Annotated in this window: 55 protein-coding genes and 5 tRNA genes (2 of these 60 only partly in view); 31 read left to right on the plus strand and 29 right to left on the minus strand. The window is 58.8% G+C overall.

Annotation, left to right across the window (positions count from 1 at the left end; all coding sequences use genetic code 11):
• On the minus strand, nucleotides 1–556 hold the 5' portion of the coding sequence (gene mscK / locus ADS46_RS17295; RefSeq protein WP_082926139.1) for a mechanosensitive channel MscK. 2750 nt of this gene lie to the left of the window's left edge; only the first 556 of its 3306 coding nucleotides appear in the window; its start codon is at nucleotides 554–556; its stop codon lies beyond the left edge, outside the window.
• Nucleotides 557–735: 179 nt separating this feature from the next.
• Between mscK and ADS46_RS17300 the strand changes: the two genes are divergently transcribed.
• From ADS46_RS17300 to ADS46_RS17315, 4 genes are all read left to right on the plus strand, one after another.
• On the plus strand, nucleotides 736–1773 hold the full coding sequence (locus ADS46_RS17300) for a phospholipase A (protein WP_066322177.1): 1038 nt from the start codon (nucleotides 736–738) through the stop codon (nucleotides 1771–1773).
• 71 nt (nucleotides 1774–1844) lie between these two features.
• Nucleotides 1845–2177, plus strand: a complete 333-nt coding sequence (locus ADS46_RS17305) for a DUF883 family protein (protein WP_066322180.1) — start codon at nucleotides 1845–1847, stop codon at nucleotides 2175–2177.
• Nucleotides 2177–2578 (plus strand): phage holin family protein, encoded by a 402-nt coding sequence (locus ADS46_RS17310; protein WP_066322187.1) that lies wholly within the window; start codon nucleotides 2177–2179, stop codon nucleotides 2576–2578. The genes ADS46_RS17305 and ADS46_RS17310 overlap by 1 nt, the downstream gene beginning before the upstream one ends.
• Nucleotides 2553–2873 carry a YqjK family protein gene (locus tag ADS46_RS17315; protein WP_066322190.1) on the plus strand — a complete coding sequence of 107 codons (321 nt, stop codon included), beginning with the start codon at nucleotides 2553–2555 and terminating at the stop codon, nucleotides 2871–2873. Before ADS46_RS17310 ends, ADS46_RS17315 begins: the two co-directional genes overlap by 26 nt.
• Nucleotides 2874–2895: 22 nt before the next feature.
• Here ADS46_RS17315 and ADS46_RS17320 read toward each other — a convergent pair whose 3' ends face one another.
• Complete coding sequence (locus tag ADS46_RS17320; protein ID WP_066322192.1) at nucleotides 2896–4080, minus strand: NAD(P)/FAD-dependent oxidoreductase; 1185 nt, start codon at nucleotides 4078–4080, stop codon at nucleotides 2896–2898.
• 177 nt (nucleotides 4081–4257) lie between these two features.
• Between ADS46_RS17320 and ADS46_RS17325 the strand changes: the two genes are divergently transcribed.
• Together ADS46_RS17325 and ADS46_RS17330 are read left to right on the plus strand one after the other, a co-directional pair.
• Nucleotides 4258–5325 carry an efflux RND transporter periplasmic adaptor subunit gene (locus ADS46_RS17325; protein WP_066322194.1) on the plus strand — a complete coding sequence of 356 codons (1068 nt, stop codon included), beginning with the start codon at nucleotides 4258–4260 and terminating at the stop codon, nucleotides 5323–5325.
• Entirely contained in the window at nucleotides 5325–8438 is a 3114-nt protein-coding gene (locus tag ADS46_RS17330) for an efflux RND transporter permease subunit (protein WP_066322195.1), read from the plus strand. The genes ADS46_RS17325 and ADS46_RS17330 overlap by 1 nt, the downstream gene beginning before the upstream one ends.
• Before the next feature lie 93 nt (nucleotides 8439–8531).
• Here ADS46_RS17330 and ADS46_RS17335 read toward each other — a convergent pair whose 3' ends face one another.
• Nucleotides 8532–8957 carry a DUF3617 domain-containing protein gene (locus tag ADS46_RS17335; protein ID WP_066322198.1) on the minus strand — a complete coding sequence of 142 codons (426 nt, stop codon included), beginning with the start codon at nucleotides 8955–8957 and terminating at the stop codon, nucleotides 8532–8534.
• A gap of 113 nt (nucleotides 8958–9070) precedes the next feature.
• On the opposite strand from ADS46_RS17335, the gene ADS46_RS17340 reads away from it, so the two are divergent.
• The gene (locus ADS46_RS17340) at nucleotides 9071–9280 is read left to right on the plus strand and encodes a CPXCG motif-containing cysteine-rich protein (protein WP_066322201.1); all 210 of its coding nucleotides are present in this window, start codon (nucleotides 9071–9073) and stop codon (nucleotides 9278–9280) included.
• Here ADS46_RS17340 and ADS46_RS17345 read toward each other — a convergent pair.
• The 4 genes from ADS46_RS17345 to ADS46_RS17360 all read right to left on the minus strand — a co-directional run bounded on the left by ADS46_RS17345 (nucleotide 9277) and on the right by ADS46_RS17360 (nucleotide 13488).
• Nucleotides 9277–10113 carry an ABC transporter permease subunit gene (locus ADS46_RS17345; protein ID WP_066322202.1) on the minus strand — a complete coding sequence of 279 codons (837 nt, stop codon included), beginning with the start codon at nucleotides 10111–10113 and terminating at the stop codon, nucleotides 9277–9279. The genes ADS46_RS17340 and ADS46_RS17345 overlap by 4 nt on opposite strands.
• The gene (locus ADS46_RS17350) at nucleotides 10110–11021 is read right to left on the minus strand and encodes an ABC transporter permease subunit (RefSeq protein ID WP_066322205.1); all 912 of its coding nucleotides are present in this window, start codon (nucleotides 11019–11021) and stop codon (nucleotides 10110–10112) included. The genes ADS46_RS17345 and ADS46_RS17350 overlap by 4 nt, the downstream gene beginning before the upstream one ends.
• A gap of 75 nt (nucleotides 11022–11096) precedes the next feature.
• Complete coding sequence (locus tag ADS46_RS17355; RefSeq protein ID WP_066322211.1) at nucleotides 11097–12278, minus strand: ABC transporter ATP-binding protein; 1182 nt, start codon at nucleotides 12276–12278, stop codon at nucleotides 11097–11099.
• 106 nt (nucleotides 12279–12384) lie between these two features.
• Complete coding sequence (locus tag ADS46_RS17360; RefSeq protein WP_066322218.1) at nucleotides 12385–13488, minus strand: polyamine ABC transporter substrate-binding protein; 1104 nt, start codon at nucleotides 13486–13488, stop codon at nucleotides 12385–12387.
• A 321-nt stretch (nucleotides 13489–13809) separates the two neighbouring features.
• Here ADS46_RS17360 and ahpC point away from each other — a divergent pair, with 321 nt between their 5' ends.
• Nucleotides 13810–14373: an alkyl hydroperoxide reductase subunit C gene (ahpC, locus tag ADS46_RS17365; RefSeq protein ID WP_066322220.1), complete on the plus strand. Its 564-nt coding sequence runs from the start codon at nucleotides 13810–13812 to the stop codon at nucleotides 14371–14373.
• 146 nt (nucleotides 14374–14519) lie between these two features.
• Nucleotides 14520–16076 carry an alkyl hydroperoxide reductase subunit F gene (gene ahpF / locus ADS46_RS17370; RefSeq protein WP_066322222.1) on the plus strand — a complete coding sequence of 519 codons (1557 nt, stop codon included), beginning with the start codon at nucleotides 14520–14522 and terminating at the stop codon, nucleotides 16074–16076.
• Nucleotides 16077–16191: 115 nt separating this feature from the next.
• Here ahpF and ADS46_RS17375 read toward each other — a convergent pair whose 3' ends face one another.
• Nucleotides 16192–16773 (minus strand): bactofilin family protein, encoded by a 582-nt coding sequence (locus tag ADS46_RS17375; protein WP_066322224.1) that lies wholly within the window; start codon nucleotides 16771–16773, stop codon nucleotides 16192–16194.
• 208 nt (nucleotides 16774–16981) lie between these two features.
• Between ADS46_RS17375 and ADS46_RS17380 the strand changes: the two genes are divergently transcribed.
• The gene (locus ADS46_RS17380; protein ID WP_066322227.1) at nucleotides 16982–17551 is read left to right on the plus strand and encodes a bactofilin family protein; all 570 of its coding nucleotides are present in this window, start codon (nucleotides 16982–16984) and stop codon (nucleotides 17549–17551) included.
• On the opposite strand, the gene ADS46_RS17385 is transcribed toward ADS46_RS17380, so the two are convergent.
• From ADS46_RS17385 to hemA, 5 genes are read right to left on the minus strand one after another with little or no spacing between them, the layout of a single operon-like run.
• Nucleotides 17548–18303 (minus strand): HesA/MoeB/ThiF family protein, encoded by a 756-nt coding sequence (locus tag ADS46_RS17385; RefSeq protein WP_066322231.1) that lies wholly within the window; start codon nucleotides 18301–18303, stop codon nucleotides 17548–17550. The two genes, ADS46_RS17380 and ADS46_RS17385, sit on opposite strands and share 4 nt — an antisense overlap.
• 3 nt (nucleotides 18304–18306) lie before the next feature.
• Nucleotides 18307–18807 carry a leucine-responsive transcriptional regulator Lrp gene (gene lrp, locus ADS46_RS17390; protein WP_066322232.1) on the minus strand — a complete coding sequence of 167 codons (501 nt, stop codon included), beginning with the start codon at nucleotides 18805–18807 and terminating at the stop codon, nucleotides 18307–18309.
• 26 nt (nucleotides 18808–18833) lie between these two features.
• Entirely contained in the window at nucleotides 18834–19685 is an 852-nt protein-coding gene (gene prmC, locus ADS46_RS17395) for a peptide chain release factor N(5)-glutamine methyltransferase (protein ID WP_066322233.1), read from the minus strand.
• On the minus strand, nucleotides 19685–20773 hold the full coding sequence (prfA, locus tag ADS46_RS17400) for a peptide chain release factor 1 (protein ID WP_066322235.1): 1089 nt from the start codon (nucleotides 20771–20773) through the stop codon (nucleotides 19685–19687). The genes prmC and prfA overlap by 1 nt, the downstream gene beginning before the upstream one ends.
• A complete protein-coding gene (hemA, locus tag ADS46_RS17405) occupies nucleotides 20770–22083 on the minus strand; it encodes a glutamyl-tRNA reductase (RefSeq protein WP_066322238.1) in 1314 nt (437 codons plus the stop codon). Before hemA ends, prfA begins: the two co-directional genes overlap by 4 nt.
• Before the next feature lie 200 nt (nucleotides 22084–22283).
• Between hemA and ADS46_RS17410 the strand changes: the two genes are divergently transcribed.
• From ADS46_RS17410 to ADS46_RS17455, 10 genes are all read left to right on the plus strand, one after another.
• Nucleotides 22284–24038 carry a tetratricopeptide repeat protein gene (locus ADS46_RS17410; RefSeq protein WP_066322240.1) on the plus strand — a complete coding sequence of 585 codons (1755 nt, stop codon included), beginning with the start codon at nucleotides 22284–22286 and terminating at the stop codon, nucleotides 24036–24038.
• A 63-nt stretch (nucleotides 24039–24101) separates the two neighbouring features.
• Nucleotides 24102–24755 carry a lipoprotein insertase outer membrane protein LolB gene (gene lolB / locus ADS46_RS17415; RefSeq protein WP_066322241.1) on the plus strand — a complete coding sequence of 218 codons (654 nt, stop codon included), beginning with the start codon at nucleotides 24102–24104 and terminating at the stop codon, nucleotides 24753–24755.
• Nucleotides 24756–24765: 10 nt separating this feature from the next.
• Nucleotides 24766–25614 (plus strand): 4-(cytidine 5'-diphospho)-2-C-methyl-D-erythritol kinase, encoded by an 849-nt coding sequence (gene ispE, locus ADS46_RS17420; protein WP_066322244.1) that lies wholly within the window; start codon nucleotides 24766–24768, stop codon nucleotides 25612–25614.
• Nucleotides 25615–25643: 29 nt separating this feature from the next.
• A tRNA-Gln gene (locus ADS46_RS17425) sits at nucleotides 25644–25718 on the plus strand.
• Between the two features lie 58 nt (nucleotides 25719–25776).
• The gene (locus tag ADS46_RS17430; RefSeq protein WP_175474729.1) at nucleotides 25777–26718 is read left to right on the plus strand and encodes a ribose-phosphate pyrophosphokinase; all 942 of its coding nucleotides are present in this window, start codon (nucleotides 25777–25779) and stop codon (nucleotides 26716–26718) included.
• A gap of 96 nt (nucleotides 26719–26814) precedes the next feature.
• On the plus strand, nucleotides 26815–27477 hold the full coding sequence (locus ADS46_RS17435; protein ID WP_066322246.1) for a 50S ribosomal protein L25/general stress protein Ctc: 663 nt from the start codon (nucleotides 26815–26817) through the stop codon (nucleotides 27475–27477).
• A gap of 159 nt (nucleotides 27478–27636) precedes the next feature.
• A complete protein-coding gene (gene pth, locus ADS46_RS17440) occupies nucleotides 27637–28221 on the plus strand; it encodes an aminoacyl-tRNA hydrolase (protein WP_066322249.1) in 585 nt (194 codons plus the stop codon).
• A gap of 83 nt (nucleotides 28222–28304) precedes the next feature.
• Nucleotides 28305–29396 (plus strand): redox-regulated ATPase YchF, encoded by a 1092-nt coding sequence (gene ychF / locus ADS46_RS17445; RefSeq protein ID WP_066322251.1) that lies wholly within the window; start codon nucleotides 28305–28307, stop codon nucleotides 29394–29396.
• A 106-nt stretch (nucleotides 29397–29502) separates the two neighbouring features.
• Nucleotides 29503–30933 carry a membrane-bound lytic murein transglycosylase MltF gene (mltF, locus tag ADS46_RS17450; RefSeq protein ID WP_066322256.1) on the plus strand — a complete coding sequence of 477 codons (1431 nt, stop codon included), beginning with the start codon at nucleotides 29503–29505 and terminating at the stop codon, nucleotides 30931–30933.
• 75 nt (nucleotides 30934–31008) lie between these two features.
• Nucleotides 31009–31085, plus strand: a tRNA-Met gene (locus ADS46_RS17455).
• Between the two features lie 63 nt (nucleotides 31086–31148).
• Here the strand turns inward: ADS46_RS17455 and ADS46_RS17460 are convergent.
• Complete coding sequence (locus ADS46_RS17460) at nucleotides 31149–32465, minus strand: M18 family aminopeptidase (protein WP_066322259.1); 1317 nt, start codon at nucleotides 32463–32465, stop codon at nucleotides 31149–31151.
• Between the two features lie 139 nt (nucleotides 32466–32604).
• Here ADS46_RS17460 and ADS46_RS17465 point away from each other — a divergent pair, with 139 nt between their 5' ends.
• On the plus strand, nucleotides 32605–34701 hold the full coding sequence (locus ADS46_RS17465) for a carboxy terminal-processing peptidase (protein ID WP_066322261.1): 2097 nt from the start codon (nucleotides 32605–32607) through the stop codon (nucleotides 34699–34701).
• 72 nt (nucleotides 34702–34773) lie between these two features.
• Here ADS46_RS17465 and ADS46_RS17470 read toward each other — a convergent pair whose 3' ends face one another.
• The 4 genes from ADS46_RS17470 to ADS46_RS17485 form a co-directional block, all read right to left on the minus strand.
• On the minus strand, nucleotides 34774–35136 hold the full coding sequence (locus ADS46_RS17470) for a metalloregulator ArsR/SmtB family transcription factor (protein ID WP_066322265.1): 363 nt from the start codon (nucleotides 35134–35136) through the stop codon (nucleotides 34774–34776).
• Nucleotides 35137–35370: 234 nt separating this feature from the next.
• Nucleotides 35371–35446: transfer RNA gene (locus ADS46_RS17475), tRNA-Asn, on the minus strand.
• 47 nt (nucleotides 35447–35493) lie between these two features.
• Nucleotides 35494–35569, minus strand: a tRNA-Asn gene (locus tag ADS46_RS17480).
• 35 nt (nucleotides 35570–35604) lie between these two features.
• A tRNA-Asn gene (locus tag ADS46_RS17485) sits at nucleotides 35605–35680 on the minus strand.
• Nucleotides 35681–35859: 179 nt separating this feature from the next.
• On the opposite strand from ADS46_RS17485, the gene miaB reads away from it, so the two are divergent.
• From miaB to ADS46_RS17515, 6 genes are all read left to right on the plus strand, one after another.
• The gene (gene miaB, locus ADS46_RS17490; protein WP_066322267.1) at nucleotides 35860–37203 is read left to right on the plus strand and encodes a tRNA (N6-isopentenyl adenosine(37)-C2)-methylthiotransferase MiaB; all 1344 of its coding nucleotides are present in this window, start codon (nucleotides 35860–35862) and stop codon (nucleotides 37201–37203) included.
• 86 nt (nucleotides 37204–37289) lie between these two features.
• Nucleotides 37290–38372: a PhoH family protein gene (locus tag ADS46_RS17495; RefSeq protein WP_066322273.1), complete on the plus strand. Its 1083-nt coding sequence runs from the start codon at nucleotides 37290–37292 to the stop codon at nucleotides 38370–38372.
• The gene (gene ybeY, locus ADS46_RS17500; protein ID WP_066322280.1) at nucleotides 38369–38836 is read left to right on the plus strand and encodes an rRNA maturation RNase YbeY; all 468 of its coding nucleotides are present in this window, start codon (nucleotides 38369–38371) and stop codon (nucleotides 38834–38836) included. The genes ADS46_RS17495 and ybeY overlap by 4 nt, the downstream gene beginning before the upstream one ends.
• Before the next feature lie 101 nt (nucleotides 38837–38937).
• A complete protein-coding gene (locus ADS46_RS17505; RefSeq protein ID WP_066322283.1) occupies nucleotides 38938–39828 on the plus strand; it encodes an HlyC/CorC family transporter in 891 nt (296 codons plus the stop codon).
• A 42-nt stretch (nucleotides 39829–39870) separates the two neighbouring features.
• Nucleotides 39871–41337: an apolipoprotein N-acyltransferase gene (gene lnt / locus ADS46_RS17510; RefSeq protein WP_066322285.1), complete on the plus strand. Its 1467-nt coding sequence runs from the start codon at nucleotides 39871–39873 to the stop codon at nucleotides 41335–41337.
• A gap of 58 nt (nucleotides 41338–41395) precedes the next feature.
• Nucleotides 41396–41737: a hypothetical protein gene (locus ADS46_RS17515; protein WP_066322372.1), complete on the plus strand. Its 342-nt coding sequence runs from the start codon at nucleotides 41396–41398 to the stop codon at nucleotides 41735–41737.
• 1 nt (nucleotide 41738) lies between these two features.
• Here the strand turns inward: ADS46_RS17515 and ADS46_RS17520 are convergent, their stop codons facing one another.
• The 7 genes from ADS46_RS17520 to prmB all read right to left on the minus strand — a co-directional run bounded on the left by ADS46_RS17520 (nucleotide 41739) and on the right by prmB (nucleotide 48130).
• The gene (locus ADS46_RS17520; RefSeq protein ID WP_066322287.1) at nucleotides 41739–42317 is read right to left on the minus strand and encodes an SCO family protein; all 579 of its coding nucleotides are present in this window, start codon (nucleotides 42315–42317) and stop codon (nucleotides 41739–41741) included.
• A gap of 25 nt (nucleotides 42318–42342) precedes the next feature.
• Nucleotides 42343–42795 (minus strand): copper chaperone PCu(A)C, encoded by a 453-nt coding sequence (locus ADS46_RS17525; RefSeq protein WP_066322289.1) that lies wholly within the window; start codon nucleotides 42793–42795, stop codon nucleotides 42343–42345.
• A 231-nt stretch (nucleotides 42796–43026) separates the two neighbouring features.
• Complete coding sequence (gene phaC / locus ADS46_RS17530) at nucleotides 43027–44874, minus strand: class I poly(R)-hydroxyalkanoic acid synthase (RefSeq protein WP_066322292.1); 1848 nt, start codon at nucleotides 44872–44874, stop codon at nucleotides 43027–43029.
• A 110-nt stretch (nucleotides 44875–44984) separates the two neighbouring features.
• Complete coding sequence (locus tag ADS46_RS17535; protein ID WP_066322295.1) at nucleotides 44985–45416, minus strand: phasin family protein; 432 nt, start codon at nucleotides 45414–45416, stop codon at nucleotides 44985–44987.
• A 183-nt stretch (nucleotides 45417–45599) separates the two neighbouring features.
• The gene (locus ADS46_RS17540; protein ID WP_066322296.1) at nucleotides 45600–45992 is read right to left on the minus strand and encodes a hypothetical protein; all 393 of its coding nucleotides are present in this window, start codon (nucleotides 45990–45992) and stop codon (nucleotides 45600–45602) included.
• A gap of 73 nt (nucleotides 45993–46065) precedes the next feature.
• Nucleotides 46066–47157, minus strand: a complete 1092-nt coding sequence (gene aroC, locus ADS46_RS17545; RefSeq protein ID WP_066322297.1) for a chorismate synthase — start codon at nucleotides 47155–47157, stop codon at nucleotides 46066–46068.
• Nucleotides 47158–47170: 13 nt separating this feature from the next.
• Nucleotides 47171–48130 carry a 50S ribosomal protein L3 N(5)-glutamine methyltransferase gene (prmB, locus tag ADS46_RS17550; RefSeq protein WP_066322300.1) on the minus strand — a complete coding sequence of 320 codons (960 nt, stop codon included), beginning with the start codon at nucleotides 48128–48130 and terminating at the stop codon, nucleotides 47171–47173.
• Nucleotides 48131–48284: 154 nt separating this feature from the next.
• Here prmB and ADS46_RS17555 point away from each other — a divergent pair, with 154 nt between their 5' ends.
• Nucleotides 48285–48854 (plus strand): Smr/MutS family protein, encoded by a 570-nt coding sequence (locus ADS46_RS17555; protein WP_066322302.1) that lies wholly within the window; start codon nucleotides 48285–48287, stop codon nucleotides 48852–48854.
• Nucleotides 48855–48859: 5 nt separating this feature from the next.
• Here the strand turns inward: ADS46_RS17555 and ADS46_RS17560 are convergent, their stop codons facing one another.
• Together ADS46_RS17560 and ADS46_RS17565 are read right to left on the minus strand one after the other, a co-directional pair.
• The gene (locus ADS46_RS17560; RefSeq protein ID WP_066322304.1) at nucleotides 48860–49903 is read right to left on the minus strand and encodes a patatin-like phospholipase family protein; all 1044 of its coding nucleotides are present in this window, start codon (nucleotides 49901–49903) and stop codon (nucleotides 48860–48862) included.
• Nucleotides 49900–50811 (minus strand): alpha/beta fold hydrolase, encoded by a 912-nt coding sequence (locus ADS46_RS17565; RefSeq protein ID WP_066322307.1) that lies wholly within the window; start codon nucleotides 50809–50811, stop codon nucleotides 49900–49902. Before ADS46_RS17565 ends, ADS46_RS17560 begins: the two co-directional genes overlap by 4 nt.
• 329 nt (nucleotides 50812–51140) lie before the next feature.
• On the opposite strand from ADS46_RS17565, the gene ADS46_RS17575 reads away from it, so the two are divergent.
• A complete protein-coding gene (locus tag ADS46_RS17575; RefSeq protein ID WP_066322312.1) occupies nucleotides 51141–51584 on the plus strand; it encodes a LexA family protein in 444 nt (147 codons plus the stop codon).
• Between the two features lie 10 nt (nucleotides 51585–51594).
• Entirely contained in the window at nucleotides 51595–52908 is a 1314-nt protein-coding gene (locus ADS46_RS17580; RefSeq protein ID WP_066322314.1) for a Y-family DNA polymerase, read from the plus strand.
• Between the two features lie 6 nt (nucleotides 52909–52914).
• Here ADS46_RS17580 and ADS46_RS17585 read toward each other — a convergent pair whose 3' ends face one another.
• Nucleotides 52915–54378: a sodium-dependent transporter gene (locus tag ADS46_RS17585; protein WP_066322317.1), complete on the minus strand. Its 1464-nt coding sequence runs from the start codon at nucleotides 54376–54378 to the stop codon at nucleotides 52915–52917.
• A 113-nt stretch (nucleotides 54379–54491) separates the two neighbouring features.
• A complete protein-coding gene (locus ADS46_RS17590) occupies nucleotides 54492–55718 on the minus strand; it encodes a YbfB/YjiJ family MFS transporter (protein ID WP_066322318.1) in 1227 nt (408 codons plus the stop codon).
• Nucleotides 55719–55890: 172 nt separating this feature from the next.
• Between ADS46_RS17590 and ADS46_RS17595 the strand changes: the two genes are divergently transcribed.
• Nucleotides 55891–56124: the start of a M20/M25/M40 family metallo-hydrolase gene (locus ADS46_RS17595; RefSeq protein ID WP_066322319.1), read on the plus strand. Its footprint extends 1032 nt past the window's final position; only the first 234 of its 1266 coding nucleotides appear in the window; the start codon lies at nucleotides 55891–55893; its stop codon lies beyond the right edge, outside the window.

Consider the following 56124-nt stretch of genomic DNA (forward strand, 5'->3'; position numbering starts at 1 on the left):
CATCATTCAGGGCGGATAGCTGACGATCCCCCAGTAACGCTTCGCGTTCAGCGGCGTCACGACGCAGCGATTCCATGCGTTCAAGCGTCACGGCCATGGATTGCTGGGCGCGTTCGGGCAACGTTTGCGCGGTCAGAAACTGCGAATTGACCTCTGCAAGCTGGCTCTGAAGCTGCTGGAGCTGGGTCAACGCCTCCGCCTGCTCGGATTCCAGCGCCGCCAAGGGTAAGTTGCTGAGCTCATCGATCGATGGCATGTCATCGCTATCTTCAGCCTCAGCGAGCTCACGCTCGACGGCAATCAGCGCATCAGGCGCCTGGCTTACCCGCTCCTCCAGCTCCGCGAGCTGCTGTTCGATGGCATTCAGCCGCTCGTAAGCCTCCAGTGCAGCGATCAACGCTTGTTGATCAAGCGCCTGCTGAGCGTTTAAAGTTTCCTGAGACTCAAGCTGATCAAGCCGCTCCTGGAGCGTGGCTTCGTCGGGGACATCGTCCAACGCCGCCGCCTTCAAGGCAAAGCTACAAAATAGTAGCATCAGGACCAATAACCCTTTCATTGCCAAAGGGAAGGCGAATTTCACCACAGCGCTATGCCTCGCTGACGCATCATTATTGAGCTTGGCTATTGTCGGGGGTTGGCAGTCGCTGCGCAATCATAACAGTTGACTTACGTCGCCAGCATGATAGAACAGCTCAAGCACAGGCATGTGCCCCACCCTATTCATGTGAGTTATCGATGGTCATTCGACACCGACATCTAACACGCTTCCTCGTACTATGCGGTCTGTCCGTCTTCAGCGCTCTCACTCACGCCAATACCCGTGAGGATATCGAGGCGCGTATCAGCGAGCTGAACAAGGAACTCTCTCGCCTTCACCAGCAGTTGGAGCAGGCCGAAGCGCTTGAAGCAAATGGTGAAGCCAGTGAGGCCGCCATTCAGTCCCCTGAGGTGGTCGCGCTTGAGGATCTCAGCGAGCGGCGCCAGTTGGAACAGGAATCCAGCCGCAATCCCTTTTCGATTACCACTCACCGGACCAACTACCTATTCCCGGTCAGCTATAACGAAAAACAGAACCGCGACAACTTCAAAAGTGTCTCGTCAGATGCTCCACCGGATAGCACCGAGCTGAAGTTCCAGTTCAGTGCCAAGGTCAATCTGGCAGAGAATGTGTTATGGGGCGACTACGGTGACGTTTATTTTGGCTATACCCAGCGCAGCTGGTGGCAGGCCTTCAACACAGAGGCCTCTTCACCGTTTCGTGAGACCAACTACGAGCCCGAAGTGTTTATCGATATTGATGCACCCTGGGAAGCCCTGGGTTGGGTCAACACACGCAACCGTATTGCGGTCAACCATCAGTCCAACGGCCGTTCGGACCCATTCTCGCGCAGTTGGAACCGTGTCTATCTCGAGAGCATCTTTCAAAGCGGCGACTGGGCCGTCACCTTCGCACCCCACTGGCGGGTTCCCGAAGCCGAAGGCGATGACGATAACCCGGATATTGAACGCTATATGGGTTACGGCGACATCCGTGTCGCGAAACGACTCGACGACAACCATGAGGTCAGTGGCCAACTGCGGGGGAATCCCAGCGCTGGCAATATGGGGACTCAAATCGACTACAGCTGGCCGGCCTTCAATTCCTTACGCGCTCATGTCCAGTACTACTACGGTTACGGCGAGAGCCTGATCGACTACGATCACCGCGTGCATCGCTTGAGCATCGGGTTCAGTTTAAACCCGTTGTTCAGTGCCAGCGGCCTGAACCGATAGGCAACTCACTTGTCAGTAACTATGCGACTGCTATGCTGATAGCTGTTCATTAACCGTCAAAGGAAGACATCATGGCTAAACGTCAAAACGAAAGCGCTGCTCAGGCCGATCAACTGAAAGAAGATCTGCGCCATCTGAGCGATACCGTTGAAGAACTGGTCAATGCCACCTCAAAAGACGCCAGTGGCGAAATGCGTGACCTGCGCACCCGTGCCGAACAGCGTCTCAAGGATACCCGCCAGCGGCTGGAAGCGCGTGGCGAGCGTATTTATGAAGACACCCGCGATTCCCTGACGCACCAAGCTGATGCCTGCGACCGCTATGTCCACGAAAATCCCTGGACCAGCATCGGCATCGGTGCAGCGGCTGGCGTCATCATCGGTATGCTTATCGGTCGTCGCTAATGGCTTTGGGTCCTACCCAACGCGTTTTTTCAGCGGCTAAACGCCTACTCAATTCGCTGATCGCCAACGGCGAAACGCGTTTGCGTTTAGCGGTGGTAGAGCTGGAGGAAGAACGCTCACGACTGCTTGTACTCCTGCTGTTGGCTGGCGCCAGCCTGCTTTTGCTGCTGCTCGGCGTCGCCACGCTGGTGGCACTGGTGGTGGTACTGTTCTGGGATACCTATCGGCTCGCCGCAATTGGCGGAAGCGCTCTGGTATTGATTATGGCCAGCTTCACGCTGGCCGTGATAGCGCTTCGCCAAGCGAAACAGCACACCTTGCTGAAAGAAACGCTGAACCAATTGGCAGCCGACCGCGCCTTGCTGGAGGCTAAAAATGAGTCCGACCAACGCCCCCGCTAAGCCACCAGGCGCCGACACCAGGCCACCTTCCCGGGCGGAGCGCAAGGCGCGCCTGTTAGCCGAACTGGAGCAGCAGCGTGTGGATATCCTTGTCGACAGTGATCAGCTATTGCGCGCGGCGTCTCCCCTCGACTCCAATTGGCAACGCTTTAAAATACCTGCTTATGTCGTCGGCGGTATCGTTGCCTTGCGCCTGGCCCGTCATCCTCGCGGGGTACTGACAGGTGGCCGTAAAGTCCTGGCGGGGTACATGCTTTTACGCAAGCTCAAGCTGCTTGCCAAGGCGACCACCTAGTACCCTCAACGGTTTGCCTGGGTCAGCAAGCCTGACCGCAGGCGACCCCGCTGGCCCAGGCCCACTGAAAGTTATAGCCTCCCAGCTCACCGGTCACGTCGAGCACTTCGCCAATGAACCGCAACTGGGGCAATCCACTGACCTCAAAGGTCTTGGATGAGATTGCCTGGGTATCCACGCCCCCCATTGTGACTTCCGCCGTTCGCCATCCTTCAGTACCGGCAGGTTTCAACTGCCAGCGGTTCAGCCTTGCCGCCCAACGCTCAAGCTGGGCATTGCTGTATTGCGCCAAGGGTTGCCTGTCATGGCCTTCTGGATACCAGTCACAAAGCGATTGCGCCACGCGCTTGGGCAAATAATCCATCAGCCAGGTGGCCAACTGGCGTTTAGGTGTGTGTTCGCGGGCATGATGCAGCAACGCCTTGGCGTCCTGCTGCGGCAATAAATCAATTTCGATCGCCTCGCCGGGCGCCCAGACGCTGGATGCTTGCAGCATACCAGGGCCGGATAACCCGCGATGGGTAAACAGCATGGGTTCGTTGAAACGCTGTGCGCCAGCACTCACCGTCACCGGCAAGCTGACGCCCGATAGATCGCTGGCCCTGGCTTTCCACTGATCGCTGAGCGTAAACGGCACAAGGCCCGGTGTCGTCGGCTGCACGGCAAGACCAAACTGACGGGCGAGGTCGTACCCGAAGCCACTCGCCCCCATGGTCGGAATCGACAGTCCCCCGCTTGCCACGACGACGACCCCCGCATCGATACTCCCCATCGAGGTCGTTAGCCGCATGGCACTGCCCTGCTCCTCGACGCGGGTGATCTGAGTACTGAGCCGTATGTCAGCGCCCGCCCACTCGCACTCGGTGAGCAGCATGCGGACGATCTCTTTGGCAGAGGTCGCACAGAATAGCTGGCCGGGCGTTTTTTCTACGTAGTCAATCCCATGACGCTCTACCAGCTCGACAAAATGCTCGGGCCGATAGCGTTTTAACGCCGAAATACAAAAGTAGGGGTTTGACGAGTAAAAGTGCTGTGGCGTAGTGCCAAGATTGGTAAAGTTGCAGCGCCCACCGCCTGACATCAGGATTTTTTTGCCGGCTTTTTTCGCATGATCAATCACCAACACACGCTTTCCGGCATAGCCCGCTTGGGCGGCACACATCAGGCCTGCCGCACCAGCCCCAATGATCACGACATCGTAGGTCATTCGTTAGCGCTCCAAGCTTGGCAAAAGGCGGCATTTTAACAGCCTCCAGGGGCATTTTTATTGTATAATTGAAATAATAAATATAGCTTTTGTATAAAATTAAACCACTATCGACATCGACAAAATAAACCGCTGCCTGACGTCAGCGCACGCGGTCCACGTATTGCAGAGAGACTTATGCCTTTATTGTGCCGCCGCCTGGCTGTCACGCTACTGCTTATCACTGCCCCCATCACCAGCCTGGCTCAATCCGAGCCCAGCGTGATTGGTGTTCGGGCCACGCTTGCCCCCTGGTCTGACCCCATTGAAGCATTGGGCACGCTACGCGCCGATGAGAGCGTGACGCTATCAGCCACTGTCACCGACACCATTGCCGAGATCAATTTTCAGGACGGCCAGCGCGTGGCCGAAGGCGATACCCTCATTCGCCTGCAGGACGCTGAAGAGCAGGCACGTTTAAGGGCTGCACAATCGTTACGAGACGAGCGGCGTAATGCACTGGGGCGGGCCTCAGAGTTGCAGAACCGCAATCTGGCAGCCCGCGCCGACGTAGAAGACAACCAGTCTCGCGTTGACCAGGCCGAGGCTGACATTGCGGCGTTACGAGCACGCCTTGCGGATTACCGCCTCACCGCGCCGTTCAGTGGCCGTGTTGGCACGCGCAATGTCAGCCCTGGGGCATTGGTGACGCCAGGCATGGAACTGATCACGCTGGACAAACTGGATATCATGAAGCTGGATTTCAGCGTGTCTGAAACCTACCTCGGCCGACTTGCGCCCGGGTTGGCACTCAGTGCCACCACCGCCGCCTATCCGGACGCGGTATTCAACGGTGAAATTGCCAGTCTGGGGACGCGTGTCGACCCGGTGACCCGCAGCATTGGCGTTCGTGCTGAAATCGATAACGCGGATGAAAAGCTGCGCCCCGGCATGCTGATGGAAGTCGTGGTTCGCCAGCAGCCCCGGCAAAGCGTGGTGGTGCCCGAAGCAGCCGTCCAGCCTAATGGCAATCGTCACTTCGTGATGCTGATCGACGATCACGACAGCGCCCCTCGGTTACGCCAGCAGAGCGTCGAACTAGGCGAGCGGCGGGCAGGCGAAGTGGAGATCAACCAAGGGTTAGCGGCCAATGACATCGTCGCGGTGCATGGCCTGCAGCGCGCCCGGGATGGTCAAGCGGTGCGGCTGATTGGCCTGCTGGACGAAGATACCGATGTGCGTGACTTACTCGAGGCGGATCGCTAATGCGCTTATCGGATATCTCGGTTCAGCGCCCTGTCCTTGCAGTGGTGATGGCGGCGTTGATCATTGCCTTTGGCCTGCTGGCGCTTGACCGCTTGCCGCTTCAGGAATATCCCACCGTCGACCCGCCCGTTGTGAGTATCGATACCCGCTACCCCGGCGCGTCGGCGAGCGTCGTGGAAACACGCATTACCCAGGTGCTTGAAGACCGCATCGCTGGCGTGGAAGGGATCGACCTGATCACCTCGGAAAGCGAGGACGGCCGCTCCCGTATCGATATCGAATTTGCCCTGACCATGGATATCGACGCGGCAGCCAACGATGTGCGTGACCGGATAGGCGGCGCATTGCGCAACCTGCCCGATGACGCCGAGAACCCCGAGGTAAGCAAAGCCGACAGCAGCGAGGAAGTCGTGGTGTGGTTGAGCCTTTCCGGGGACGGCTATTCGATCACCGAGCTGACCGACTACGCCAACCGCTTTCTGGTGGATAGCCTTTCAGTACAGCCGGGTGTCGCCAGGGTGCGCGTGGGCGGCGGCCGGGACTACGCCATGCGCGTGTGGATTGACCGCAACGCCATGGCAGCACGGAATTTAACCGTCGGCGATATTGAGGATTCACTACGCGCCGAAAACGTCGAGCTACCCGCTGGCGCCATCGAGTCCGAAGATCGTCAATTCATCGTGCGCCTGCCGCGCACCTTTGAAACCGCCGATGACTTTCAGGCACTCCCGCTTGCCGAAGGCGACGATGGCTATCTGGTCCGCCTGGGCGACGTTGCCCGCGTCGAGGTCGGCTCCGTGGAGGACCGCACGGTCTTCCGCGCCAACGGCACTCCCATGGTGGGCCTCGGCATGATCATGCAGTCGACCGCCAACGTCGTTGAACTCTCAGGCGCGGTGCGCCAGGAGCTCGAACGCCTGCAATCGACGCTTCCGGATGGCATGTCGCTCAGCTTGAACTACGACGCGTCGGTATTCGTCTCGGGAGCCATCAAGCAGGTCGTGTTGACGTTATTGATCTCGATGGTGCTGGTTATTGTGGTCATGTTCCTGTTCTTGGGCAACCTGCGCACCACGCTGGTCCCGGCGGTTACCGTGCCGATCGCCATCATTGGTGCCTTTACCGCGCTTGCGGTCATGAACTTTTCCATCAACCTGCTGACCCTGCTGGCACTGGTGCTGGCGATCGGGTTGATTGTCGATGACGCCATTGTCGTCCTGGAAAACATCAACCGGCGCATGCACGACGAAGGCGAAACACCTCTGGTGGCCGCGTTTCGTGGCACCCGCCAGATCGCCTTTGCGGTCATTGCCACCACGCTGGTATTGATCGCGGTTTTTGTGCCGCTCAGCATGCTGCAAGGCGATATTGGGCGGTTATTTTCCGAGTTTGCCCTCACCATGGCCGCAGCGGTCGCCATCTCCACCCTGCTGGCACTGACATTGACGCCGATGATGGCGTCCAAAATACTTTCGCCACGCATGCATGACAGCCGCCTATCCCAACGCGTGCAGCGCATCATGCGTAGCGCCCAACACCATTACCGTTCCTTGCTCGAAGTGCTGCTCGCAAGACGCAGCTGGGTCGTCGCCGTCTTTGGCCTGCTGATTGCGCTGACTGCCTGGTTAAGTCAACTATTGCCCAACGAATACACCCCCCAGGAAGATCGGGGTAACTTCATCGTGCTGGTCAACGGGCCCGAAGGCGCCACCTTCGACTACATGATGGATTACATGGATGAGATAGAAGCCCGCTTGACGCCAATGGTCGACAGCGGTGAGCTGGAACGGATTGTCGTTCGCGCGCCGCGCGGCTACGGCAATATTGAAAACTTCAACAGCGGTTTCATCATCGTCAATATGGCCGACTGGGGCAGCCGTCGCAGCGCCTGGGCGATCATGGACGATGTTCGCGCTGAGCTGAACACCTTACCCGGCGTGCAGGCCTTCCCGGTCATGCGTCAAGGCTTCGGCCAGCGCACGCAAAAGCCCGTACAGTTCGTGCTCGGCGGAGGCACCTACGAAGAACTGGCCGAATGGCGCGACCGACTGATTGATCATATCCGCGATGATAACCCACGCATTCGCGCCATCGAAAGCAACTACGACGAGACGCAGCCCCAGCTCAACGTGGAGATAGACGAGCAGCGAGCCGCCGCCCTGGGGGTCACGGTCAGCGAGATCGGTCGCACGCTGGAAGTCCTGCTGGGTGGGCGCAACGTCACCCGCTATGTCGATAACGGTGAAGAATACGATGTCATCGTTGAAGGCGATCGCGCCAGCCAGAACAGCCCCCGCTCACTGGACAACATTCAGGTCCGTTCGCTGCGCTCGGGCGAGCTTATTCCCCTGGCGAGCCTTGTGACATTAAGCGACGCGGCAGGAGCCAGTACGCTTAACCGTTTCGACCGCGTGCGCTCGATCACCATCGAGGCCAACCTCGCGGATGGCTATCCTCTTGGCGAAGCCCTGGATTACCTGGAGCAAAGCGCCGACTCACTGCTGCCCGAAGAGGCACAGACCAATGTTGCCGGGGCATCACGGGATTTCCAGGACGCCAGCGGCGCCACCACCTTCCTGCTGGTGCTGGGCGCACTGGTGGTCTTTCTGGTATTGGCCGCCCAGTTTGAAAGCTTCATTCACCCCCTGGTCATCATGCTCACGGTACCCCTTGCCATGAGCGGCGCCTTGCTGGCGCTATGGTTAACCGGCCAATCGCTGAATATTTACAGCCAGGTGGGGCTGGTACTGCTGATTGGCCTCGCCGCTAAAAACGGCATACTGATCGTCGAGTTCGCCAATCAGTTGCGCGATGAGGGCAAGGCATTCCGTGACGCCCTCATAGAAGCCTCGGTCACCCGACTGCGGCCGATTCTAATGACCGCGATCACCACCATGGCAGGGGCGGTTCCCCTGATCGTCTCGAGCGGCCCGGGTGCCGAGTCGCGCTATGTGATTGGTATTGTCATCATGGCCGGCGTGGGGGCGGCCACACTGTTCACGCTGTTTGTAGTGCCGGTCGCCTACGATTTACTGTCTCGACACAGTGGCTCGCCAGGCGCCGTCAAACGCCGACTGGAGCATGAAATCGCCCAGTCGCCACCGGAACGCTAACCAAGGCGCGGCATCTATACATTTCTGTTGCCAATCAGCAAAAAGGGCGCACCTGGTGGTGCGCCCTCTTATGCATTACCCGCCAAGCTAAGCTTAACAATCGCCCAGGCGCTGGCCCTCAATCTGGGTCTGCATGTTCAGCTCGCCCATGGGCGACTGCGTCATGATATCAACGGAGCCTTCGATGCGCTCACCCATGAACTGCATATCCCCATCAATGTTGGCTTCGCCGCCGTCAGCCCGGCAAACCATGCTGTAGGAAAGGCCGTCGGCACTGGTGTCCTGATCGAGCAGTTCGCAGCCTTCTTCTTCCTCGATAAAGCCCAGATCGGCATCTTCCAGGTCTTCCTGGGTGATGCACTGCTGTTCGGTGTCGGTCTGGTCAGGAATTGGCATGTCGCCGCTCACGGTGGTGGTACTGACAAATTCCCATGACCCGGGCGTTATGTTGGGTGTTTCCGCCCATGCGGCTACCGGCAAGGCCACCAGGGCCACTACGGCCAGCTGTCGTAACTTCATCGCTGCTCTCCATTGCGTTATAAAACGGCGTTTAGCCTGACTGATTGCATGCGGCAATGCCTCTCGGTGACACGGCTGCTACACTAAAGTGCCACTGTCAAAAGGATCGCACCATGCAAGAAGATACCTTAGTAGAGTATGACGCCTACTGCCCCTACTGCGATACCTTGTTAACACTATTGATTGATCCTTCACAGGGCAGTCATGTTACCTGGGAGGATTGCCACCAGTGCTGTGCGCCTATCCAACTGGCTATCGAGGTATCGCTGGTCACCGGCGAGCTGGAAAGCGTCAGTCTGGGCAGCGATGACGATGTGCTCTAACCTGACGCTTTCAACACCTGCTGACGCTTGGCCTCGTTGCGCCGCATGATATACCACGCCAGCAGCGTTGCCAGCGATACCGCTAAAATGATCAGCGTTGCCAGCGCATTGATCTTGGGTGATACCCCCATTCGCACCGACGAAAACACCACCATTGGCAGCGTATTGGCCCCAGGCCCCGATACAAAGCTGGCAATCACCAGGTCGTCCAGCGACAGCGTAAAGGCCAACAGCCAACCGGCCACCAGCGCTGGTGCGATCACCGGCAGCGTCACGCAGAAAAAGGTTTTCATCGGTGGCGACCCCAGGTCCATCGCGGCCTCCTCGATGGACCGATCAATCTCACGCAGGCGAGCTGCCACCACCACGGCCACGTAAGCACTGCAGAAGGTGGTATGCGCAATCCAGATGGTCGCCATCCCCCGGTCGGCGGGCCAGCCGGTGATCTGGGCCATTTGCACGAACAGCAGCAATAGCGACAGTCCGGTGATCACCTCCGGCATTACCAGGGGGGCGGTGATCATGGTGGAAAGCGCCGTTTTGCCGCGAAATTGCCCATAGCGGGTCATCACAAACGCCGCGACAGTCCCCAGGCATACCGCCATGCTGGCGGAGAAAAAGGCAATGCGCAGGCTCATCCATATGGCTGAAAGGATTTGCTCATCGCGAAACAGCTCCCCGTACCATTGGGTAGAAAACCCCGCCCAAACGGTCACCAGTTGGGAGGCGTTGAACGAGTACACCACCAGCACCAGCATCGGTACATACAGGAAGAGCAGCCCAAGGACCAGCATGACGCTGCTAAAGCGGAGACGAGGCTTGGCAAGGCTCATTCGTTCAACCCCCGTGACTGATGACGGTGGAACCAGACGATCGGGATCAACAACAGCAGCAACATGACCATGGCAAGCGCCGAGGCCACGGGCCAGTCACGGTTGTTGAAGAACTCTTCCCAGAGCACCTTGCCGATCATCAAGGTATCCGGCCCGCCCAGCAGTTCAGGGATCACAAACTCACCGACGGCGGGAATGAACACCAGCATCGAACCGGCAATGATCCCCCCCATGGACAGCGGTAGTGTCACCTTGATGAAGGTGTTCAGCTTGCGTGAGCCGAGGTCCGACGCTGCCTCGAGCAGCGCATTGTCCAGCCGGGTCAGATGGGCGTAAAGCGGCAGCACCATGAACGGCAGGTAGGCGTAGACAATCCCGATAATCACCGCGAACTGGGTATTCATCATCCGCAGGGGAGCGTCGATCAGCCCTATGCCTATCAGCAGATTATTCAGTAAGCCACTGTTGCCGAGGATGCCCATCCAGGCATAGATCCGGATCAGAAACGACGTCCAGGATGGCAGCATCACCAGCAGCAACAAAATCATCTGCCAGCGCGCACTCGCTCGCGCCATGGCGTAGGCCATGGGATAACCGATCAACAGGCAGGCCAGGGTCGAGATGAAGGCGGTTTTCAGCGACCCCCAATACGCCGCCGCATACAGCGAATCCGATGCCAGAAACAGGTAGTTGCCTAGGTTGAGGGCAATATTCAGGGTTTGGTCGACGACCTCGACCAAGGGCCCGTAGGGCGGCACCGCGATGGCCGCCTCCGAGAAACTGATTTTCAGCACAAGCGCAAAGGGCAGCAGAAAGAATAGCGTCAGCCACACAAGTGGCAACGCAATAACCGCACGCCGCCCCAGTTGAAGGCGTTTCAGCGTGGCGGAAAATCGAGCAGGCATCATTCAGACGGTCTCCTGAGCATCCACCGCAAAAGGCACTTTTCAAGGCACTTTCCATAGACGAGTAAGGTGCGCATGTTAACGGTTCAGCACCATGGCGCTATGATCTTCCCAGTACACATACACCTGGTCTTCCCAGGTGGGCCGGTCACCGCGACGCTCGGTATTGGCCATGCTGACCTTGATGAGCTGACCACTGGGGGTGCGCACGTAATAAAGCGAAAAGCCACCCAGATAGGCGATATCTTCCACCTTGCCTGCGCTCCAGTTACAGGCAGTGGATGGGCATTCGCGGGTCAGCCAGATTTTCTCGGGCCGAAGCGCGGCCCACACCCGCCGGTCCACGGCCTGGGTGGTTATGCCGTGGTCGATATAGATCGGCCGTTCGAGCAGCGGCGAGACGATTTTACAGTGGTCGGCGGCGTCTTCGACGATTTCACCTTCAAACAGATTCACCGTGCCGACAAATTCGGCCACCATGCGGCTGACCGGGCTTTCGTAGACATCGATCGGCGAGCCTACCTGCTCGATCCAGCCGTCGGCCATGATCGCCACGCGGTCGGCCATGGTCATGGCTTCTTCCTGATCGTGGGTGACCATGATGCAGGTCACCCCGACCTGCTCGATGATCTCGACCACTTCCAACTGCATTTCGGTACGCAGTTTCTTGTCCAGCGCCCCCATCGGCTCATCAAGCAGCAACAGCTTGGGGCGTTTGGCCAGCGAGCGGGCAAGTGCCACGCGCTGGCGCTGGCCGCCGGAAAGCTGGTGTGGCTTGCGCTTGGCAAAACGCTCCATGTGCACCAGCTTGAGCATATGCGCGACCCGCGCCTCGATATCCGCCTTGGGCAGTTTGTCCTGCTTTAGCCCAAAGGCGATGTTCTGGGCCACGGTCAAGTGCGGAAACAGCGCATAGGATTGAAACATCATGTTGATGGGCCGCTTGTGCGGCGGCATGGCGGTAATATCGTCGCCGCCCAACAAGATACGTCCCTCGGTGGGCGTTTCAAACCCCGCCAACATGCGTAGCAGCGTTGACTTGCCGGAGCCAGAGCCACCCAGCAAGGCAAAAATCTCACCGCGCTTTACCTGCAGATTGACGTCATCTACCGCCAAGGCGTCATCAAAGCGTTTACTTAACCGCTTCACCTCCAGCACGATGTCGTCCGCGAACCGTGGGGCTTTGCCCAGGGCGCGCATTGCAGCGGCATTGGCAGGAAGATTGGATGACGCGTCGTTCGATAGCGGCGTAGTCACCATTCGCCACTCCCATCAAAAGGCCCGCAGACAGCGGGCATTCAAAAAACGAACAGCGAGCCCAGGCCAATCCTGTAGATGCCTGGGCTCGCCGTCGGATGAACGTATCTTAGCGGCCGGATTTTACGCGGTTCCAGATACGAGTGCGAGCGCGCTGGATGTCCTGAGGCTTTTCAACCTGCACGTAGAGGTTATCCATCACGTCAGTATCAGGGTAGATGGCGGGATCGTTGAGAATCTCATCTGAAAGGTATTCATCCGCTGCAGCGTTGGGGTTGGCATAACGCACGTACTCGGTTATTTCGGCGGCGATTTGCGGATCAAGAATAAAGTTGATGAAGGCATGGGCGTTATCGGGATTGGGCGCATCGGCGGGAATCGCCATCATGTCAAACCACAGAGCCGCGCCCTCTTTGGGGATGCTGTAGGCAATTTCGAAGTCACGCCCGGCTTCTTCAGCCCGGTCGGCCGCCTGGAAAATATCACCTGAGTAACCGGCCGCCACACAGATGTCGCCGTTGGCCAGGTCCGACACATAGCGAGACGAGTGGAAGTAGGTAATGTCATCACGCACTTTGGCGAGTAACTCACCTGCTGCTTCAAGGTCTTCGCGGCTTTCATTCGTCGGGTCCAGGCCCAGATAAACCATCGCGGGCGACAGCATTTCATCACCGGAATCCAGCATCGACAGCCCGCAACCGGCCTCGCTGAGTTGTCCGGTGATTTCAGGGTCAAACAGCAAGGCCCAACTGTCGACCGGGGCGTCTTCGCCTAGAATTTCTTCGACGCGATCAACGTTGTAACCAATACCATTGGTTCCCCACATATACGGCACCGAGTACTCGCTACCCGGATCGACCGCTTCCAGGTTCTCCATCAGCGCCGGATTCAAGTGCTTTAAATTGGGAATCTTGTCGTGATCCAGGGGTTGATACACACCGGCTTTCATCTGCCGCGTGAGGTAGTAGGTGGACGGCACCACCACATCGTAGCCGGACCGGCCCGAAAGCAATGCCGCATCGAGTATTTCATTGCTGTCAAATACGTCGTAGGTAACGTCGATGCCAGTGCGTTCCGTGAACTTTTCCAATGTGTCGGGTGCAATATAGTCGGACCAGTTGTATACCCGGACTTCATCGGCATTAACAGTGGTTGCCGTTGCGGCAAGTGAAATGGCCGCAACGGCCCTGGAAAGTTTGTGGATGTTCCCCATTACCCTGCTCCTTAGTGAAACCAACGATAAACTCAAGTAAGGTTTTAACCTTGCCCGTTCGCCACTGAGCGACTGGCCGTGCGAATTTTGCGGCGCGGAGCCCGCTACCGCAAGACAATGCAAAAAAAAGTATTATGTCCACAGGCAGCCAGTGTCTACCCCAGCGTAGCGCAATACTCAGCGTGCATGTATGCGAGCTTTATCAATAGTCTCTTCCTATCTGTTCGATGTTTTTTTCCAATTTCATCAGCTATGACTTAGCCCTTAGTCTAAGCATCAAGATTTTTTTACTGTCATTCGCTGCTGATGGAGATGTTATAGATGTCTTTGATCAATTCTGAAGTTAAACCGTTCAACGCAACCGCTTACTTGAACGGAGAATTCGTTGACGTTTCTGACGCCGATCTACAAGGTCAGTGGAGCATCTTCTTCTTCTATCCAGCCGACTTTACCTTTGTTTGCCCAACCGAGCTTGGCGATCTGGCAGACAACTATGAAGAGTTCAAGAAACTGGGTGTCGAAATTTACAGCGTCTCGACCGATACGCACTTTACCCACAAGGCATGGCACGACAGCTCCGAGACCATCGGCAAGCTGCAGTTCCCCATGATTGCCGACCCAACGCTGCGTATTTCACGCAACTTTGAAGTTCTGATTGAAGACGCGGGCCTCGCCGAGCGCGGCACCTTTGTTATCGACCCCGACGGCAAGATCCAGATCGTTGAAATCAATGCGGGCAACATTGGCCGCAACGCCGAAGAGCTGCTGCGCAAGGTGAAAGCCGCACAGTACGTGCGCGCCAACCCCAACGAAGTCTGCCCTGCCAAGTGGAAAGAAGGCGAAGAGACCCTCGCACCATCGCTGGATCTGGTCGGCAAGATCTAACGCTATTAACTAAGTCATCACTACGCCACAACGCGTTAGTTTTCGACAGGCACCCGGGCATCACCCGGGTGCCGTCGTCTGATACCCCTGGAACGACGACCCAGTTACCGTCATATACCTTTGCAAGCCAAGAGGTTGTTTCGATCATGCTCGACGCCAATTTAAAAGATCAGCTAAAAGCGTATTTGGAAAAAGTAACGCATCCGCTTGAGCTTGTCGCCTCGCTGGATGACGGTGATAAATCAAAGGAATTACTCAACCTGCTACAAGACATTAGCGGCTTGAGCGACAAGATCACCCTGTCGACGGAAGGCAACAATCCGCGCACACCGTCTTTCGCCATTACCCGGCCCGGCGAAGACACTGGCGTCGTGTTTGCGGGCATCCCCATGGGCCACGAGTTCACCTCCCTCGTCCTGGCCCTGCTGCAGGTTGGCGGACACCCGCCCAAGACCAGTGACGATGTCCTCGACCAGATCCGCGCGCTCGATCAGGAAATGGTCTTTGAAACCTACTATTCGCTGTCTTGCCAGAACTGCCCCGATGTTGTCCAGGCACTCAACCTGATGGCGATTTTCAACCCCAATATTCGCCACGTTGCCATCGACGGCGCTCTGTTCCAGGACGAGGTGGAAGACCGCGAGATCATGTCGGTGCCCAGCATCTACCTCAATGGCAAGCCATTTGATCAAGGTCGCATGACCCTTGAGCAAATTCTTGCCAAGGTGGATACCGGGGCCGCCGAACGCGAGGCGAAAAAACTCAGCGAAAAAGCGGCCTTTGACACCCTGGTGATTGGCGGTGGGCCGGCCGGCGCCGCGGCCGCCATTTACTCGGCGCGCAAAGGCATCCATACCGGCATCGCGGCCGAACGCTTCGGCGGTCAGGTGGCCGACACCATGGGCATTGAAAACTTCATCTCGGTATCGCACACCGAAGGGCCCAAGCTGGTCAGCGCGCTCGAAGAACACGTCAAGGATTACGAAGTGGACGTGATGAACCTGCAGCGCGCCACTTCGCTAAAAGCGGCCGATACGCAAGGTGGTCTGCATGAAGTGACATTGGCGTCCGGCGCCACGCTTAAAAGCAAGACGCTGGTATTGGCCACCGGCGCGCGCTGGCGTGAAATGAACGTGCCTGGCGAGCAGACCTACCGTAACAAAGGCGTGGCGTACTGCCCGCACTGCGACGGTCCATTGTTCAAGGGCAAGCATGTCGCCGTGATTGGCGGTGGTAATTCCGGCGTAGAGGCCGCGATTGACCTGGCAGGCATTGTCGGGCACGTGACGCTGATCGAGTTCATGGGCGAAATGCGCGCCGACGCCGTCCTGCAGAAAAAGCTCAAGAGCCTGCCCAACGTGGATATCATCCTCAACGCCCAGACCACCGAAGTGACCGGCGACGGTAGCCGCGTGAATGGCTTGACCTACAAGGACCGCACCAACGACGAAATCAAGCACGTCACGCTGGAAGGCATTTTTGTGCAGATTGGCCTGGTGCCCAACACCGAGTGGCTTAAGGACTCGCCCGTCGAGATGAGCCCACGTGGTGAAATCATCGTCGATGCGCACGGCATGACATCGGTGCCGGGTGTTTTTGCCGCCGGGGACGTCACCACCGTGCCTTACAAGCAGATCGTTATTGCCATGGGCGAAGGCGCCAAGGCATCACTGGGCGCCTTTGACTACCTGATCCGTCTCTAGGCCCCCGCCTCAAAGTCCCCTGACCGATCCACGGGTAGTCGCTAACGACATGGGTGGATAGGTTCCCTTTGACGTTGAGTATATTGACGTCGTGCCCGCTGCCTAGCGGGCTTTTTTATGCTCGCCTGCCCGTGGGCTGACAGTCTGCGACGGTACCTGTGAGATTTGCACCGGAATGACATTCAAAGCGGTTCGTTGACATCGCACCACGCACCTTGGCACTCGGCATCAGGGTCAATCTCTCACTGGCATGGACGTCGCCGTCCAGGTGGCCATCGATACAGACATGACCTCCTTCCAGGTCAGCGCTGACCACACTGCTGGCGCCCAGTTGAATCAGTTGATGCCTGGCAATCACAGACCCCACGACGCGCCCTTTAATCGACACGCTTTCATTGGCAATGATGTTACCCGCTATCTGCGTCGCCACCCCCAGATAACTTCCCTCTCTGCCGGGGGCCTCAAGCGATACACAACCGTCGCGACGGGGCGGCTCGTCAGAGGGCGCGAGGGCATCAGACAAAGCAGGCAGGGTCAGCGCACTATCAACGGCTGCTGCGTCGTCGGTTCGAGCGCTTACCCTTGAGGCGTCATCCATTTTCGCTGCCCGTTTTTTCAGTTTTTTACGCCTACCATCCACAATAATCAACGTCATTACCGCAACGCCAAGCAAAATCAGCCATGTTTCAATACCCATGAGATACGATGCCCCTGCTTTTCATTCAGCGTCAATGTTATAGACCCAAGCTGATAAGCTAACGTCAAGAATACAAGGCGAGTTGCGCGGTATCTTTGCGCTTTGACTTAACAATGTTCAGCGTAAATTAACAATATCGCATGAAACACAGCCATCATGTTGCTATTGCCGCCATGGCAACCGCTCTCAACCCCAACAGGTATATCGCATGTTCAGTAAAACCAAACCACCCACTGCGCCACACAGCACGACGGACACGCAACAGGCAATGCCGGAGGAGACCCTCAATCTGCCCACCACATCACGGCAAAGCACCTCGGTGATCGGCAGTAATACGCAGGTTCATGGCGATATCAATAGCGACGAAGACATTACCATCGAAGGCCAGATCACTGGCGTCGTGACCTGCAAACAGCACACCGTGACACTGGGCAAAAATGGCAGCCTCAGTGGCGACGCCTACGCGCATACCTTGCGTGTTTCGGGTAGCGTGGACGGCAACCTGGTTGCCCTGCATAAGATAACGGTGCATGACGGGGCGTACGTGACCGGCACCCTTACCACTCCCTGCCTGGTACTGGAGGACGGCAGCGTCTTTCATGGCAGCATCGACATGAATCCGGATAACGACATTTTCACCAGCGTCTTTTCAGCGCCACCGTCAAAGGGCGTCAACAGCAAGGGGAAGCACGAGACGTCAACGCCACAGGAGGACTCGCAGAAAGCCAGCCTTCCGACTGACGGCACCGCCACAAAAGAAGAAACCGACACCCCTTAACGGGCAGGCGCGCACACCGGGCAGGCAGGATCCCTGGGGACGTTAAAGTGCCGCCAGTGGCCGCTTAGCGCCTCGAAAAGCGATAGCCCCTGGTGGGCCTTGCCAGCACCACTGAGCAGCTTGAACGCTTCGACGGCCTGGAAACAGCCGATCACGCCGACCAGGGGGGCCATCACGCCGCTTTCTGCACAGCTCAACGCATCGTCGCCTTGCCCATCGGGTGGGTACAAACAGGCGTAACAGGGCGCATCGGGCTGACGCGGATCAAATACCGCCAGTTGCCCTGAAAAACGAATCGCAGCCCCGGATACCAGCGGCACCCTGGCTTTTTGTGAGGCGGCATTGATGGCATAACGGCTGGAAAAGCGATCCGTGCAGTCAAGCACCACATCGGCGGTGGCGACCAACCGCTCGAGCAGTTCACCCTGGGCGTGCTCCACGACCGTACTGACCCGGCACTCAGGGTTGAGCGCCTGCATACTGGCCTTGGCCGAATCGGCCTTGTTATGACCGATACTCGCCTGCTGGTGGGCAATTTGACGCTGCAGATTGGAAAGCTCAACGCTATCCGCATCAACCAGGGTGATATGCCCGACCCCCGCCGCCGCCAGATACAGCGCCGCCGGCGACCCTAACCCACCGGCCCCGATAATCAGCGCATGGCTACCGATCAGCCGCTCCTGACCGTCGATATCCACCTCTGGCAACATGATCTGACGGCTATAGCGCAGCAGCGCGGGATCATCCATCATGGGCTACTTTTCCTCGAAATCCTCAAACTCAGGTACATGCAGGCTGAAGCTTTCTTTCACCTCCTCCATGACCACGTAACTCTTCGACTCCTTGACGCCTGGCAGGGTCAGGACGACATCACCAAGCAGTTGGCGATACGCCGACATTTCGGGAATACGGCATTTTAAAATGTAATCAAACTGCCCTGAGACCAGGTGGCATTCCTGAATCTGCGGCAGCTTTTTCACTGCGCGTCGAAATTCATCGAAAACGGCGGGCGACTGGGTTTCAAGGCTGATCTCGACAAACACCAGTAGATTCGCCTTGAGCGCCTGAGGATCGAGAATCGCTTGATAGCCACGAATGATGCCGGCCTTTTCAAGACGCTTTACCCGCTCCAGACAGGGGGTGGTCGAAAGCCCCACCTCGGTGGCCAGATCCACATACGAAATTCGCGCGTTTTCCTGCAGACAGCGCAGAATTTTTAGATCGATACGGTCCAGCGTTTTGTTTTTTGCTTTCATGGCAGGATCCATTGCTGAAGAATCAGTCAGTCGTTAAAAAAACCTAGCGTAACGCGTTCATGGCCTCCCAGGTCGCGAACCGTTTCAACGTTTTGATAGCCCGCTACCCGCATGGCCTCGCGAAGTTCGGCAGCTTGACCATGGCCATGTTCAAGCATCAGCCACCCCGAATCGGCCAGGTAAGCCCTCGCCGTGACGATAAGGTACAGCAGATCTGCCAAGCCATCGGCGTCGGCCACCAGGGCAGACGCTGGCTCAAAACGCACGTCTCCCCGTTTTAAATGCGGATCATCCGCCGCTATATACGGCGGATTGGCGACAATCACGTCGAAAGCCGCCCCCTCAGGCGGGGCAGCTAAGGCACTGAACCAGTCACTTTGCTGGAAACGGGCATTGCCAAGGCCCAGCTGTGTGGCATTTGTTTGCGCCAGCGCGACGGCGGCGGGGAGCAGGTCCACGCCGGTCACCTGCCAACCGGGCCGTTCGCTGGCAAACGCCAGAGCAATCGCCCCCGTTCCTGTGCCGATATCCAGCAAGCGGCCCTGAGGTTGCGCCGCGCGGCGTAACGCCAACGCCACCAGCGTTTCGGTATCGGGCCTGGGAATCAGCGTATCCGGCGACGTCATGAGGCGCAGGCCCCAGAATTCACGCTCACCGGTCAGGTAGGCCACGGGGTAGCCCTGGGCGCGGGCAGCTACAAGCGCATCGAACCGCGCCTGTTGCCATTTTGAACAGCCTTTATCGCCCCAGGTATACAGCCAGGTGCGGTCACGCTCGATGGCATGCCCAAGCAATACCTCGGCATCCAGCCGCGCACTGGGTGAGCCTGCCTTCGCCAGCCGCTCCGTTGCCTTTCGTAGCAACGCATCCAGGGTCATCAGGCACCCTGCAAGGCAGATAACTGCTCCGCCTGATACTCTTGCACCAGCGGGTCGATCACATCGTCGAGCTGCTCGCCGCTCACCACTTCGGTCAACTTGTACAGTGTCAGGTTGATGCGATGATCGGTAATCCGCCCCTGGGGAAAGTTATAGGTGCGGATGCGCTCACTGCGATCGCCCGAGCCCACCAGCGAGCGACGGGTATCGGCCTGGTCCTGGCGCTGTGCGTCCTGGGCGCTTTGCTTCAACTTAGCCGCCAGCAGCGACATCGCCTTGGCCCGGTTTTTATGCTGGCTGCGCTCTTCCTGGCACTCAACGACCACCCCTGTAGGCAAGTGGGTAATGCGAATCGCCGAGTCGGTGGTATTGACGTGCTGGCCGCCCGCGCCGCTGGAGCGGAAGGTATCGACACGCAAGTCACCGGCGTTGATATCGACATCGCCGACATCGTCGACTTCAGGCATCACGGCCACGGTGCACGCCGAGGTGTGGATCCGCCCCTGGGATTCGGTGGCGGGGACGCGCTGGACGCGGTGGGCACCCGACTCAAACTTCAGCCGGGCGTAGACGCCATCGCCCTTGACCCGGGAAATAATTTCTTTATACCCGCCCTGTTCGCCGTGGCTGGCGCTCACCACTTCCACCCGCCAACCGCGTTTTTCGGCATACCGGGAATACATGCGAAACAGGTCGCCGGCAAACAATGAGGCTTCATCGCCGCCCGTCCCCGCGCGGACTTCCAGGTAGACGCCACGGCCATCATCAGGGTCCTTGGGCACCAGCAGTCGCTTGAGCTCAGCATCTAACGCGTCCAGCTGCTCACGCCCGTCGTCGATCTCCATCTCAGCGAGTTCGCGTATCTCGGGGTCGCTGTCCTGGCTGAGCTGCTGCGCTGCGTCAATATCGTTTTCGATACGGCGATAGCGCTGCCAAGCCCCCACCAGTTCGTCAAGTTCGGCATATTCGCGGGAGTAATCGCGAAAACGCTGCTGATCCTGGATCACCTCGGGGTCAGACAACAGCATCGACAGCTCTTCGAATCGGTCGGTAAAGCTATCTAAACGTTGGCGCAGTGTTTCTTTCATGCGGGCGTATCATCCTTCTGGCGATTGGCCGTCGATGTCGAGGGTTTCTCAAAGGCAGGCTTGGGCGGCATTAACAGACGCGGCGCCGCTTCCAATAGCGCGTGATCTTCCTGAGACGCCGCATCGCGCAGCGTCTGTGTCGGCTGGTGCATCAGCCGGTTGGCCAACTGGTGGGCCAGACGCTCGACAACCTTTGTCGGGTCCTCGCCACGCGCCAGACGCTCCAGGGCCTGATCTCGGGCGGCATCCCTCAGCGACTCCCCGTGGCGGCGATAACCGCGAATAAGCTCGCCACCGTGGCGAATGCGACGCTCATGCTGCCAGCCACTAACGCCATGCTCAATCAGTGACTCCGCCTGATCAGCGGCCACCTGACGATGCCGACGGTTTTCCTGAATGACTTCTTCAAGGTCATCGACGGTATACAGGAAGACATCGGCGAGATCCCCCACTTCGGGCTCGATATCCCGAGGTACGGCAATATCGACCATGAACACCGGGCGATGACGCCGTTTTTTAAGGGCGCGCTCGACCATGCCCTTGCCGAGAATCGGTAGCGGCGCCGCCGTTGAGGAAATAACGATATCCGCTTCCTCCAGCGCGGCCGGGATCTCCGGCAGGGTGATCGCCGTGCCGCCGAGGGGCGCTGATACCTTCTCGGCGCGCTCACGGGTCCGGTTGGCCACCGTCAGCTTTCGCACCCCGGCTTCATGGAGGTGCCGGGCGACCAGCTCGATGGTCTCACCTGCCCCGATCAACAGCGCTTTTGAGCGGCCAAAATCGTCAAAAATCCGGCTGGCCATGCTGACGGCAGCGTAAGCGATTGACACCGGGTTCTTGCCAATACCGGTTTCCGTGCGCACCTGTTTGGCCACGGCAAACGTATGCTGGAATAATCGTTCCAGCTCGCTGCCCAAGCCTTGGGCTTCACGGGCCTGCTGATAGGCTTCCTTGAGCTGACCAAGAATCTGCGGCTCGCCAAGCACCATGGAATCGAGCCCCACGGCAACGCGCATCAGGTGGCGAACCGCCTCGTTATCCAGGTAGTGGTAGGCACAGTGGGTCAGTTCATCGACCTGTAACCGATGAAAGCGGCTCAGCCAGTCAAGGACGACTTTCTCGCCCGCCGCGTCAGTCACGCAATACAGTTCTGTCCGGTTACAGGTGGACAGTACCGCCGCTTCGCTGATTTGCGGTAGCGCACGCAGTTCCATCAGCGCATGATTGAGCTGCGCCGGTGTAAAGGCAACCTGTTCGCGCACGGCGATGCTGGCGGTGCGATGATTAATTCCCAGGGCAAGGAGCGTCATGGGTTAGGCGTCTTCGCTAGTGTGTCGGTCTTCACGTCAATTTGGGCTTGCTCAGGCAAGTCTGGGCAGAGATATGAGGGCTAAACGCCGCACGATAAAGGTACTATCTTATCACAGCACAGAATGATCTGGCGCACACCACTTTGCCGCAGGCAGGCAAGCCGCTATGCTGGGCACTCGGCCAACTGATTGAGATCCGCATGCCACTACGTCTGCTACTGTTTTCCCTGGCCGCCATCACGCTATCCGTGAGTGGCTGCCAGCTGTCGCCCAATGCCAACGACCAGCGGCTTTCATTAACTGCCGATCCCATGGATAACGCCCCGCCGGTTACGCAGGGGCTGGACGCTGCTGGTTTAAGCACGCTGCTGCAAGCCGAGTTTGCCGGGCAACGCGGCGACTTCAAGCGGGCCAGCCAGGGCTACCTAGAAGCCGCCAGACGCTACGGGGCCGAAGCGCTGGCCGAGCGCGCCACTTTTGCGGCCCGTTTCAGCAACGACGAAAGCCTGATCGAAGAAGCGGCGCAGAGCTGGAAAAACCTGAACCCGCAGGCCGACACCCCCAATCGACTTCTCGCCGCGCTTTCGCAGCAGCAGGGCGATTGGATGGAAAGCCTGGAGCGCCGCCTGGCCTTGAGTGAGGCGAATCAGGATGGCGAACTCACCGGCTTTGCCGAAACCGCCATCGCCGAACAGGGCCCACTCAATCGACTGCTAAGCCGCCTTGTCGAGCATTTGAATCAGGCCCCGTCCAGCGACCCGGCACAACAAGCCGATGCCCTGCTGGCAGCGGCGCTCTGGGAAGCGGCGCTCGGGCGCACTGAACAAGCTCGTGACTACCTCGACCAGGCCTCAGGCCTGAGCGAACGCCCCTCCCTGCTGCTGATAGAAGGTCAACTGGCGCTTGAAACCGGCAATCCCGGCAAGGCCCGCCAGGCGGCTCGGCGAGGCCTGCAGGACAATCCCGATGATGTGCGCTTTTTATTGCTGCTGGCGCAGGCCGAGATTCGACTCGATAATCTCGATGCTGCCCAACAGCAGACTGACGCCCTGCTCGATCGACACTCAGGCAGCGATGCCTTACGGGTCGCCCTTGCCCAGCTCTATCTGGATGAGGGCCATCCCGACCCCGCACAGCGCCTTCTACAGCCGCTGATGGGCCGGGACGATACGCCCAACCTGGCCTACTATCTACTGGGCGTGATTGCCCAGTCGAAAGGCGACACCGACAACGCCCTGCTTTACTACCGGCAGGTCGACAGCGGCGAGGAATTTCTGCCCGCTCGCGCCACGGCGGCGCAAATGCTCATCGATGACGACCGGCTCATCGACGCACGCGCCTTTTTGCGTGTCGAGCGCATGCGTCACGACGACTACTTCAGCGAACTGGTCAAGCTGGAAGTACAGCTACTCGACGATCTGGGCCTTACCGATGATGCCAACGCCCTTCTTACCCGTGAATTGACACGCACGCCAGACGATACTGACCTGCTTTATTTCCGCGCGATGCGCGCCTGGGAGATGGGCGATGTTGAACAAATGGAGGAAGACCTGCGCCATGTGTTACGCATCGAACCCGACAATGCCGTGGCGCTCAATGCGCTGGGGTATACCCTGGCGGACCTCGACCTTCCCGGCCGTCTGGAAGAAGCCCGCGAACTGATCGAGCGCGCCTATGCGCTCGACAGTGACAACCCCGCGGTGCTCGACAGCCTTGGCTGGGTATATTACCGCCTGGGCGATGCCGAGAAAGCCCTCCCCTGGCTCGAAAAAGCCTATGCTCGCATGCCGGACCAGGAAATTGCCGCCCACCTTGCCGAGGTGCTGCATGCCCTGGGGCGCAGCGACGAAGCGCGCCAAATCATCCGTGACGTGCGGCAGCGCACCCAGGACCACCCGATGATTGATGGATTACTACAGCGCTATCCCGAACTCGACCCAGCAAACCACCCCTAAGACGTCACCGGCGCTTACTCGTGCGCAACAGCCGCTGACCGATGAACTGACAAGGAGTCCGACATGCCCACTATTGCTTCCACTTATATAACGCCCCATCCCTTGCGCCGGGCATCATGGCTTGTGGCCGGCGCGGCGGCCTTATTGCTCGCCGGGTGCGCCACTCAAGCCCCCCAGGATGAAAGCGGCCGTCAAGTCGGCGACTGGGACGCCCAGGAAGACCGGGTAAACGACTTTGACAGCTGGACGCTGGTGGGCAAGGCCGGGTTGCGCACCCCTGAAGAAAACACCAGCGCCAACCTCGACTGGAACCAGCACCCCTACTATTTCCGCATGCTGATCAGCGGCCCTTTTGGCGGTGGGCGTAACGTGCTGGAAGGACGCGAAGGGCGCTTTTCCTTGTCCAACAGCGAAGGCCGCTTCGAGGCCGAAACCCCCGAAGCACTCATGGAAGAACAGCTCGGCTGGGCGCTGCCCGTCAGCGCCATGCCCGACTGGGTACGCGGCCTGCCCGGCGACGATGACAACTACCAGATGGAAACCGACGAATTCGGCTTTCCCAGTCATTTGACCCAGGATGGCTGGGAAATCGATTATCGCGACTGGGAGCAATTTGAAGGCATGTGGCTACCGCGCCGCCTGGTGATGAACTACGACGACATCCGCATCACCCTGGTCGTCAACGAATGGCGCTCCACAGGCGAAGAGGGCCAGTAAGCCAAGAATTATGACAACCCTGACGCTGCCTGCGCCCGCCAAGCTGAATCGGCTTCTGCATATTACCGGTCGCCGTGAAGACGGCTACCATCGTCTGCAAACGCTGTTTCAGATTATTGATCTATGCGACCAGCTGACACTCACTTCCCGCGATGACGGCGTGATTCAGCTGGCTAACCGCGTGCCAGGCGTTGCCGACGACGACAACCTGATCGCAAGAGCTGCCAAGCTGCTGCAGCAGGCGAGCGGCACCCATCTGGGCGCCACGCTAGCCCTGGACAAAACCTTGCCCATGGGCGGCGGAGTGGGTGGCGGCAGTTCCGATGCGGCCACGACGCTGGTTGGCCTCAACGCCCTCTGGCGGCTTGGGTTCTCGCTTGACGAACTCGCCGCCCTTGGGCTTCGACTGGGCGCTGACGTCCCTGTCTTTGTTCATGGCCACACCGCCTGGGCCGAGGGCGTCGGTGAGCAGCTCACGCCGGTGACTCTCGACACCCCCTGGTTTGTGATCATTCACCCCGGTGTCAGCGTCTCGACACAGGCGGTATTCCAGGACCCGCAATTGACACGCGACAGCCGCCCCATTACTATGGCGCGCGCACTGCAGGGGGGAGCGTCGGAGTGGCGCAATGACTGTGAAGCGGTGGTCAAACAGCACTATCCAGCCATTGCACAAGCGCTAGACTGGCTATCACAGCATGCACCAAGCCGGTTAACCGGCACGGGCGCCTGTGTGTTTGCAGCATTCGAAGATGCGCAGACGGCACACGCAGTTGCCGAAGCAGCGGGCCATCACGGATCCGCCTGGGTAGCTCGCGGACTCAACACCTCTCCTCTACATGATGCTTTGGGCTGCTGAATCGCCCGGTCATCGCATTAGGTTATTATTGGGGTATCGCCAAGTGGTAAGGCACCGCTTTTTGGTAGCGGCATTCCCAGGTTCGAATCCTGGTACCCCAGCCAGCCTAACGCTGACCAGCGTTTTCCTCCCTGAACCCCAACACTGCAAAGGTGGCTGCGCGTGTCAAAACTGATGGTTTTCGCCGGGAACGCCAATCCCGAACTCGCTCAAAAAATTGCCGAGAGCTTGGACAGCCGTATGGGTAACGCCACGGTGGGTCAATTCAGCGACGGTGAAATCGCGGTCGAGATCAATGAGAACGTGCGCGGTAAGGATGTCTTCATCCTGCAGTCCACCTGTGCGCCGACTAACGACAACCTGATGGAGCTGATCCTGATGGTCGACGCCCTGCGGCGCGCCTCAGCCACGCGCATCACGGCGGTACTGCCCTACTTTGGCTATGCCCGCCAGGACCGCCGGGTGCGTTCGGCACGGGTGCCCATCTCGGCCAAAGTGGTCGCCGACATCATGGTCAAGGCCGGGGTTGACCGCGTCATGACCATGGACCTGCACGCCGACCAGATCCAGGGTTTCTTCGACGTGCCGGTGGATAACGTCTACGGGTCGCCGATCCTGCTCGACGACATCGAGCGCCAGAACTACAGCGACCTGGTGGTGGTATCCCCCGATGTCGGCGGCGTTGTGCGTGCCCGCGCCATCGCCAAACAGCTCAATGCCGACCTGGCCATCATCGACAAGCGCCGCCCCCAGGCTAACCAAGCCCAGGTGATGCACATCATCGGTGAAATCGAAGGCCGTACCTGCGTGGTCGTCGACGACATGATCGACACCGCCGGTACGCTGTGCAAAGCCGGTGAAGCACTGAAAGATCACGGTGCCAAGCGCGTCGTCGCCTACGCCACGCACCCGATATTATCCGGCCCTGCCGTCGACAATATCACCAACTCAGAACTTGACGAAGTCGTGGTGACCGACACCATCCCGCTTTCCGACGCAGCGCGACGGAGCGGTAAAATTCGTCAGTTGAGCGTAGCTGGCCTGATCGCGGAAGCCATCCGCCGCGTCAGCAACGAAGAATCTGTCAGCGCGATGTTCCACTAATCGCCTGACATCACAGCCCGCTTACGGGCTCCTGGGAACGTCGTCGTCTGGTCGCGGACGGCGGCGTTTCCTTACTCAAAACCAAGAGGCAATTCCATGTCTGATTTTAGCTTGAAAGCCAGTGTTCGTAACGACCTGGGGAAAGGTGCGAGCCGCCGCCTGCGTCGTGCGAACGAACAAGTACCGGCCGTTGTTTACGGCGGTAACAAAGATGCACAGTCGATCGCCGTCGAAAAAACCGCTTTTTACAAGGCGATTGAAGACGAGTCGTTCTTCTCCTCGGTCATCACGCTCGTGATTGAAGGCAAGGAAGAACAGGTGGTGGTACGTGACCTTCAGCGTCACCCCTACAAGCCGCTGCTGACCCATGCCGACTTCCTGCGTGTTGACGCTACCCACGAAATCACCATGAACGTGCCGCTGCACGTGACTGGCGAAGAAGCGTGTGTGGGCATCAAGGACCAGGACGGCGAACTGCACGTTCTCGCCAACGAAGTGGCGATCAGCTGCTTGCCGAAAGATCTTCCTGACTACCTGGAAATTGACATCAGCAATGCCGAGGTCGGCACCACGCTGCACCTGTCAGACCTGATCCTGCCGGCAGGCGTCACTTCAGTTGACCTGTCTCACGGTGAAGATCACGACAACGCGATTCTTAGCATCACCAAGATGAAGGTTCGTGCGACTGAAGACGACGAAGATGAAGGTGGTGAAAGCGAAAGCGGCAGTGACGGCGAAGAAGACAACAGCGCCGAGTAAGCTGTCAGCGTTGGCCGTGCCTGCACGGCCTTCGTAATGTTAAGATCAAGCGCTTCGGCGCTTGATTTTTTTTGCGCCCTGCCATGCGTGGCAGACGCCCTCGGGCCGCCGCTGGCGCGGCGTCAAAAATTTCTCCCGGAAATTTTTTGGAGGTGGAAAATGAGCCAGGTAACGGCCATCATTGGACTCGGCAACCCTGGGCCGGAGTATGCGGCAACGCGCCATAACGCCGGCTTTTGGCTGGTCGATGCCATTGCCAGCAGCGTGCATGGCGAATTGCGCCCGGAAAAGAAGTTCCTTGGGCACTATGCCAAGGTACGCATCGGCGACCAGGACGTGCATCTCCTCAAGCCCGCCACCTTCATGAATCGCAGCGGCGCTGCCGTCGCGGCATTGACCCAGTTTTTCAAGCTTGCCCCGGAAAATCTGCTGGTGGCCCACGACGAACTCGACCTGCCTGCAGGTCAGGCGCGTTATAAAACCGGTGGCGGCCACGGCGGCCATAATGGGCTGCGCGATATCGCCAGCGCACTCGGCAACCAGAAGCAGTTTCACCGCGTACGGATTGGCGTCGGCCACCCGGGCGACGCACGCCAGGTGACCAACTATGTACTGGGCCGCGCAGGCAAGGATGAACAAGCGGCAATTGAACGCGCGATCGAAGAATGCCAGGCGACATTACCCATGGCACTGGCCGGTGACTGGGCCAAAGCCATGAACCAGTTGCACAGCCTCAAGCTGTAGCGCTGCCCCCGTAGCTGGCAGCGGGCTGATCTCGTAGAATGGCCTTTGATTTCTCGCCTACCATTTTATTTCAGGAACACTTTATGGGTTTTAACTGCGGCATCGTCGGCCTGCCCAACGTCGGCAAGTCAACACTCTTCAATGCGCTCACCAAGTCCGGTATTGATGCAGAAAACTTCCCCTTCTGCACCATCGAGCCCAACGTCGGGATCGTTCCCATGCCCGACCCGCGCCTCAATGCGTTGGCCGAGATCGTCAAACCGCAGAAAGTGCTGCCGACCACCATGGAGTTTGTCGATATTGCCGGCCTGGTGGCAGGTGCTTCAAAAGGTGAAGGGCTAGGCAACAAGTTTCTGGCCAATATCCGCGAAACGCAGGCTATCGCCCACGTGGTGCGCTGTTTCGATAACGACAACGTGATCCATGTCTCCAATCAGGTCGACCCGCGCGCTGATATCGAAACCATCAACCTTGAACTGGCGCTTGCCGATCTGGATACCGTCGAAAAAGCCAGCCAGCGCCTGGTACGCGTTGTCAAAGGCGGCGATAAAGACGCCATTGCCACCAAGGCCGTACTGGATAAAATTCACCCGCACCTCGCCGAAGGGATGCCGCTGCGCAGCTTTGGCTTGAGCGAAGAAGAACAGCTTCAGGTGAAAAGCTTTGGCTTTTTGACGCTCAAGCCCACCATGTACATTGCCAACGTCAATGAAGACGGGTTCGACAATAACCCCTACCTCGATATCGTCAACGAAATCGCTGCGGAAGAAGGCGCTGTCGTGGTGCCGGTATGCAACCAGATCGAAGCCGAAATCGCCGAGCTGGATGACGAAGAACGCGAGATGTTCTTGAGCGAGATGGGGATGGAAGAACCCGGCCTGGATCGCGTGATTCGCGCTGGCTATGCGTTGCTCGGCTTGCAGACCTACTTCACGGCCGGTGTCAAGGAAGTGCGCGCCTGGACCGTCAAACAAGGGGCTACCGCACCGGAAGCCGCTGGCGCCATCCATACCGACTTCCAGAAAGGCTTTATTCGCGCCGAAGTGATCGCCTTTGACGACTTTGTCTCACTGGGCGGCGAGCAAGGGGCCAAAGACGCGGGTAAATGGCGGCTGGAAGGCAAGGAATACATCGTCAAGGACGGCGACGTGGTGCATTTCCGTTTCAATGTCTAGCCTGCGGCACGTCACCGCTCAAGGGTAGCGGTACACCCTCACCACCGATAACCCAGCGTTTAAGCGCTGCCTTCCTGGCAGCGCTGAAGCCTGCTAGGGTTAATTCATGCCTTATCCCCTCTACCCAGATGACCGGACGATCCGTCATACATCCCGATCCAATCGGGTAATTTTCAGCTTGCTGCTACCGCTGGCAATGCTTTCAGGCTGCGGCCAGAGCGAGCCGACGATCACACAGCTCGATCCGCCGGAACCGGGCGGATCGATTAACGTCGTCACCCGCAACAGCGCCACGACCTATTACCTTGATCGCCATGGAAATCCCGCGGGCCCCGAGCACGACCTTGTGGAAGCGTTCGCCGACGCCAACGATTGGGAGGTTGAATGGACACTTGCCGAGTCCACCTCAGGAGTACTCCAGTCCTTGCAAGGCGATGAGCAGCAGCTCGCCGCCGCTGGGCTGACGCACCTGCCCACCCGGGATGAAGACTTCCGCCGAGGCCCCACCCACACCGATATCGTCGAGCAACTGGTCTGTCACCGGGACATGCGACCCATGCCGCGACAGGTAGAGGAAATGGCCGGGATAGATATCCGGGTCACGGCAGATTCCAGCTACGCCGAAAAGCTGCAGAGCCTGGTCAACCAGCATACGGGCATCGACTTCGAGGAAGACCCGCGCACCACTGAGATATTACTGACCGAAGTGGCCGAAAAGCGCATTGACTGCACCGTTGCGGACTCCAATATCGTCCAGTTGGTGCGCCGCCACTTTCCGCACCTGGAAGTGGCCATCAACCTCACCAGCGGCGACCGTCTGGGCTGGTATCTGCCCGCCGACCAACAGGCCCTGGCCGACATGGCCAACCAATGGATGGCAAGCCCCGAAGGCCAGGAAAGCATCGACGAGGTGCAGCAGCGCTACTATGCCTATATCAGCGAGTTCGACTTCGTTGACCTGCGTGCGCTCAACCGTCGCATCGACGAACGCCTGCCTGACTTCCTTGACCTTTTCCTGGAAGCCCAGGATGAGACTGGCATGCCAGCCGACCTGCTCGCCGCGCTGGCCTACCAGGAGTCGCACTGGGACCCGCAAGCGGTCTCCCCTACCGGTGTACGTGGCATCATGATGCTGACCCAGAACACGGCCCAATCCCTTGGCGTCGACAATCGCCTGAACCCGGCCGCGTCCATCAATGGTGGCGCCCGCTATCTAGCCGACCGTCATGAGCGCCTTCCCGACACCCTGCCCGAGCCGGATCGCACCTACCTGGCCCTGGCAAGCTACAACATTGGCCGCGGCCATGTGCTGGATGCGCAAAAACTGGCCCGGGAACTGGGCAAAGACCCTAACTCCTGGGCGGATATGAAAGAGGTTCTGCCCCTCAAGGCCGACAAGCGCTACTACCCGCAGACGCAACACGGCTACGCACGGGGCTATGAGCCGGTCCATTATGTTCAGCGTATCCGTAACTATCAGGATGTTATCCGGGCATCGGTCGATTGGTTACCCCTGACGCGCCCCGATGAAAGATAATCGCCACCCACGCGTGCTGCGCAACAAAAACTTGACGGACTCAGCCGCGCTGAGTAATATTCGCCCCCGTTGAATGGCTACGTAGCTCAGCTGGTTAGAGCACATCACTCATAATGATGGGGTCCCCTGTTCAAATCAGGGCGTAGCCACCAACCACTGAATACCCAAAAGCCCGCTGATCCTGTCAGCGGGCTTTTTTGTGGGTGACAGAACGCTCAATTAAGCACCTTGCGGTTTAAAAAGCCGACCAGCGCCCGGGTAAGGTGCTCGACGTCGTGGGTACCCGCCGTTTCGCGTACCGAGTGCATTGCCCACTGGGGCAGCCCCACATCAATGGTGGGTACGCCGACTTCGGTGGCGGTGATCGGGCCGATGGTGCTGCCGCAACCCATGTCCGAGCGGGTCACAAACGACTGGACAGGCACATCCGCCGCGCGACAAATATCCCGGAACAGCGCACCGGTCACGCTGTTGGTCGCGTAGCGCTGGCTGGCGTTGATCTTGATGACCGGTCCGCCGTTAAGTGTCGGCCCGTGCTGCTCGTCGTGTTTATCGCGAAAGTTGGGGTGCAGGCCGTGGGCGTTATCGCAGGAGATCATCAGCGATGACTGGATCAGTTGAATCAGTGATTCGTCGCTGCCCTTTTCACTCCCTCTGCCCATTTGGTCATTGATACGCTTCAGCACATCGCCCAGAAACGGTCCCTGAGCACCGCAGGCGCTGGCACTGCCGACTTCTTCGTGGTCATTGGCGACCAGCAGCGCGCCCTGCTGACCATCGCAGTCAAGCAACGCTTCCAGGCCGACAAAACACGACAGCAGGTTATCCAGTCGTGCGCTTGCGATCAGTTCCTGGTTGACGCCCACCAGCGAAGGCGGTTGAACGTCGTAAAAGCCCAGTTCAAAATCCACCACGTCGACCGCCCGCAGGCCGTGCTCGGCTTCCAGCCAGCGCGCCAGCAGATCCTCGAGCCTTTCAGTATCGCTTTGCATCAAGACAGGCGCCATCTGAGTCTGAGGATTGATGCTACGCCCGGCGTTGACGTCCCGATCAAGGTGAATCGCAAGGCTCGGAATCATCGCCACCGGCCAATCGACGTTAAGCAGCACACTTTCCAGTTGCCCATCGGCGTGGCGGATATGCACCCGTCCCGCGATTCCCAGGTCGCGGTCAAACCACGGCGCCAGCAGAGCACCGCCATACACCTGCACCCCTAACTGAAGCCAGCCGGCGGCATGCTGGGTGGCATTGGGCTTTAAACGCAGCCCGGGGCTATCGGTGTGAGCGCCCAGCATGCGCATGCTGTGAAGCGCCTCTTTGGGCAATTGAAAGGCGATCAATGATGAATCGTTGCGTGTCACGTAGTAGCGCTGACCGGGCGACAGCTGCCAATTGGCGGTCTCTTCCAGGCGCTCGAAGCCCGCCTGCTCCAGACGCTCCGCCATGGCATGCGTGGCGTGCCAGGGGGTGGGAGACCGGCGCAAGAACTCGCATAGCCGCGTGACGCGATCAACGTTGAATATTTCGGACATGGAAATCCTCATTACCGACATGTTTGAGTCTCAGCAAAGCAGGTGACCTGCTACAATGCTCCCTCGGCCTTCGCAACTCATTGGTCAGATGCGGGTCTAGGAAAGCATGAGTGTACACAAATCCGGGAGAGCTTGACTGATGAGCTTGTTTGCAACGCTTTCGCGCTCAGTCGCCCTAACCATCATGCTGGTCGTCACCAGCCCGATGGCAATAGCGCAACTGGAGCCGACCGAAGAACAGCGCCAGGCGGCGGTCGAAATTGCCGATTCGCTTCGCTATGGCCACTACGCCGATGTCAGCTTTGACGAAGCCTGGTCACAAGAAGCCTTTGGCCGCTATCTGGACATCCTGGATGGCCAACGGGCCTACCTGCTCAGCAGCGACATTGAGCCCTATCGCCACCTGGAAACCGACCTCGCCGATACGCTTTTCGACGGCGACCTGGATGAGGCGTTTGCCCTTTACAACCGCCTTAACGAGCGCCATACCGCCCGGGTTGAATGGCTGCTTGAACACCTGGATGACGACACGACGTTCAACTTCGACGGCAACGAGCGCCTCGAGCTTGACCGCGAGGACGCCGCCTGGGCCGAGAGTCAGCGCGAACTGGATGCATTGTGGCAAAAACGGCTGAAAAATGATGCCCTGACGCTTGCCTTGAGCGACCAGGACGACGAACAGATTGTCGAGAATCTCCGCCAGCGCTACGAAGGGCAGCTTTCCCGCCTGGAGCAAACCGAACCGGAAGACGTCTTTGGTTTGATCATGGCCGCGGTGACCAGCACCATTGATCCGCACACCAGCTACCTCTCACCCCGCCAGGGAGAATCGTTCGACATTCAAATGAGTCTGTCGCTTGAAGGCATCGGTGCACTGCTTCAATCCGACGGCGAATATGTCAAAGTCTCCAGCCTGGTTGCGGGTGGCCCCGCCGAGCGTGCCGGCGTACTGGAGCCCGCCGATCGGATTATTGGCGTCGGCCAGGAAGACGGCGAGATGGTCAACGTGATTGGCATGCGCCTGGACAACGTGGTCGATCTGATTCGCGGCCCGAAAGGTTCCGTGGTGAAACTGGATGTCGTGCCCGCCCAGGCGGTCGACATGACCCGCTCACAAACCGTTGAAATCACTCGCGATACGGTTGACCTGGAAGATCAGGCCGCCCAGAGCGAAGTGATTGATATCGAACGTGATGGCACCACTCACCGCCTCGGGGTGATCGAAATCCCCACCTTTTATGTCGACTTCGACGCCTGGCAGGCAGGTGAGGACGACTACCGCAGTACTACCCGCGACGTCGCCAAGGAAATCGAGCAGTTAAAACGCCAGGATGTGGAAGGTATCGTGCTCGACCTGCGTAACAACGGGGGCGGCGCACTTCAGGAAGCCAACTCGCTGATCGGCCTGTTTATCGACCGCGGCCCCACCGTTCAGGTTCGCGACGCTGACGGGCGCATCAACCTCTACGGCGACAGTGAAGCTGGCACGCTTTACGATGGCCCAATGGGCGTGCTGGTGAACCGGCTGTCAGCCTCGGCGTCAGAAATTCTCGCTGGCGCCATCCAGGACTATGGCCGCGGTATCGTGATGGGTAGCCAGACCTTTGGTAAAGGCACGGTGCAGACGCTGAACGATTTGAGCCACGGCGAAATCAAGCTGACCCGTGCCAAGTTCTATCGCATTTCCGGCGAGAGCACCCAGAACCGCGGTGTCGAACCCGATATCGAGTTCCCTAGCCTGATCGACCCTGAGCGCATTGGCGAAAGCAGCCTGGACCACGCCCTGGAATGGGACACGGTTCAGGACGTCCAGTACCGGCGGTACGGGGAACCGGAACGCTACCTTGATGCGCTACAGTCGGCGCACCAGAATCGTGCGGAGGACAACCCCAACTTCCGCTACATGGAGCGGCAATCCGAGTTGTCCCGGGAGCTTCGCGAGCAGAATACCAGTGTCAGTCTGAATCGTGAGCAGCGCGAGCGTGAAACCCAGGCTCAGGAAGCCGAGCAGCTGGCGCTGGAAAACCAGCGGCGTCGTGCCCTGGGACTTGAAGAACTGGAAGAGTGGACCGATGCTCGCGACGCCACCGCGCTGAGCGACAACGACAGTGAAGACGGCAATACCGACGAGGAGGATGATGCCACCTCAGTAGAGCGTGCCCACGTGCTGGAAGCCGCCGAAGTTCTGCTCGATTACGCCCATCTGGAAAGTACCCAGCGGTTCGTCAATCGGTAAGCGGATAAGCGTCAAAAGGAAAGGCTTCAACAGCGCCGGTGCCCCAGTGGCACCGGCGCTGTTTTTAGCCGACTAGCAAAGCGCAGCTCGCCGTGTTGGCCGGTCGCCCATGGCAGCCAGGCGCTGTGTCAAACGGGCCAATTGGGCCGTACAGCCCTGCTGTGCCGACTCGATAATATGCCGTGTCCAAGTCGGCAGTTGCGGCGCCAGCTGGTAATACACCCACTGCCCGTCCCGCTGGTCCACCAGCAGCCCGCACTGGCGAAGTTGCGCCAGATGGCGCGACACCTTGGGCTGGGACTCTTCAAGCACATAGGTCATTTCACACACGCACAGCGACTGCTCATGGGCAATCAGCAGCACCAGCATCAGACGCGTTTCATCGCTCAGGCACTTGAATACCTGCAGTGCGTTCAACGGAGTGGATTTTCCCAAGACGATTATTCCCACCAGATCAATAATGCGGATAGTTTACGCCACCGGCGTGATTAACGGCAAAGCCGCCGACACCAAGCGTTAAGCAGCCACGCAGAAACACCCCATGCACCACAAGGCAGCAGGCGCCTAAATAGCAGCGTCAAAGAGAGCTAACAAAAGAAGAACTAACGAAAGAACAGGCGGAATCGATTAACGGCTGGCGTCATAGAAGGAGGGAAAACAGACGCTAGATGGCTCCCCGAGCAGGACTCGAACCTGCGACCCAATGATTAACAGTCATTTGCTCTACCAACTGAGCTATCGGGGAACAATAGGACTACCGTGAACGGTAGGAAAATATCTTGCGGGGCAATTTGGCTCCTCGAGCAGGACTCGAACCTGCGACCCAATGATTAACAGTCATTTGCTCTACCAACTGAGCTATCGAGGAACAATCTGTTATTGCCGTATTTGAGATCAGTTCATTGGCTCCCCGAGCAGGACTCGAACCTGCGACCCAATGATTAACAGTCATTTGCTCTACCAACTGAGCTATCGGGGAACTGCTCAAACACGGTGCGTAGTATACTGATAGAAACGTAACGGTCAAGCATCGATTCCGCGTCAACGCTAGCCGCCTGTTGGTTGTGTCCGTATAATGCACCCAATCATTCGCGCCCAGGCGCAACGACACTTCATTCATCCCTCGTCCTTCCGACGACCCATAGATGACAGGTACCGATGGCGAAGAAGCTCTTCATCAAAACGCACGGCTGCCAAATGAACGAGTATGACTCCTCCCGTATGGCGGACATGCTCGGCGTTTCTCATCAGCTCGAACTGACCGATAACGAGCGCGAAGCCGATGTCATTCTTCTCAACACCTGCTCCATTCGTGAAAAAGCGCAGGAAAAGGTGTTCCATCAACTGGGACGCTGGAAAAAACTCAAGGACGCCAACCCTGATCTGGTTATTGGCGTCGGTGGCTGCGTTGCAAGCCAGGAAGGCGAAGCATTGCGCAAGCGTGCGCCCCATGTGGACATGGTGTTTGGCCCGCAGACACTGCACCGGGTGCCGTCCATGCTGGATGCACGCCGCGACAATCAAATTGCCGCGGTGGACGTGACCTTCCCGGAAATCGAGAAGTTCGACCACCTGCCCAAGCCGACTTCAGACGGTGCCACCGCCTTTGTATCGATCATGGAAGGCTGCTCGAAGTACTGCACCTTCTGCGTGGTGCCCTACACCCGCGGCGAAGAAGTCTCGCGGCCGTTTGAAGCGGTGATGGATGAGGTCATTCACCTCGCCGACCAGGGCGTGCGCGAAGTCAACCTTCTCGGCCAGAACGTCAACGCCTACCGGGGTGAAAACCAGTTGGGCGATGAGATCGACCTTGCCGAACTGATTGCCTGTGTCGCGGCGGTCGAGGGGATCGACCGCATTCGCTTCACTACTTCCCACCCGGTTGAGTTCACTGACAGCCTGGTGGATGCCTACGCCGATATCCCCGAGCTGGTCAGCCACCTGCACCTGCCGGTGCAATCGGGCTCGGACCGCATCTTGAGTGCGATGAAGCGTGGCCACACGGCAGAGGCCTATATCGAAAAGATGGAGCGGATTCGTGCCAACCGCCCGGACATCAGCTTTTCTTCCGACTTCATTATCGGCTTCCCCGGCGAAACCGAAGAGGATTTCGAAGCAACGATGGACCTGATCCATCGCATCGGCTTCGATCACTCGTTCAGCTTTGTCTACTCGGCGCGCCCCGGCACGCCTGCCGCCGCCCTCGAGGATGAAACACCGGAAAGCGTCAAGAAAGAACGTCTGGCGATCTTGCAGGCGCGTATTCTCCAGCAGGCCGGACAAATCAGCCGTCGCATGGTGGGCACCACCCAGCGCATCCTGGTCACCGGCTTTTCGCCAAAAGACCCAGGCCAGCTGTCCGGGCGCACGGAAAATAACCGGGTGGTCAACTTCCGCGCCGCCAACCCCACCGAGCTGATCGGCTACTTCGTGGACGTGGAAATCACCGAGGCCCTGCCCAATTCGCTGCGCGGCGAACTCGCCTCCCCCGAGCGTTATTGAACATCGCTTATCCCAGGTAATTGCCCCAACACCGCTTGGGGCAGTAAGCTGACATTGACACCCATCAACCGACAGGTTTTTCACTCTTGAGCCAGCCATCGCCTCAGGCCAATCGCATTACCACGTTAAGCCTTGAACCCAATGACCCTCAGCGCCTTGCCAGCCTGTGCGGTCAGCAGGATGAGCACCTGAAGTTGATCGAAAGCCGCCTGGACGTAACGCTGCGCAACCGAGGCAATGTGTTCCAGCTGGCCGGGCCTGCCAATCGCATCAAAGCCGCTGCCAACGTGCTGGAACACCTCTACCGTGAAACGGCGGCGGAAGAAGTATCGGCCGACACGGTCCACCTGTTTCTCCAGGAATCCGGCCTGGAAGCGCTGGAGGAGGAAGACGGCGATACGGAAGGCGATAGCGGTGAAGTGATCATGCGTACACCACGTACCATGATCAAGCCCCGTGGCCTTAATCAGCAGCGCTACGTCACCAGCATTCGCGAACACGACATCAACTTCGGCATTGGCCCGGCGGGTACCGGTAAAACCTACCTGGCCGTCGCCGCCGCAGTGGAAGCACTCAACCAGCAGGCAGTGCGGCGTATTTTACTGGTCCGTCCGGCGGTGGAAGCCGGTGAGAAGCTCGGCTTTCTGCCTGGCGATCTCGCCCAGAAAATCGATCCTTACCTGCGCCCGCTCTACGATGCGCTCTACGAAATGATCGGCTTCGAGCAGGTTGCCAAACTGATCGAACGCCAGGTGATCGAAATTGCCCCGCTGGCTTACATGCGCGGCAGGACGCTCAACAATGCCTATATCATCCTGGACGAGAGCCAGAACACCACGCCCGAACAAATGAAAATGTTCCTGACGCGTATCGGCTTTGGCTCCACCGCGGTGATTACCGGTGATGTCACCCAGGTCGACCTCCCCAAGGGGCAGCGCTCGGGCCTTATCCAGGTGCTCGACGTGCTGAAAGACACCGCGGGGATTGGCGTTACCCACTTTGCCGCCAAGGATGTGGTGCGCCACCCGCTGGTGCAGCGCATTATTGAAGCCTACGACGCCTTCGAGTCCCAGCAGGAAGCCGAGGAGCGCGCCCGCCGGGAAGCCCGCCAGCAAGAGAGGGAAGCCCGCCTGCAGGGCCGCGAAGGCCAGGGGGACACCTCACGATGAGTGGCATCGTGATCGACCGCCAGGCGGCCATCGACGATCAGCACCTGCCGACGCAGGCACAGCTCACCCGCTGGGTGGGCGATGTGCTTGCCCGACACCCCGATGACCCACGCCAGGAACTGACCGTGCGTTTTGTCGATCCCGATGAAAGCCGGTCACTCAATTACGATTATCGGGGCAAGGATAAGCCCACCAACGTGCTGTCGTTTCCGTTTGAGAACCCACCAGGCATAACGCTGCCATTACTCGGCGACCTGGTGATTTGCCATGCCGTCGTTGTCAAAGAAGCTGAAGAGCAGCGTAAAGCCCTCGAGCACCATTACGCCCATATGGTGATCCATGGCACCTTGCATTTGTTGGGCTATGATCACATTGAAGAGGAAGACGCCGAGGTGATGGAGCAATGTGAACGTGAGCTGCTTGCCGCTTTGGGCATCACCGACCCCTATATTGGCGACATATGAGACTTAAGGCCCATACGTTGAACTGGCACCGCGCCCCTGGTCAGTGATAAAACGTCCTTTCGAATCACGCTACCTGAGTCCGTCAACAAGAGATTACCTGCATGAGCGAAGACCGATCGAGCAACGCCAATCAACGATCCTGGCTCGAGAAACTCTTTAGCGCCCTTTCGGGCGACAACGACGAACCCAGCTCCCGCGATGAGTTACTGGAATTTCTACGCCACGCGGCGGGGCGTTTAAAGCTTGACCAGGACGCCATCATGATCATTGAAGGCGCACTGGAAATCAGCGACCAACAGGTTCGCGAAATCCTCATCCCCCGCTCGCAGATCTCGGCGATCACCCTTGATCAGACCAGTGAAGAGTACCTGGCGCTCATCCAAGAGACCGGCCACTCGCGCTATCCAGTGATTGGCGAAAACCTTGACGATGTAAAAGGCATTTTGCTGGTCAAGGATCTGTTGCCGCTGCTTTCCCAGACCCAGGCCGAACGCGATGCGTTTCAACTGGCTGATATCGTTCGCTCGGCGATGTTCATTCCTGAATCCAAACGGCTCAACAGCCTGCTTAAAGAGTTCCGCGATACCCATAACCACATGGCGGTTGTGGTCGACGAGTACGGTGGCACGGCGGGCATTATTACCATCGAGGATATTCTTGAGCAGATTGTCGGTAATATCGAAGATGAGCATGACGCCGACGAGGAAGAGGATATTCGCGAGCTGGAAAATAAGCACTATGCCATCCGCGCGCTGACCACCATTGATGACTTTAACGAGCACTTCGACACCCAGTTCTCTGACGATGAATTCGATACCATCGGCGGGCTGGTAATGCAGCAATTTGGCCACCTGCCGCAACGCGGCGAATATACCCACCTGGGCGGCTGGCGCTTTGAGGTCCTCAACGCCGACAACCGCCGCATCCGCCTGCTTGAGGCCTACCGGGAACATCGCCCTGACAGCAGCGACGACGAGCAGAGCGACACCTAGCTTTCACGCCTCACCCCGTCCCGGACATAAGGATATCTCGCTATGGGTAGCATCCCAGCTGTGTATCGACAGCTAATCGCCGCACTGCTGGCTGGCGGCTTCACTACGCTGACGGCGTCGCCATTTGAGCTATGGTGGTTGGGGCCGGTGGCCGCAGGCCTGATGTACGCGGGCACTCATCAGCTCACCGCTGCCCAGGCGGCCCTCAAGGGGTGGCTCTACGGGGTGGCGCTGTTTGGCAGTGGTGCTTCCTGGGTCTACGTATCGATTCATGACTACGGCTATACCGGCGTACCGCTTGCGCTGTTTCTCACCGCCCTGTTCGTCTGCGTACTGGCCCTATTTTTCGCCGGCACGCTATGGCTCTACCGCCGCTTTACCGGTCCCCGACTGGCGCTCGTGAGCTTTGCCGGTATCTGGGTGCTGGGAGAAGTCCTGCGCACCTATCTATTCACCGGGTTTCCCTGGTTATTGCTGGGGTCAGGGTATGTGGACTCGCCACTGGCTGCCTGGGCACCCATCGGCGGTGTTTATCTGCTATCGCTGCTGGTTGCCCTCAGTGGCGCACTCGGCGCGGCGCTGCTGCTGCGCCGTCAATGGTGGACGCTCGCACCACTGGCGGCTATCTGGCTGGTACCACTGGCGTTGCCTACGCAATGGACCACACCCGCCGAAACACCCACGCGGGTCGCACTGCTGCAGGGCAACCTTCCTCAGCTGGAAAAATGGACCCCTGAAGGCCAGCGCAATGCCGCCAACATCTACAGCGATTTGACCCGGGACGTCGCTGATGACGTTGACCTGATTGTGTGGCCGGAAACAGCCCTGCCCATGATGGAAACCCAGGCACGCCCGGTGCTTGAGCGCGTACAAAGCAATCTGCCCCCCGACACGGCGCTGATGACCGGCATCGTCCAGCGCGATATCGACGAGCGCTACTTCAACAGCGTGGTGGGCGTGGGCGATGTCGAGGGCAGCTATCAAAAAGAGCATTTGGTGCCCTTCGGCGAATACCTGCCGCTGGAAAGCCTGCTGCGCGGCGCCATCGACTTTTTCAATTTGCCCATGTCGAGCTTTACCAAAGGCGAGTCCGATCAGGCGCCAATGCAGGCCGCGGGGGTCAGCATCGGCAATGCCATCTGCTATGAAATCATTTACCCGCAGTTGGTGGCCAGCCGCGCCAGGGACAGCGATGTGTTGATGACGCTGTCCAATGACACCTGGTTTGGCGCCTCGATCGGCCCGCACCAGCACTTGCAGATGGCACGGCTCAGAGCGCTGGAAAATGGCCGCTACGTGCTACGTGCTACCAGCAACGGCATTACCGCGATCATTGATGCCCAGGGCCACATCGTCGAACGTGCCCCCCAGTTCGAGACCACGTCGCTCACCGGCGAGTTCTACGCCACCCAGGGGCTAACGCCGTTTACCCGCCTGGGTAGCTGGCCGGTGTGGTTTATAGCCGCACTGATGGTGCTGGTGGGTGTGCCGCAAGCTCGCCGTCGGTAAAATGGACATTCCGGCCGGTACGCGGCCGGGTGTCGACAACGCCGTTACAGGTATGGCCATGCTTAAATCTCGCCCCTTCGTATTGCTCGTCGCGCTTCCGCTGGTCCTGGCCTTGCTGCTGGGCGGCGCCATTTTTGGCGGACAGGTATTATCCGACAGCAATGTCGACGATGATATTCAGCGCGCCCTGTCGCAAACCCTCGATGCGCCCGGTGGCATCGAGCTTGCCAAGCTGCAGAAAGTGCAATACGGCTACACCATTTGTGGGCTGTACCGTACCGCCTCATCTGACCGTGGCTACGCGTCGTTCATGTACGATACGCAAAGCGACGAAGTGATCCTGGATATAGCGTCACAACGCTATAAGTCGCGCTGTAGTCTCTCCGTCGCCTGCCAGTAAACTAGCCTTCCGTCACCAGCCGGTTGATGTCAGCAACGGCGTCAGCGATCGGATGGCTGTCGCGGATCAGAAACCGGGCCTCACCCTCGCGATCAAACGCGAACACCGCGCTGGTATGGGTAACGATATAGTCACCGCGCTTGTTGGGCGCTTCGTACTCGTAGGTCACGCGCATGCGGTTGGTCAGCGCGTCGATCTCCGCCCGTTCACCGGTGATGCCGATAAACTCGTCGCCGAAGGCGCCGGTATAACGCTTGACGACCTCGGGAGTATCGCGCGCAGGGTCGACGGTAATGAACAGCACCTGGAGATCATCGCGCACGTCATCGTCGAGCCGGTTCAAGGTGCCCGCCAGCCTCGCCAGCGTAATCGGGCATACATCGGGGCAGAAGGTGTAGCCGAAATAGACGAGTGTCGCCTTGCCAGCGTAATCCTCGGCCTCTACCGCCTGACCGTTTTCATCGACCAGCGAGAAATCCAGCGGTGGCATGATCTCGTGGGTCTCTGCCGTGCGCCAGTTTGTATCGACGCAGCCGACGAGCCAGAGTGACGCAAGTACCGCCAACAAGCCTTTATACATAGAAGGTTTCCTGCATGAGAGACACTTAAAGTGCCGCTGGCGATACGACGTCAAAGGTAACGGACAGGCGCTGCTCATCGCTGAACTCCAGCCGCACGTCTACTTCGTCCCCGGCTTCCAGCGCTGCCTGGCGACCGATCAGCATCAGGTGATGCCCCTTGGGCGCAAACGCAAAGCGCTCCCCCGGGGCAATCTCGACCTGCTCAACCGCGTGCATATGCGCCATGCCGTCTTGATCAGAGCTGACATGTAGCTCGACGTTTTCAAAGGCATCACTTTCAGCACCGACCAGGATCACTGCCTCGTCACCCGCGTTATAGAGCTGAAAATACCCGGCCCCCGGCTGCTCGCCGGGCAGCAAGCTTACCCGCGCATCGGTCACCTGCACGTCCTGCGCGTAGGCATGACCAGCGGTTAATAAGGCCACCGCGAGACCGCCTATCCAGCGCCTGGAAGTCGTGAAAAGATTGCTTACCATGATATTTCTCCATTCAAGGAAGGGGCCGTTCAGGCCCTTTACCGGTCGACCATTATAAAGCACGCAAGACACCGCCGCGTGGTGACGACACGCTTTATTGACGCATCGTTACCATAGCGGGATCGCGGCTTTGTGCAACCCGACTGCGACATCGTGTCAGTCGACGGCTGCCCCAATGAAAAACGCCCTACCAATGGGCAGGGCGTTTGGTTTAAAAGGCGTACCGGTAGACTACTCAGGTATTTCGCCCAACACCTCAGGAATCGTGGTTTTGACATAGCGCCCGGGGGCGGGCTCGATCACGCTTAACTCGCCCTCACCCGGCTGGCGTGCGGCAACCATTCTTTTCGGGTCCGGGTCCGCATAGCCATTTTCGGTGATCCAGGCCTGCCAATGGGGCCACCACGACCCTTCATTGAAGGTCGCCCCCTCAAACCAGGCGTCATGGCTTTCAGGCAGTTGATCGTTCGTCCAGTAGCCATATTTTTGCTTATGCGGCGGGTTGACGATACCGGCAATATGCCCCGAGCCACCCAGCACAAAGGTGGCTGGCCCTTTGGGCAACAGCGCACCGTAGTAGGAGCTGTTCCACTTGGCGATATGGTCTTCCTTGGCCGACACAAAATAGCTGGGCGCCGATATCTTTCTGAGATCGATCTTCACCCCGTCCAGTTCGATACCACCGGGCTCCACCAGCTTGTTCTCCAGGTACATGTGCCGCAGGTACCAGGCATGGGTACCGGCAGGCAGGTTGGTGCCGTCCGTGTTCCAGTAGAGCAGGTCGAAGGCGGCCGGGGTTTCACCTTTCAGATAATTATTGATGTAGAACGACCAGAAAAGATCGTTTTCACGCAGCAGGTTAAAGGTATAGGCCATCGAGCGCCCGTCTAGATAACCTTTCAACTGCATGCTCTCTTCAATGCCCTCTACGACGCGTTCATTGAGGAATACGCCGATATCGCCGGGATCACGAAAATCCTGCAAAGTGGCCATGTAGGTCACCGATTTGACCTTGCGACCACGCCGCGTGCTGGTGAGATAGGCCACGGTTGATGCCGCAAGCGTGCCGCCAACGCAATAACTCAACAGATTGACCGACTTCTCGCCGCAGGCTTTTTCAATCGCTTCCATGGCGGTGATCGGGCCCAGTTGCATGTAGTCAGCCCAGGTAATGTCGTGCTGTTCCGGACCCGGGTTGCGCCAGGAGATCAGGAACACGGTGTGCCCCTGATCGACCAGCCATTTCATCATTGAATTATCTTGGCGCAGATCAAGCACGTAGTACTTGTTGATCCACGGCGGCACGACCAGCAGCGGTGTTTTATAGGTTTTTTCGGTGGTGGGCGTGTACTGGATCAGCTGCATCAACTCATTTTCATACACCACCGCTCCCGGGGTAACAGCAATGTTCTCGCCCACGCCAAAGGCGCTGCGGTCGGTCATGCGGACGTTGATGCCTTCGGCGGAATTGGCCAGGTCTTCGCGCAGCCGCTCAAGACCTTCCACCAGATTCTGTCCCTTGGTTTCCAGCGTGCGACGCATGACCTCGGGGTTTGTCGATACAAAGTTGGTCGGCGACATGGCGTTGACCACCTGGCGGGCGTAAAAGGCCAGGTTGCGCTTATGGGTTTCGTCCATGCCGCTCAGGCTATCCACCAGCTCATCCACCATCTGGGAAAACAGCAGATACTGCTGCATGATGGCCATGAAGTGGGGTTCCCGGGTCCAGGCCTCATCCTTGAACCGCCGGTCACCCTTCTCCGGCGTGACCAATGGCGATACCTCTTCACCGGCCATTGCCCGCATGCCCTGCTGCCATAGCAGCCACTGGTCCTGCAGCAGGCGTGCCTGGGTCTGCCATAATAGCGTCGGGTTCTGCATTAATGATTGCGCCCCGGCTTCAAAGCTTTCCCGCATATCGCTATACACGGAGTCGGCCGCTTCGCTGGGCGCAATGCGTGATAATAGATCCTGCATGAGACCTTGATACTGCTCACCAATATCTTTTAGCTGAGCGTTCCAGGCGTCCAGCTCTTCTTGAGACAGGCCATGGGGCGGTAATTCCCACTCTGCTGACATCTTCATTCTCCTCTACCGGCGCGCAACCCATACGCAACCCGTATGATGGCAGGTAATCAAAGACTCAAAATAGGCGCGGCGCCCTTGGGCGCCGCGATCAATCGGGTCAATCAGCTTTTACGCGATGATTGGCTGCTCGCTTTCGCGGGCTGCTCACCCTTGGCGGTGGGCTGCTCACCTTTGGCCGCGGCGCTGGCCTGGTCGGCCATTTGCTTGCCTGCTTCACCAAACAGTTTTTCCATTTCTGCCTTGAATTCAAGGCTCATCTCGCTCATCACGCGAGCGTCTTCCTGCATTTGCTGCGACAGCTCGTTCATCATGGCTGCTTGCTGCGTGCCGAAATCGCGCAGGCTTTCAGCATCCTGAATGTCGGTGGCGTTACGCAGGCGTTCGGTGCCCATCTGGCTGTAGCGCTTCATCGCCTCCAGCTGATATTGGGTCATCTTTTCCATGTTGTTGAGCATCAGCGAGTTGATCTTGCGCATCGGCTCAAACATCTGGCGGGTTTGGGCGTTGAAGGCGTCCATCATTTTATCTTGCATGGTGTCTACTCCTCTTTTCGTTCCTTGGCATGAGCCGAGAGTGACTCACACAAACGCAAATTGCTGCACTGCAAAAAGAGTAATCCTTGACAGGGTGTGTTGCAACTACCTAGACGAAAACGGCTTCTACCGCTTTGGTCGTGCCCTGGCGACATTACCCTCACAGATCACGCTGCTTTCCGTTCACTCCGCTTTCCGTTTTGCCCGTGAACGGGAAGATGCCGTTGCCTTGGCGTTGGCATCGGTGCTCTTGGTACTTGTCGTGCTACCTTTTTGAGTTTTGTCCTCTTCGGGGGCGCCGCTACTGGTACTGGCGTTCCCTGCCTGCTTCAACATATCCAGCATCATCTGCTGATAGGTGCCGAAGTTGGACAACCCCTGAGAAAGGCCCTGCTGCATCATGGGCTGCTGCAGGAAGGGCCGCATCAGACTCATGGGATCATACCCTTCAACCCCGGACTCCATTTGCCGCTGAATGTTATCAAGCAAATGTTGCTGGAACGCTTCAACATCGGGCAACCCCAACGCCTGGCGAAACTCATCGGGGGTGAGATCGAACTCAACGTTAATCTTCATCGGCGGCTCCTGCTTTATTAACCAATCTTGTTTTATTTAAGTGTAGCAGCGATATACGAAGGACACCTTGCCGCTAGCGTTGGGTTAGCCGCGGCGTATCAACGCTTACCTCACCGTTTTGCCCTCGCTGCCGTAGCCAGTGGTCCATCAGCGTGATCGCCATCATCGCTTCCGCGATGGGCGTTGCGCGAATACCCACGCAAGGGTCGTGACGACCTTTGGTCACTACCTCGACGGCGTTGCCGTTGACGTCGATCGAGCGCCCCGGCGTGGTGATGCTTGACGTCGGCTTAAGCGCCAGGCGCGCCACAATGGGCTGGCCGCTGGAAATTCCCCCCAGCACCCCACCGGCGTGGTTGGACAAAAAGCCCTCCGGCGTCATCTCGTCGCGATGCTCACTGCCCCGTTGATCAACGCAGCCAAACCCGGCACCAATCTCAATCCCTTTTACCGCATTGATACTCATCAAACCATGCGCCAGATCAGCATCCAGGCGATCAAATACCGGCTCACCCAGCCCGACCGGCACACCCTCGGCCACCACGGTGATCTCCGCGCCGACGGAATCCTGATCACGGCGCAGCTGATCCATGTAGTCTTCAAGCTCGGGCACTTTGGCGGGATCGGGGCAGAAAAACGCGTTCTGCCCGACGGCATCCCAGGAGTGGAAATCGATCTTGATCGGGCCGAGCTGGCTCATGTAGCCACGCACCTGCACGCCCTGAGCCGCCAGGTACTGCTTGGCGATGGCGCCCGCAGCGACGCGTACCGCGGTTTCCCGCGCGCTTGAACGACCTCCGCCACGATAATCACGGTGACCATACTTGTGGTGATAGGTGTAGTCCGCGTGGGCGGGGCGGAACTGATCCTTGATTTTTGAATAATCTTTCGAGCGTTGATCGGTGTTCTCGATGAGCAAACCTATCGAGGTCCCGGTCGTTTTGCCTTCGAAAACCCCCGACAGGATTTTCACCTGGTCCGCTTCCTGGCGCTGGGTGGTATACCGCGAGCTGCCGGGGCGGCGGCGGTCCAGGTCGTGCTGTAAATCCGCCTCGGATAGCGGCAGCCCCGGCGGGCAGCCATCGACGATCGCGCCTAGCGCCGGGCCGTGGCTTTCCCCGAAGGTGGTGACGGTAAATAGTTTGCCAAATGTATTGCCGGACATGAGCCTTAGCTCCTCACGCAAAAGACGCCGCATGGGCGTCGAGTTCAGCGGCGCTCAGGGCAAAGACGCCCTGGCCGCCACGCTCGAATTCAAGCCACATGAACGCCACCTCGGGAAAGGCAGCCTCCACATGGCGGTCTGAGTTACCCACCTCGACAATCAGCCACCCTTCATCGGTCAGGTGTGCGCGTGCTTCGCGCAGAATGCGCCGCACGATATCCAGGCCGTCGCTGCCTGCGCCGAGGGCAAGGGCAGGCTCGTGGCGAAATTCGGCGGGCATGGTGGCCAGGTCACGCTTGTCGACATAGGGCGGGTTCGAAATAATGACATCAAAACGCTGGCCCTCCAGCCCGCTGAATACATCGGCTTCCACCGCGCGTACGCGCTCGCCGACATCGTGGCGGGTGATGTTCTGGCGCGCCACGGCGAGCGCCTCCTGGCTGATATCGGCCAGCGTCACCTCGCAGGTGGGCAAATAAAGCGCGGTGGCAATGCCGATACAGCCGGAGCCGGTGCACAAATCCAGCACCCGTTCGGGCGGCTCTTCGGGGAACCAGGCGGCAAAGCCATCCTCTATCAATTCCGCCATCGGCGAGCGCGGAATCAGCACGCGTTCGTCAACGTCAAACGGATAACCGGCAAAGAAAGCTTCTCCCAGCAGGTAAGGCAGCGGTCGACGCGTGGTGATTCGCTCACGGGTCAGGGTCACAATGCGCTCGCGCTCCATCGGCAACAGACGTGCATCCTGTACGCCTGGGTCGACATTCCAGGGCAAATGCAGCGCCCCCAGACACAGCGCAACGGCTTCGTCCCATGCCGACTCGGTGCCATGGCCGTAATAGAGCCCCGCCAGATAGAACTCGCTGGATACCCAGCGCAGGTAGTCACGTAAGGTTATAAGCTCGCTCACCAGCGCCGTATCCGGCAGGGTGAGGGAGGAAGGCGAAGTCTCGGCGTTGAGAGGCTGGGTCACATCGGCTCCTGGTCAACAAAAGCGGCCATCTCTTGGGGAGACGGCATGGCAAAAGAAAGATTGTACCTTTGACGCTGCCCGGTTCACAGCAGCGTGCATCTCGCTATACTGTGCGCCTGTTCTCCGTTTTGCCCATTTGCCATTTGAGCCTGTCATGACACGACGCCGCCACCTGCCCGATGATGACGATATCAGTGCTTTCCGCCAAGCGCTGAAAGCCGCGGGCGTGCGTCGCATGGCCACCAACCAGGCCGACCCCGGCAAACCCAAGCGCAACGATGATGCCCAGCAGGCCAGGCGGCAGGCGGCGGTGGAAAGCAATACCTTCGCCACCACCGGCCGCACCTCTGATGGCCGGGTCGAGGCGGTGCGCCCTTCCGAGTATCTGGAATTCAGCGTCGCCGATTTGCCCTGGCGTACCTTCAGCCAACTCAAACGTGGCCAGATGGCCTGGCAGGCCGGCCTCGACTTGCATGGCTACACCCTTGAAGAAGCCCGGCTGGAACTTGAGAGCTTTCTGCGGGATGCAACTGCTCAAGGGCTTCGCTGCGTGCTGGTCGTCCACGGTAAGGCCTGGGGCACAACGGCTGATTTTCCAGTACTGAAAAGCCACACCAACGCCTGGCTGCGCGAGTGGCCCGGCGTCCTGGCGTTCTGCTCTGCCATTGAGATCGACGGCGGCACCGGCGCGGTCTACATCCTGCTACGCAAACGCGGCCAGTAGGCCCCTTATTCTGCCATACCCGGTTCTTGCGCATCCGACGCGGTGTCGGGCATACGCCGTGCCAGGGCATCATCGGCCAGATGACGGCCCAGGCGGATCAGATCCCTGGCACGGTGAAACTCGTAGGTACTGCACACCGTTTTGGGAACTTCGATGAGAATATCTGGCGGGTAACCGGCAATCTTATATTTCGCCAGCGCCGCCTGGGTAATATCGAACGATTCGAGGATCATATCCAGCTTGCCCCATTCCCGCTTGCCGCGAAGGTCCAGCGTCTCATCCACCTCACCCTCTTCGTTACGGCTGCCCAGCTCGCCCCATAGTCGCCGCGTGGTAGCCCGCACTTCGTCCATCCAGCCACCGATATTGGCATCGCGATCACGCTCCCGGGTGGTGCGGCTATCGCTATTCTCGTCACTGGGAAGCAGGGTCTCCAAAGACACCGGCTGCGGGCTGTGGGCGGTCACGTTGACCGCCACCACAAAGTCTGCCTCGTGGGCGGCGAGTATGGGCATCATGGGCAGCGGATTCAGCAGGCCACCGTCGACCAGTACCTGCCCTCCCAGATGCACAGGGGTAATCACGCCGGGCACGGCGATCGATGCCCGTATCGCGCGCAGCAGCGGGCCGTTTTGAAACCATACCTCGCGCTGACGTACCAGGTCAGTGGCCACGGTGGTTACCGGAATCGGCAGGTCTTCCATCAATGTATCGCCGACCAGCCCTTCCAGCTTGCTCATGATCTTGCTGGCCCGCATGGCGCCCATCGGGCTCCAGGTCACATCGACCAGCTTGAGCACATCCAGATAGTCCAGGTTACACACCCATTCACGGTATTCGGGAAGCTTACCCGACGCATAAATACCGCCTATCAGCGCGCCCATGGAGCACCCGGCAATCGAGATAATCTCGTAACCCCGGGCTTCCAATGCCTCAATCACACCGATGTGCGCATAGCCCCGGGCACCGCCGCTACCCAGAACCAGCGCCACTTTATTACCGTTATTGCCGTTCGATACACTGCCATCGGCCAGATTCGGTTCGTTCATTGCTCGTTTCCTACGACTGATCCCGACGTTTCATGGATAGATTGCGTAATTACCTCGGCAACGCGGGACACCCCCTGGGGTTCAAGGTGCAGGTGATGACCGCCTGCCAGTACATGGCGTGTTAAGTGGGGTACCGCCTGGCGGGCTTTTCCCGCCCAGCCGCGCTCGCCTAAGATGCCCTCCTCACCTTCTATCAATAGCACCGGTGCCTGGATGTCGGCCAGTAGCGCTAACACCTGGGAAGGCGTAAAGCGTACCAGCGATGGCTTCAACAAGCGGCTGTCGGTGCGCATCTGTACGTGCCCGTCAGCCGCCACATCGGCATTGCGCTCCACCAGCGGCGTGGCCGTGATGGTATCTAACGGGGTAACACCACCGGCCACGCGGGCCGCCACCGCGGTGGCCAGATCAGGGTAACGCGGTGCCCGGGAAGTGGGCCGTCTATGCGCCATTAACCCCTTGCGCAGCTGGCTTGCCGTGTCACTGGCGGGGGTATTGAGCGCACCCAAGCCATCCAGCAGCGTCATTCGCTCAATGCGCTCCGGCAAGGCAGCCGCCAGTAAACAGGCCACCGCGGCGCCCATGGAATGGGCGAGCAGCACCGCTCGCTCAATGGCCAGGTCTTCCATGGCATCCAGTACGTCGTGGCAATAATCCCACAGCGCGTAATCCTGCCCCGTCGGGGCGTGTGCCGAATAGCCATGACCACGGAAATCGATGGCCACAATACGAATATCCAGCGCTTCCACCAGCAATGGCGCTAACCGGGAAAAGCTTGCCGCATTATCGAGCCAGCCGTGGAGTGCCAGCCAAGTGGGCGCCTCCTCGCGCCCCCAGCTCAGCGCCGCCAGACGACCGTGGGCGAGGGAAAGGGAGTGCGGATAACGCCTTGAAGTGGGGTGGGACATTATTAATCTATCCTAAGCAAACCAACCGCCCTAGGCAGCAAGATGACGGCATAAAGCACAAACGGTACCATGCCAAACGTCATTGTCTGTACAAAATGACTGACACTCACCGACGTCCATCTTTTCCTGCTAGCGAGGCCTTTATGAAACCCCACCGTGATACCCGAACGCGCAACTGGGTCTTTTTCATCGCTGTGACCAGCGCCATTGTGGTGGGCCTCTGGCTGGCAAGATAAGCCTTCACGGATATTCCTAACAGCTCTTGCAATTTTATCCCCATGGCCAAATACTGTATATAAATACATATTTTGCCAGTGAGGAGGCTGACCATGACGCAGCCGTTATCGCCTATCGCGCCAGCCGTGCCGTTAACGCATCAGTCGCTGCCCTTTCCTCCGCTACACGGCCGCGCTGGGTTTAGCGGCTTCCCTTCCCCCGCCCAGGATTACGAGCCGCGCACGCTGGACCTCAACGTGCGCCTGATCAAGAACCCCACCCACACGTTTTACCTGACCGCCACCGGTGACAGCATGGAGGGTTGGGGAATTTTCGATCGCGACCTGCTGGTGGTTGACCGTAGCCTTTCCCCTCGTCTGGGGCATATTCTGGTCGCCATGTTCGACGACGAACTACTGATCAAGCGCTACGCGCTCTATCACGGCACGCCGCACTTGTGCTCAGCGCACCCACATTATCCGCCGCTGCCCCTGGAAGACAACGACTGTCAGGTATGGGGTGTTGTCCGGGCGGTCATTCACGAATACCTGCGATGATGTCACCGCCATGATCGGACTGGTCGACGCCAACAACTTTTACGTCAGCTGCGAACGTGTTTTCCAGCCCCATCTGGAGGGCAAGGCCGTCGGCGTGATGTCCAACAACGACGGCTGCGTAATCGCCCGCTCGGCGGAAATGAAAGCGATGGATATTCCCATGGGCACCCCTGCCTTCAAACTGGAGGGGCTCCGCCAGCGCGGCGAGATTCATCTGCTGTCGTCCAACTATGAGCTGTATGGCGACATGTCGGCACGGCTCGCCCAACTGCTGCGGGACGCTTGCCCTGACATCGCCCCCTACTCCATCGATGAAATGTTTGTCTACCTGGAGGGCATGAGCGAGCACCAGTGCCAGGCCCTGGGCGATCGCCTACGCCGAGACATTCATCGTTGCCTTGGGTTACCGGTATGTATCGGGCTGGCACCGACCCACACCCTGGCCAAGCTCGCCAACCATGCAGCCAAGAAGCAGCCGCACTACCAGGGCGTTTGCCTGCTTGCCGGGAACGACGCCAGCACCACCGCCTTGCTGAAGCAAACGCCGGTCAGTGAGGTATGGGGCGTGGGCAGGCGGCTTGCCGAACGGCTTGCCATTAGCGGCATCCATAGCGCCCTGGATTTACGCGAGTGCGATAAGAAACAGCTGCGCAAACGCTTTTCCGTGGTGCTGGCGCGCACCGCCCTGGAACTGCGTGGCACCCCCTGCCTGACAATGAACGCGGTGGATCAGCCGCGCCAGCGCATCATGACGTCGCGCTCTTTTGGTCAGCCCACCGGGGTAAAAACGCAGGTGCACGAGGCACTCCGCCGCCATGCCCAGCGTAGTGCCACAAAACTTCGCGAGCAGCACAGCCTGGCGCGCTCGGTGATGCTGTTCCTGAAAACCAACCGCCACCGCCGTGACCAGCCACAGTACTTTCCCCACACCCTGGTCGCGTTACCCACCCCCAGCGACGATACACGCGTGATCCTCGACGCCGTCCGCCAGGGCCTTGAGCAGATATACCGCCCCGGCTATCGGTTCATGAAAGCTGGCGTGATGCTGCTGGATCTCGTCGACGCCCAACAGCATCAGCTATCGCTACTCGATGCCCCCGCCCGCCACCATCCCCGGCTAATGGCCACCGTGGACGCCATCAACCAGCGTATGGGGCAAGACATGATCCGCTTCGGGATGACCGATGACGAAGCCCCTTGGCAACTGCGCTGCGCTCATCGCTCGAATCGCTATACCACGCGCTGGGATGAGTTACTTGAAGTCGGCACTCACCCAGGCGCGATTGCCGACGCCAAGGCAAGACGGCAACAATCGCAGCCGTAACAGCGCTCAGCGGGGGCTCCGAACATGACGCAACCGCGGGCTGAGCGTTTCGCCCAAGCACGCCATGGCGACCAGAATCGCCAGTAACCACGGCCAGTGCGCGACAAAGGAGACCTGATAAATATCCAGCGCGTTGATAAAAATCACCACGATACCGAGCGGGCTGACGTAGCGCACCATGGTCAGCCACAGCGCATAGGGCAGCGGTGAAAGCCCCAGCTCATCGCGGAACGTCTCGCTCTTCAACACAAAGCCTGCCAGCACGACCATGCCCAGGCCGCCCAACGGCATCATCAAGCGCGAGGTCAGGTAATCCAGCCAGTCAAAGAAGTTCTTACCCGCCAGCGTCCAGTCGGCGCCCAGGTTGAACGACAGCATCGCCAGGGTACTGATCAGCCAAAGTACGATGCCGGTGCCCCACGAGGCCGCTTTACGCGAGAGACCTTTGTTATCACATAGCCAGGACACCGTCGCCTCGACCATCGAAATCGCCGAGGTCAGTGCGGCCATCGATAACATCAGGAAAAACAGAATGCCAAACAGCGTCCCCAGCGGCATCGCTTGAAACGCCAACGGCAAGCTCATGAAGATAAGCCCTGGGCCTTCGGCGGGATCCATCCCGTTGGCAAAAATCACCGGAAAGATGGCCAGTCCGGCCATCAAGGCCACCACGGTATCGGCAACCGCCACGCTTAGCGTGGTGCGCCCGATGGAAGTCCCTTTAGGCAGGTAGCTGCCGTAAGTCAGGATGGCCCCGGAGGCCAGTGACAAGGTGAAAAACGCGTGCCCCAGCGCGGCCAGCATGCCTTCACTGGAAAGACTGCCCGCCTTGAAAGAAAACAGGAAACTGAATGCCTGACCAAAGCCGCCCGAAAAAACGCCAAACACAATCAACAGCGCCAGCATCAGCACCAGCCCGGGCATCATCCAACTGACGTTTTTTTCAATGCCCTCCTGCACGCCTTTGCCGACGATCAGCATGGTCAGCAGCGTGACCAGGGTACTCCAGAAGCCCAGGTTCCAGGGGTTGGCGTTATTGGCACCAAACACTGCGGCCATATCGTCAACGCTGCTCCCCGAAAGGCCGCCGGTCAGCATCTTCCACAGATAGGAAAACGACCAGCCCGCCACAACGACATAAAACGACAGAATCATGAAACCGCAGAGCATCGCCATCCAGCCGATCAATGACCATACTGAAGACCGGCCGGACTCGTTGACCACCCGGCGAATGGCATCGACCGGGCTCCCCTGACCGCGCCGCCCAAAGGCAATCTCGGTCATCATGACCGGCACGCCCACCGCCAGGATACAGGCGAGATAGACCAGCACGAAGGCTCCCCCACCAAACTCCCCGGTGATATAGGGAAACTTCCAAATATTGCCTAACCCAACGGCCGACCCCGTCGCCGCCAGCATAAAGCCCCAGCGGCCTAACCATTGGATGCGCGGTTGCCCAGAAGACGCCATGATCTACCACCCTGTTGGAAAAAGCGCTTATCCTAGAGGATTTGGCAACGAATGCGCAAAAAATCCTGACGCGCGCGGCCATTCAACACATCATGGCGACATTCAAGACGTCACTACGAGGCATACACGGCGGCTTTGGCCTCGGCGTCCAGCCGCTGCGCAGTTTGGTCGACACGCCGCAACCAGGCAAACAACAGGGCGCCCAGAGCCACGAAGCCACCGGCCAGCCAGAGACCAACGTTATAGTGGCCTGAAGCCTCCGCCAACATGCCTGTCAGCGCCGGCGCGATAATCTGCGCGGCGCCGTAGGCCAGGGTCATTTGCCCCATCAAGCGTGCGGGGCTGGCGGGATACAGCCGCCCCGCCATGGTCAGTACCAGGCTGACACACCCCAGAAAGGTGCCGCCATAAAGCACTGCGCTGAGCAGCACTGCCGCCAGATTCGTCGTCATGGCGGGCAGGACAATGCCGATAACCTGCAGACTCATGGCCAGTATAAGTGCACCCAAATAGCCGATACGACGCGCTACAAGATCCCACAGGATGACCGCAGGGGCCGCCGCCAGGCCCACCAACGCAAAGGTCCAGTTACCGGCACCGGCCAACAGCGGTTCGCGCTCCACAATCGTGACGATGAAAGTAGCGCTGATCACATAGCCATAACCCGCACAGAAATAAGCGGCCAGCATCCAGCGCATAAAGGTACGGGTGGGTGGGTTGGCGGCGGCGGTGTTATCCCCCGAGGTACCGGGCACGGCAGGCAGTGGCCTGGGCAGCCAGCGCCAGGCGGGTACGAGCAACACTACGCCAAGCAGGCTGAATCCCCACCATTGCGCCTGCCAGTCCAGCGACAACGCCAACATCAGCTCAACGGCGACGGCCGCAAGGACAATGCCAAGGCCAAGCCCGGCAAAATGAATGCCCAACTCACCGCGCTGGCGGTGCTGAATCAACCAGTGAAGAATCAGCCCCGAGGCCAGCAGCATCGCGCCGCTGCTCGAAAACCCCGCCAAAAAACGCAGCCCCGCCCAGAGCCAGAAATGCTCGGTCAGTGCCATGCCTGCCGTGGTGAGAACGGCCAGTACCAGGCAAATACGGTACAGCGTATCTTTGACATGAATACGACGAATCGACGCCGCCAGCACCGCGCCCAGCATATAGCCCGCGTAATTGAGTGCCGCCAGCCAACCACCATCGGCGTCGCCAATCCAGCTCTGCTGCTGCATGACGGGCAATAGCGGCGTATAGGCAAAGCGCGCCACCCCAATACACAGCAACTGACTGAAAACACCCGCCAGCAGCACCTTGAAGCGCTGAGAGCGAAGGGTAACGGTGGCCATATCGACATCCTCGTCGTGAATGCTGGGTTTTTATATGCGGCTTTACTAAAGCCATCATAAGATGAACCCCACCAACATGACATCGTCTAAACGTCGCCTACCGAGGACGCGTATGGCGGCATAATCTGTCACACTGGATCATCTTGATTATCCCTCAACTGGAGAAAGCTTAATGAGTGATAGCGCCACACCCTGGACACAACCCATGCCCGACGCGCAGTTCAAGCTGATGCGCGATATCCTGGCGGCGCCAAGCCCCGTGGGCCTGGAAGCCGCCATGACCTACGGCGTGTTAAAGCCCTATTTTGAAAGCTTTGCCCCGAGCGACTGGCATCTGCACCAGTTCAAGGGCAATGCGGGCGTCGTGCTCGATACCCATCCCGGTCAGGATGACATGTTCAAGGTC

This window comes from Halomonas sp. G11 (genome assembly GCF_001663515.1).
GTDB lineage: Bacteria > Pseudomonadota > Gammaproteobacteria > Pseudomonadales > Halomonadaceae > Vreelandella.

Bases quoted from the DNA above. Each gene is read 5' to 3' on its own strand.
- ADS46_RS17300 (WP_066322177.1), top strand. From the start codon at position 736: ATGGTCATTCGACACCGACATCTAACACGCTTCCTCGTACTATGCGGT.
- ADS46_RS17305 (WP_066322180.1), top strand. From the start codon at position 1,845: ATGGCTAAACGTCAAAACGAAAGCGCTGCTCAGGCCGATCAACTGAAA.
- ADS46_RS17310 (WP_066322187.1), top strand. From the start codon at position 2,177: ATGGCTTTGGGTCCTACCCAACGCGTTTTTTCAGCGGCTAAACGCCTA.
- ADS46_RS17315 (WP_066322190.1), top strand. From the start codon at position 2,553: ATGAGTCCGACCAACGCCCCCGCTAAGCCACCAGGCGCCGACACCAGG.
- ADS46_RS17320 (WP_066322192.1), bottom strand. From the start codon at position 4,080: ATGACCTACGATGTCGTGATCATTGGGGCTGGTGCGGCAGGCCTGATG.
- ADS46_RS17325 (WP_066322194.1), top strand. From the start codon at position 4,258: ATGCCTTTATTGTGCCGCCGCCTGGCTGTCACGCTACTGCTTATCACT.
- ADS46_RS17330 (WP_066322195.1), top strand. From the start codon at position 5,325: ATGCGCTTATCGGATATCTCGGTTCAGCGCCCTGTCCTTGCAGTGGTG.
- ADS46_RS17335 (WP_066322198.1), bottom strand. From the start codon at position 8,957: ATGAAGTTACGACAGCTGGCCGTAGTGGCCCTGGTGGCCTTGCCGGTA.
- ADS46_RS17340 (WP_066322201.1), top strand. From the start codon at position 9,071: ATGCAAGAAGATACCTTAGTAGAGTATGACGCCTACTGCCCCTACTGC.
- ADS46_RS17345 (WP_066322202.1), bottom strand. From the start codon at position 10,113: ATGAGCCTTGCCAAGCCTCGTCTCCGCTTTAGCAGCGTCATGCTGGTC.
- ADS46_RS17350 (WP_066322205.1), bottom strand. From the start codon at position 11,021: ATGATGCCTGCTCGATTTTCCGCCACGCTGAAACGCCTTCAACTGGGG.
- ADS46_RS17355 (WP_066322211.1), bottom strand. From the start codon at position 12,278: ATGGTGACTACGCCGCTATCGAACGACGCGTCATCCAATCTTCCTGCC.
- ADS46_RS17360 (WP_066322218.1), bottom strand. From the start codon at position 13,488: ATGGGGAACATCCACAAACTTTCCAGGGCCGTTGCGGCCATTTCACTT.
- ahpC (WP_066322220.1), top strand. From the start codon at position 13,810: ATGTCTTTGATCAATTCTGAAGTTAAACCGTTCAACGCAACCGCTTAC.
- ahpF (WP_066322222.1), top strand. From the start codon at position 14,520: ATGCTCGACGCCAATTTAAAAGATCAGCTAAAAGCGTATTTGGAAAAA.
- ADS46_RS17375 (WP_066322224.1), bottom strand. From the start codon at position 16,773: ATGGGTATTGAAACATGGCTGATTTTGCTTGGCGTTGCGGTAATGACG.
- ADS46_RS17380 (WP_066322227.1), top strand. From the start codon at position 16,982: ATGTTCAGTAAAACCAAACCACCCACTGCGCCACACAGCACGACGGAC.
- ADS46_RS17385 (WP_066322231.1), bottom strand. From the start codon at position 18,303: ATGATGGATGATCCCGCGCTGCTGCGCTATAGCCGTCAGATCATGTTG.
- lrp (WP_066322232.1), bottom strand. From the start codon at position 18,807: ATGAAAGCAAAAAACAAAACGCTGGACCGTATCGATCTAAAAATTCTG.
- prmC (WP_066322233.1), bottom strand. From the start codon at position 19,685: ATGACCCTGGATGCGTTGCTACGAAAGGCAACGGAGCGGCTGGCGAAG.
- prfA (WP_066322235.1), bottom strand. From the start codon at position 20,773: ATGAAAGAAACACTGCGCCAACGTTTAGATAGCTTTACCGACCGATTC.
- hemA (WP_066322238.1), bottom strand. From the start codon at position 22,083: ATGACGCTCCTTGCCCTGGGAATTAATCATCGCACCGCCAGCATCGCC.
- ADS46_RS17410 (WP_066322240.1), top strand. From the start codon at position 22,284: ATGCCACTACGTCTGCTACTGTTTTCCCTGGCCGCCATCACGCTATCC.
- lolB (WP_066322241.1), top strand. From the start codon at position 24,102: ATGCCCACTATTGCTTCCACTTATATAACGCCCCATCCCTTGCGCCGG.
- ispE (WP_066322244.1), top strand. From the start codon at position 24,766: ATGACAACCCTGACGCTGCCTGCGCCCGCCAAGCTGAATCGGCTTCTG.
- ADS46_RS17435 (WP_066322246.1), top strand. From the start codon at position 26,815: ATGTCTGATTTTAGCTTGAAAGCCAGTGTTCGTAACGACCTGGGGAAA.
- pth (WP_066322249.1), top strand. From the start codon at position 27,637: ATGAGCCAGGTAACGGCCATCATTGGACTCGGCAACCCTGGGCCGGAG.
- ychF (WP_066322251.1), top strand. From the start codon at position 28,305: ATGGGTTTTAACTGCGGCATCGTCGGCCTGCCCAACGTCGGCAAGTCA.
- mltF (WP_066322256.1), top strand. From the start codon at position 29,503: ATGCCTTATCCCCTCTACCCAGATGACCGGACGATCCGTCATACATCC.
- ADS46_RS17460 (WP_066322259.1), bottom strand. From the start codon at position 32,465: ATGTCCGAAATATTCAACGTTGATCGCGTCACGCGGCTATGCGAGTTC.
- ADS46_RS17465 (WP_066322261.1), top strand. From the start codon at position 32,605: ATGAGCTTGTTTGCAACGCTTTCGCGCTCAGTCGCCCTAACCATCATG.
- miaB (WP_066322267.1), top strand. From the start codon at position 35,860: ATGGCGAAGAAGCTCTTCATCAAAACGCACGGCTGCCAAATGAACGAG.
- ybeY (WP_066322280.1), top strand. From the start codon at position 38,369: ATGAGTGGCATCGTGATCGACCGCCAGGCGGCCATCGACGATCAGCAC.
- ADS46_RS17505 (WP_066322283.1), top strand. From the start codon at position 38,938: ATGAGCGAAGACCGATCGAGCAACGCCAATCAACGATCCTGGCTCGAG.
- lnt (WP_066322285.1), top strand. From the start codon at position 39,871: ATGGGTAGCATCCCAGCTGTGTATCGACAGCTAATCGCCGCACTGCTG.
- ADS46_RS17515 (WP_066322372.1), top strand. From the start codon at position 41,396: ATGCTTAAATCTCGCCCCTTCGTATTGCTCGTCGCGCTTCCGCTGGTC.
- ADS46_RS17520 (WP_066322287.1), bottom strand. From the start codon at position 42,317: ATGTATAAAGGCTTGTTGGCGGTACTTGCGTCACTCTGGCTCGTCGGC.
- ADS46_RS17525 (WP_066322289.1), bottom strand. From the start codon at position 42,795: ATGGTAAGCAATCTTTTCACGACTTCCAGGCGCTGGATAGGCGGTCTC.
- phaC (WP_066322292.1), bottom strand. From the start codon at position 44,874: ATGTCAGCAGAGTGGGAATTACCGCCCCATGGCCTGTCTCAAGAAGAG.
- ADS46_RS17535 (WP_066322295.1), bottom strand. From the start codon at position 45,416: ATGCAAGATAAAATGATGGACGCCTTCAACGCCCAAACCCGCCAGATG.
- ADS46_RS17540 (WP_066322296.1), bottom strand. From the start codon at position 45,992: ATGAAGATTAACGTTGAGTTCGATCTCACCCCCGATGAGTTTCGCCAG.
- aroC (WP_066322297.1), bottom strand. From the start codon at position 47,157: ATGTCCGGCAATACATTTGGCAAACTATTTACCGTCACCACCTTCGGG.
- ADS46_RS17555 (WP_066322302.1), top strand. From the start codon at position 48,285: ATGACACGACGCCGCCACCTGCCCGATGATGACGATATCAGTGCTTTC.
- ADS46_RS17560 (WP_066322304.1), bottom strand. From the start codon at position 49,903: ATGAACGAACCGAATCTGGCCGATGGCAGTGTATCGAACGGCAATAAC.
- ADS46_RS17565 (WP_066322307.1), bottom strand. From the start codon at position 50,811: ATGTCCCACCCCACTTCAAGGCGTTATCCGCACTCCCTTTCCCTCGCC.
- ADS46_RS17575 (WP_066322312.1), top strand. From the start codon at position 51,141: ATGACGCAGCCGTTATCGCCTATCGCGCCAGCCGTGCCGTTAACGCAT.
- ADS46_RS17580 (WP_066322314.1), top strand. From the start codon at position 51,595: ATGATCGGACTGGTCGACGCCAACAACTTTTACGTCAGCTGCGAACGT.
- ADS46_RS17585 (WP_066322317.1), bottom strand. From the start codon at position 54,378: ATGGCGTCTTCTGGGCAACCGCGCATCCAATGGTTAGGCCGCTGGGGC.
- ADS46_RS17590 (WP_066322318.1), bottom strand. From the start codon at position 55,718: ATGGCCACCGTTACCCTTCGCTCTCAGCGCTTCAAGGTGCTGCTGGCG.